The 53,091-nt window shown below is 73.1% G+C and carries 45 protein-coding genes and 1 tRNA gene (1 of these 46 cut by a window edge); 32 read left to right on the forward strand and 14 right to left on the reverse strand.

Annotated features, from left to right (window positions below; genetic code table 11):
- Positions 1–111 carry the beginning of a helix-turn-helix transcriptional regulator gene (locus PUR61_RS41605; RefSeq protein ID WP_329885156.1) on the reverse strand. Its footprint begins 879 nt before the window's first position, so only the first 111 of its 990 coding nucleotides appear in the window; its start codon is at positions 109–111; the stop codon falls past the left edge of the window.
- Between the two features lie 103 nt (positions 112–214).
- Between PUR61_RS41605 and PUR61_RS41610 the strand changes: the two genes are divergently transcribed.
- From PUR61_RS41610 to PUR61_RS41645, 8 genes are all read left to right on the forward strand, one after another.
- Positions 215–1,687, forward strand: a complete 1,473-nt coding sequence (locus tag PUR61_RS41610) for an MFS transporter (protein WP_329885157.1) — start codon at positions 215–217, stop codon at positions 1,685–1,687.
- Between the two features lie 206 nt (positions 1,688–1,893).
- A tRNA-Ala gene (locus PUR61_RS41615) sits at positions 1,894–1,966 on the forward strand.
- A gap of 157 nt (positions 1,967–2,123) precedes the next feature.
- Positions 2,124–3,698: a hypothetical protein gene (locus PUR61_RS41620; protein WP_329885158.1), complete on the forward strand. Its 1,575-nt coding sequence runs from the start codon at positions 2,124–2,126 to the stop codon at positions 3,696–3,698.
- A 465-nt stretch (positions 3,699–4,163) separates the two neighbouring features.
- Positions 4,164–7,073: a leucine--tRNA ligase gene (gene leuS / locus PUR61_RS41625; RefSeq protein ID WP_329885159.1), complete on the forward strand. Its 2,910-nt coding sequence runs from the start codon at positions 4,164–4,166 to the stop codon at positions 7,071–7,073.
- A gap of 389 nt (positions 7,074–7,462) precedes the next feature.
- Positions 7,463–8,251, forward strand: coding sequence for a hypothetical protein (locus tag PUR61_RS41630; RefSeq protein WP_329885160.1), 789 nt, complete (start codon positions 7,463–7,465; stop codon positions 8,249–8,251).
- 54 nt (positions 8,252–8,305) lie between these two features.
- The gene (locus PUR61_RS41635; protein WP_329885161.1) at positions 8,306–9,151 is read left to right on the forward strand and encodes a DegV family protein; all 846 of its coding nucleotides are present in this window, start codon (positions 8,306–8,308) and stop codon (positions 9,149–9,151) included.
- Between the two features lie 273 nt (positions 9,152–9,424).
- The gene (locus PUR61_RS41640; RefSeq protein ID WP_329885162.1) at positions 9,425–10,558 is read left to right on the forward strand and encodes a ComEA family DNA-binding protein; all 1,134 of its coding nucleotides are present in this window, start codon (positions 9,425–9,427) and stop codon (positions 10,556–10,558) included.
- A 302-nt stretch (positions 10,559–10,860) separates the two neighbouring features.
- Positions 10,861–13,230, forward strand: a complete 2,370-nt coding sequence (locus PUR61_RS41645; protein WP_329885163.1) for a ComEC/Rec2 family competence protein — start codon at positions 10,861–10,863, stop codon at positions 13,228–13,230.
- Positions 13,231–13,437: 207 nt separating this feature from the next.
- Here the strand turns inward: PUR61_RS41645 and PUR61_RS41650 are convergent, their stop codons facing one another.
- The gene (locus PUR61_RS41650; protein ID WP_329885164.1) at positions 13,438–13,731 is read right to left on the reverse strand and encodes a hypothetical protein; all 294 of its coding nucleotides are present in this window, start codon (positions 13,729–13,731) and stop codon (positions 13,438–13,440) included.
- Positions 13,732–13,802: 71 nt separating this feature from the next.
- Between PUR61_RS41650 and holA the strand changes: the two genes are divergently transcribed.
- Positions 13,803–14,801, forward strand: coding sequence for a DNA polymerase III subunit delta (gene holA / locus PUR61_RS41655; protein WP_329885165.1), 999 nt, complete (start codon positions 13,803–13,805; stop codon positions 14,799–14,801).
- 149 nt (positions 14,802–14,950) lie between these two features.
- Here holA and PUR61_RS41660 read toward each other — a convergent pair whose 3' ends face one another.
- The 3 genes from PUR61_RS41660 to PUR61_RS41670 form a co-directional block, all read right to left on the reverse strand.
- Positions 14,951–15,637 carry a hypothetical protein gene (locus PUR61_RS41660; RefSeq protein ID WP_329885166.1) on the reverse strand — a complete coding sequence of 229 codons (687 nt, stop codon included), beginning with the start codon at positions 15,635–15,637 and terminating at the stop codon, positions 14,951–14,953.
- A gap of 515 nt (positions 15,638–16,152) precedes the next feature.
- A complete protein-coding gene (gene rpsT, locus PUR61_RS41665) occupies positions 16,153–16,422 on the reverse strand; it encodes a 30S ribosomal protein S20 (RefSeq protein WP_329885167.1) in 270 nt (89 codons plus the stop codon).
- Positions 16,423–16,602: 180 nt separating this feature from the next.
- Complete coding sequence (locus tag PUR61_RS41670) at positions 16,603–16,908, reverse strand: antibiotic biosynthesis monooxygenase family protein (protein ID WP_329885168.1); 306 nt, start codon at positions 16,906–16,908, stop codon at positions 16,603–16,605.
- A gap of 283 nt (positions 16,909–17,191) precedes the next feature.
- Here PUR61_RS41670 and lepA point away from each other — a divergent pair, with 283 nt between their 5' ends.
- The gene (lepA, locus tag PUR61_RS41675) at positions 17,192–19,060 is read left to right on the forward strand and encodes a translation elongation factor 4 (protein ID WP_329885169.1); all 1,869 of its coding nucleotides are present in this window, start codon (positions 17,192–17,194) and stop codon (positions 19,058–19,060) included.
- A gap of 79 nt (positions 19,061–19,139) precedes the next feature.
- On the opposite strand, the gene PUR61_RS41680 is transcribed toward lepA, so the two are convergent.
- From PUR61_RS41680 to PUR61_RS41695, 4 genes are all read right to left on the reverse strand, one after another.
- The gene (locus tag PUR61_RS41680; RefSeq protein ID WP_329885170.1) at positions 19,140–20,207 is read right to left on the reverse strand and encodes an NAD(P)/FAD-dependent oxidoreductase; all 1,068 of its coding nucleotides are present in this window, start codon (positions 20,205–20,207) and stop codon (positions 19,140–19,142) included.
- 137 nt (positions 20,208–20,344) lie between these two features.
- Positions 20,345–21,283 (reverse strand): RNA polymerase sigma factor SigJ, encoded by a 939-nt coding sequence (sigJ, locus tag PUR61_RS41685; protein WP_329885171.1) that lies wholly within the window; start codon positions 21,281–21,283, stop codon positions 20,345–20,347.
- 203 nt (positions 21,284–21,486) lie between these two features.
- Entirely contained in the window at positions 21,487–23,385 is a 1,899-nt protein-coding gene (locus PUR61_RS41690; RefSeq protein WP_329885200.1) for an ABC transporter ATP-binding protein, read from the reverse strand.
- Positions 23,386–23,600: 215 nt separating this feature from the next.
- On the reverse strand, positions 23,601–25,334 hold the full coding sequence (locus PUR61_RS41695) for an ABC transporter ATP-binding protein (RefSeq protein ID WP_329885172.1): 1,734 nt from the start codon (positions 25,332–25,334) through the stop codon (positions 23,601–23,603).
- Between the two features lie 339 nt (positions 25,335–25,673).
- On the opposite strand from PUR61_RS41695, the gene PUR61_RS41700 reads away from it, so the two are divergent.
- The 3 genes from PUR61_RS41700 to PUR61_RS41710 are packed head-to-tail and all read left to right on the forward strand — an operon-like array spanning position 25,674 to position 29,076.
- Positions 25,674–27,596, forward strand: a complete 1,923-nt coding sequence (locus PUR61_RS41700; protein WP_329885173.1) for an AMP-dependent synthetase/ligase — start codon at positions 25,674–25,676, stop codon at positions 27,594–27,596.
- A gap of 57 nt (positions 27,597–27,653) precedes the next feature.
- Positions 27,654–28,883, forward strand: coding sequence for a radical SAM family heme chaperone HemW (gene hemW, locus PUR61_RS41705; RefSeq protein WP_329885174.1), 1,230 nt, complete (start codon positions 27,654–27,656; stop codon positions 28,881–28,883).
- Between the two features lies 1 nt (position 28,884).
- Positions 28,885–29,076, forward strand: coding sequence for a hypothetical protein (locus PUR61_RS41710; RefSeq protein WP_329885175.1), 192 nt, complete (start codon positions 28,885–28,887; stop codon positions 29,074–29,076).
- Between the two features lie 6 nt (positions 29,077–29,082).
- On the opposite strand, the gene PUR61_RS41715 is transcribed toward PUR61_RS41710, so the two are convergent.
- The 3 genes from PUR61_RS41715 to htpX are packed head-to-tail and all read right to left on the reverse strand — an operon-like array spanning position 29,083 to position 31,476.
- Positions 29,083–29,910: a DUF3097 domain-containing protein gene (locus PUR61_RS41715; protein WP_329885176.1), complete on the reverse strand. Its 828-nt coding sequence runs from the start codon at positions 29,908–29,910 to the stop codon at positions 29,083–29,085.
- Positions 29,911–29,940: 30 nt separating this feature from the next.
- Positions 29,941–30,525 (reverse strand): PspA-associated protein PspAB, encoded by a 585-nt coding sequence (gene pspAB / locus PUR61_RS41720; protein ID WP_329885177.1) that lies wholly within the window; start codon positions 30,523–30,525, stop codon positions 29,941–29,943.
- 30 nt (positions 30,526–30,555) lie between these two features.
- Positions 30,556–31,476, reverse strand: coding sequence for a zinc metalloprotease HtpX (htpX, locus tag PUR61_RS41725; RefSeq protein ID WP_329885178.1), 921 nt, complete (start codon positions 31,474–31,476; stop codon positions 30,556–30,558).
- 259 nt (positions 31,477–31,735) lie between these two features.
- Between htpX and hrcA the strand changes: the two genes are divergently transcribed.
- The 15 genes from hrcA (at position 31,736) to PUR61_RS41800 (ending at position 46,339) form a co-directional block, all read left to right on the forward strand.
- The gene (gene hrcA / locus PUR61_RS41730) at positions 31,736–32,770 is read left to right on the forward strand and encodes a heat-inducible transcriptional repressor HrcA (RefSeq protein ID WP_329885179.1); all 1,035 of its coding nucleotides are present in this window, start codon (positions 31,736–31,738) and stop codon (positions 32,768–32,770) included.
- A gap of 75 nt (positions 32,771–32,845) precedes the next feature.
- Entirely contained in the window at positions 32,846–33,982 is a 1,137-nt protein-coding gene (gene dnaJ / locus PUR61_RS41735; RefSeq protein WP_329885180.1) for a molecular chaperone DnaJ, read from the forward strand.
- An 89-nt stretch (positions 33,983–34,071) separates the two neighbouring features.
- Positions 34,072–34,821, forward strand: coding sequence for a 16S rRNA (uracil(1498)-N(3))-methyltransferase (locus PUR61_RS41740; protein WP_329885181.1), 750 nt, complete (start codon positions 34,072–34,074; stop codon positions 34,819–34,821).
- 136 nt (positions 34,822–34,957) lie between these two features.
- Positions 34,958–38,233, forward strand: coding sequence for a S41 family peptidase (locus PUR61_RS41745; RefSeq protein ID WP_329885182.1), 3,276 nt, complete (start codon positions 34,958–34,960; stop codon positions 38,231–38,233).
- A gap of 67 nt (positions 38,234–38,300) precedes the next feature.
- Entirely contained in the window at positions 38,301–38,429 is a 129-nt protein-coding gene (locus tag PUR61_RS41750; RefSeq protein WP_329885183.1) for a hypothetical protein, read from the forward strand.
- A gap of 100 nt (positions 38,430–38,529) precedes the next feature.
- Positions 38,530–38,883 carry a histidine triad nucleotide-binding protein gene (locus PUR61_RS41755; RefSeq protein WP_329885184.1) on the forward strand — a complete coding sequence of 118 codons (354 nt, stop codon included), beginning with the start codon at positions 38,530–38,532 and terminating at the stop codon, positions 38,881–38,883.
- A gap of 4 nt (positions 38,884–38,887) precedes the next feature.
- A complete protein-coding gene (locus PUR61_RS41760; protein ID WP_329885185.1) occupies positions 38,888–39,811 on the forward strand; it encodes a ribonuclease Z in 924 nt (307 codons plus the stop codon).
- Between the two features lie 230 nt (positions 39,812–40,041).
- Positions 40,042–41,160, forward strand: coding sequence for a PhoH family protein (locus tag PUR61_RS41765; RefSeq protein ID WP_380353965.1), 1,119 nt, complete (start codon positions 40,042–40,044; stop codon positions 41,158–41,160).
- Positions 41,161–41,174: 14 nt separating this feature from the next.
- Entirely contained in the window at positions 41,175–41,669 is a 495-nt protein-coding gene (ybeY, locus tag PUR61_RS41770; RefSeq protein ID WP_238741059.1) for an rRNA maturation RNase YbeY, read from the forward strand.
- Between the two features lie 19 nt (positions 41,670–41,688).
- Positions 41,689–43,014 (forward strand): hemolysin family protein, encoded by a 1,326-nt coding sequence (locus PUR61_RS41775; protein ID WP_329885186.1) that lies wholly within the window; start codon positions 41,689–41,691, stop codon positions 43,012–43,014.
- Positions 43,015–43,047: 33 nt separating this feature from the next.
- Positions 43,048–43,284 (forward strand): hypothetical protein, encoded by a 237-nt coding sequence (locus PUR61_RS41780; RefSeq protein WP_329885187.1) that lies wholly within the window; start codon positions 43,048–43,050, stop codon positions 43,282–43,284.
- 12 nt (positions 43,285–43,296) lie between these two features.
- Entirely contained in the window at positions 43,297–43,836 is a 540-nt protein-coding gene (locus PUR61_RS41785; RefSeq protein WP_329885188.1) for a DUF4383 domain-containing protein, read from the forward strand.
- Between the two features lie 35 nt (positions 43,837–43,871).
- On the forward strand, positions 43,872–44,225 hold the full coding sequence (locus PUR61_RS41790) for a cytidine deaminase (protein WP_329885189.1): 354 nt from the start codon (positions 43,872–43,874) through the stop codon (positions 44,223–44,225).
- Positions 44,226–44,649: 424 nt separating this feature from the next.
- Positions 44,650–45,579 carry a GTPase Era gene (gene era, locus PUR61_RS41795; protein ID WP_329885191.1) on the forward strand — a complete coding sequence of 310 codons (930 nt, stop codon included), beginning with the start codon at positions 44,650–44,652 and terminating at the stop codon, positions 45,577–45,579.
- A gap of 46 nt (positions 45,580–45,625) precedes the next feature.
- Positions 45,626–46,339: an alpha/beta fold hydrolase gene (locus tag PUR61_RS41800; protein ID WP_329885192.1), complete on the forward strand. Its 714-nt coding sequence runs from the start codon at positions 45,626–45,628 to the stop codon at positions 46,337–46,339.
- 132 nt (positions 46,340–46,471) lie between these two features.
- On the opposite strand, the gene PUR61_RS41805 is transcribed toward PUR61_RS41800, so the two are convergent.
- Entirely contained in the window at positions 46,472–46,738 is a 267-nt protein-coding gene (locus PUR61_RS41805; protein WP_329885193.1) for a protealysin inhibitor emfourin, read from the reverse strand.
- A 67-nt stretch (positions 46,739–46,805) separates the two neighbouring features.
- A complete protein-coding gene (locus tag PUR61_RS41810; RefSeq protein WP_329885194.1) occupies positions 46,806–47,825 on the reverse strand; it encodes a M4 family metallopeptidase in 1,020 nt (339 codons plus the stop codon).
- A 334-nt stretch (positions 47,826–48,159) separates the two neighbouring features.
- Between PUR61_RS41810 and leuA the strand changes: the two genes are divergently transcribed.
- The 4 genes from leuA (at position 48,160) to PUR61_RS41830 (ending at position 52,871) form a co-directional block, all read left to right on the forward strand.
- A complete protein-coding gene (leuA, locus tag PUR61_RS41815) occupies positions 48,160–49,956 on the forward strand; it encodes a 2-isopropylmalate synthase (protein ID WP_329885195.1) in 1,797 nt (598 codons plus the stop codon).
- Positions 49,957–50,247: 291 nt separating this feature from the next.
- On the forward strand, positions 50,248–50,931 hold the full coding sequence (locus tag PUR61_RS41820) for a TerB family tellurite resistance protein (RefSeq protein ID WP_329885202.1): 684 nt from the start codon (positions 50,248–50,250) through the stop codon (positions 50,929–50,931).
- 319 nt (positions 50,932–51,250) lie between these two features.
- The gene (recO, locus tag PUR61_RS41825; protein WP_329885196.1) at positions 51,251–51,997 is read left to right on the forward strand and encodes a DNA repair protein RecO; all 747 of its coding nucleotides are present in this window, start codon (positions 51,251–51,253) and stop codon (positions 51,995–51,997) included.
- A gap of 4 nt (positions 51,998–52,001) precedes the next feature.
- Positions 52,002–52,871 carry an isoprenyl transferase gene (locus tag PUR61_RS41830; protein ID WP_329885197.1) on the forward strand — a complete coding sequence of 290 codons (870 nt, stop codon included), beginning with the start codon at positions 52,002–52,004 and terminating at the stop codon, positions 52,869–52,871.
- Positions 52,872–53,091 lie beyond the last annotated feature (220 nt).

A 53,091-nucleotide genomic window follows, 5' to 3' on the forward strand; every position in this document is an offset into this window, starting at 1 on the left:
CCGGCGGCGGTCCCGGCGGCCGGGCGCGGCGCCGCCGGTGGTGGAGGTGGGAGGAGTGGTGGGGCGTTCGGTCGTGAGCCCGGCGGCGCCGCGGTCGTCCAGGACGGTCATACCCGCCATCGTGCCGCAGCCCGCCCGGGCCGGACAGGGTGCTGCCAGTACCAGGATCAGCAGGCTCTAACCACCGGTACCGGTGCTCGGTGACGCTCGGTCCATGACGGATCTCCAGACCCGGCGCGGCCCGTCCGGCGCCGCCCCACCCGCCGACCCTCCCGGCGCCCCACCCGCCGCAGCGCCGGGCACCCGGCCCGGGCTGCTCCTCGCGCTCGTGCTCTGCGGCCAGTTCACGGCCGTCCTCGACACCGCCATCGTCAACGTCGCGGTGCCGACCATCCGCGCCGACCTGGGCGCCTCCGGCGCCGCCCTCCAGTTCGTCGTGGCCGGTTACACCGTCGCCTACGCGGTCCTCCTGATCACCGGTGCCCGGCTGGGCGCCCGGTACGGCTACAGCCGGCTCTTCCAGTACGGCCTGGCCCTCTTCACCGCCGCCTCGCTGGCCTGCGGGCTCGCCCCCTCCACCGGCTGGCTGATCGCGTTCCGGCTGCTCCAGGGCGCCGGCGCGGCCCTGATGGTGCCCCAGGTGATGAGCCTGGTGCAGCGGACCTTCACCGGACCGGCCCGGACCAGGGCGCTCGGGCTCTACGCGGCCGTGCTGGCCGGGGGCGTGGCGGCCGGTCAGGTGCTCGGCGGGATCCTCGTCAACGCCGACCTGTTCGGTTCGGGCTGGCGCCCCGTGTTCCTGGTCAACGTGCCGATCGGGCTGCTGCTCCTCGCGGCCGGCGCCCGGCTGCTGCCCGACCTGCCCGGGGACCGCGACCGCGGCTTCGACGTCCCCGGCCTGGTCGTGCTGGCCGCAGCCCTCGGCCTGCTGGTGGTGCCGCTGGTGCTCGGCCACGAACTCGGCTGGCCCGCCTGGGGCTGGGCGATGCTCGGCGCCGGCACCGTCCTGGTCGTCGTGTTCGCGGTGGTCGAACGGCGGATCGCGCGGCGCGGCGGGCAGCCGCTCATCTCCGGCCGGGTCCTCGGAGCGGCCGGTCTGCTTCCGGCGGCCGGCGCCCTGTTCATGATCATGGCGGCCTTCGCGGGCTTCATGTTCGCCTTCGCCCTGCACCAGCAGACCGGACTCCACTACAGCGCGCTGCACGCCGGACTCTGCTCGGCGCCGATCGCGGTCGGCTTCGGCGTCGCGAGCCTGCACTGGCAGCGGCTGCCCCGCCGACTGCACGGCGCCCTGCCGGTCCTCGGCACCGCGCTCCTCGCCCCCGGCTACGTGCTGCTCGGTCTGATGCTGGGCGGCGGTACCGGGGTCGGTGCGGGCGCGCTGCTGCTGACCGCCGTGCTGGGGCTGGTCGCGGGCTGTTCCTACGCGCCGCTGTTCGCCCGGGCGCTCGGCCGGGTCGCCCCGGCGGACGCGGCGGATGCCAGCGGGGTGACGGTCACGACCATCCAGCTCGGCCAGGTCGCCGGGGTGGCGCTGCTCGGCTCGGTGTTCCTCGGCTCGGTCGACATGCCGGCACCCGCCCGGGACTCCGGGTACGCACTGCTCGTCACCACGGTCGTGGCCGGCGTGGGAGCGGCGCTCGCGGCCTTCTTCGCGGTGCGGGTCCGGCGGGCGCCGGCCGAGTAGCGCGCCCGGTCGCGCGCCCACCGCGCGCTCACCGCGCGGGCCGGCCGCGCGGTGGGCCGGCGCGGTTGCCCCGCGCCGTGGACCCGTGCGGCGGGCCTGCGCGCTGAGCCCGGAGAACGGATTCGTGGAGCACCCCTCCGACCGTGTAAAGTAGGCGATGTCGCCGAGGGAAACGGAACGAAACCCCCGGTGACACTGCAAGTCAAGGGGCTGTAGCTCAGTTGGTAGAGCGCTTGCATGGCATGCAAGAGGTCCGGGGTTCAATTCCCCGTAGCTCCACAGAAGTCGAAGGCCGTCTCCCGGATCGGGAGGCGGCCTTCGGCGTTCTCCGGGGCCGGGGCCGGGGCCGCCGGGCGGGGCCGGGCCGGTGCGGGGCGACCGCCGCTTTTCGCAACGCCGGGGCGTGCGGCCCCGGCGGACCGCTACCGTCGGAGCCATGGCGGATCTGGAGCGCAGACGCAACGAGGAACTCGCCCGGATACTGCACCAGCTCGGCTGGAACCCGGAGCGGCTGGCCCGCGAGGTCAACCTCGCGCTGCCGGCGCGGCTGGCGATCAGCTCCACCGCCCCCTACAAGTGGCGCGACCGCGGCATGGTCCCGCGCAGTCCGCACGACCAGGCCGTCTGCGAGGTACTCAGCCGCACCCTCGGTATCGCCGTCACCTATGAGCAGCTCTGGGGCCGGATGGGCGGCCACCGGGGCGCCAAGATCCTCTCCCCGCGGCTGCTCGCCGACCCGTGGACGGCCGACACCGCGCAGACCGCGCTGCGTGAGGCGGCCACCGATGCCGGACCGGTCCGCCTGGCCGACCTCTTCCGCGACTCGGACCTCGCCGAGGCGGCCCGCCGGCTGACCACCCCGCCGCCGCCCGTCGCCGGCGGTGACGGCGTGCTGCGCATCGCTCCCGGCCTGGTCGGTGAACTCGACCTCGGGTACCGCAGCAAGCTCCGGTTGGAACGCTCCTGCGGCGGCGGACTCGTCCTCGGACCGGCGCGTGCCGAACTGGCCATGGTCGCCAAGCTGTTGGAGCTCGGCGCCTACGACGAACCGCTCGGCCGGGCCCTGTACGGCGCGGCCAGCCGACTGGCCGGGCTGGCCGGCTGGGCGGCCTACGACCTCGGCCACGAGGCCGCCGCCCAGCGGGCGTTCGCGGCCGCGCTGCGCGCTGCGCACGTGAGCGGCGAGCACGGGCAGGGGGTGGCGGTGGTGGGCGGCCTGGTGGTGCTGGCCACCCAGGGGGCGGGCGGACGCGGGCCGGACGTGGCCACCGTGCTGGCGGAGGCGGTGGCGGCGGCCGGGGACGCGCTCGGTCCGGCCGACCGGGCGCTCCAGTTCGGACGGATCGCGCGCGCGTACGGACGGCGGGGCGACGGGGACGCCCTGGCCGAGGCCGCGGAGCGGGCCTTCACGGAGCTGGGCGCGGTCGGGGTGGGCACCGCCGCCGGTGCGGGGCGAGCGGTCGCCGGGGGCGCCGAGGCGGACGGGTACGGCGGAGACGACGGGCTCGGCGGAGGTGACGGGGCCGGGACGGCCCACGGGGTCGGCGGAGCTGCCGGCCCGGATGAGGTGCGGGCCGATCTGGCGGGCATGGTGGGGGAGGGGTACCTCTTCCTGGGCGACCACCGGCGTGCCCAGGCCCTGCTGGCCGAGGCGGTGGCGGGCCTCGGACCCGACCGGGCGCGGGCCCGGGCCCTCCTCATGGTCAGGCTGGCCGACTCCCGGCGCCGCACGGGTGACACGGCTTCGGCGATCGCCACGGCAGACGAGGCCCGGGCGCTGGCCGCAGGGATGCAGTCGGAGCGGGTCGCGCGGGCGCTGCGCGACATCGACGCGGCGTTCCGGGCGGCGACGGCGACGGAGGCGGCTGCGGCCTCGGCAGATGTTCCGGGGGTGGCGGAGGTGCCAGGGCCGCGTGACGGTGGTGCGGTCGGCGGTACTGCCGCGGGCGCCCGTCCCGGAACCACCCGTGGGGGTGCGGAGGAGACCGCCGGAACCGCCGTCGCGGTCTGAACCGCAGTCCTGAAGCGCAGTCCCGAACCGCAGTCCTGAAGCGCTGTCCCGATCGGCGTCCGACCGCCCGCCGGGCCGCCGCCCGAAACGTGGGCCCGATCGGCGTCCGGACGGACCGCCCGGAATACCGCCCCGGGCCGTCCGTCCGGAATACCCGTCCGGGCCGCTGCCGCGGGCGCTGCGGATCCACCGGCGGGAACGGCCGGGAGGGGGCTGACCCCCTTGCGGTACCCTGAGCCCATGCGAACCGTGCGCCTGCTCCTTAGCCGGCCGCGCTGACCAGGACCGGCCGCGCCCTCGGGCGGAGCCGGAGTCGGCGTGGCGTCCCCTCCTGCGAGGGGCTTTTTTGTTTTCCGCCCGGGTGTTCGCCCGGTCTCCGCCCGGGTTTCCCGGCCCGGGCGCCGTTCGCCGCAGCCGGCCCGGCGCGCCGGTTCGCCAACTGACATCGATGGAGCTTGAAGGACCATGAGCGAGACGACCCCTGCGTCCGGCGCGGCCGAGACCGCGACCGAGCCGTTCCGGTACAGCGCCGCCCTGGCGGCGGAGATCGAGTCCCGCTGGCAGGACATCTGGGAGAAGGAGGGGACGTTCCACGCCCCCAACCCGGCCGGTGACCTGGCCGACCCGGCAGCCGGTGACGTCGCCGCGAAGCCGCACAGCTTCATCATGGACATGTTCCCCTACCCGTCGGGCGCGGGCCTGCACGTCGGCCACCCGCTGGGCTACATCGCCACCGACGTCTTCGCCCGCTACCAGCGGATGACCGGCCACAACGTGCTGCACACCCTGGGCTACGACGCGTTCGGCCTCCCCGCCGAGCAGTACGCGGTGCAGACCGGCACCCACCCGCGGATCTCCACCGAAGCCAACATCGCCAACATGCGCCAGCAGCTGCGCAGGCTGGGCCTGGGCCACGACCCGCGCCGCTCGATCTCCACGATCGACCCGGAGTACTACCGCTGGACGCAGTGGATCTTCCTGCAGATCTTCAACTCCTGGTACGACGCGCAGGCCGGCAAGGCCCGCCCGATCACCGAGCTGATCGCCCGCTTCGAGGACGGCTCGCGCGAGGTACCGGGCGGCCGGGCCTGGGCGTCGCTGAGCGCCGCCGAGCGCGACGAGGTGCTGGGCGAGTACCGGCTGGCCTACGCCAAGGAGGTGCCGGTCAACTGGTGCCCCGGCCTGGGCACCGTGCTGGCCAACGAGGAGGTCACCGCGGACGGCCGCTCCGAGCGCGGCAACTTCCCGGTGTTCAAGTCCAACCTGCGCCAGTGGATGATGCGGATCACCGCCTACTCGGACCGGCTGATCTCGGACCTGGACCTGCTGGACTGGCCCGAGGCCATCAAGCTGCAGCAGCGCAACTGGATCGGACGCTCCGAGGGCGCCCGGGTCGACTTCGCCGTCGACACGCCGACCGGTGACGCCGAGAAGATCACCGTCTTCACCACCCGTCCCGACACCCTGTTCGGCGCCACCTACATGGTGCTGGCCCCCGAGCACGACCTGGTCGACGCGATCGTGCCGGCGTCCTGGCCGGAGGGCACCCGGGAGGAGTGGACCGGCGCCGCCGCCACCCCCGCCGAGGCCGTCGCCGCCTACCGCGCCGCCGCAGCCGCCAAGTCCGACGTCGAGCGCCAGGTCGAGGCCAAGGTCAAGACCGGCGTCTTCACGGGCTCCTACGCCGTCAACCCGGTCAGCGGCGAGCCCGTACCGGTGTTCATCGCCGACTACGTGCTGATGGGCTACGGCACGGGCGCCATCATGGCCGTCCCCGCCCACGACCACCGCGACTTCGCCTTCGCGCGCGCCTTCGAACTGCCGATGCGCTGCGTCGTCGAGCCGACCGACGGCCGCAGCGAGGACCCGCACGACTGGGACGACGCGTTCGACACCTACGACGCCGTCATCGTCAACTCGGCGCACGCGGACGGGGCCGAGGACGGCATCTCGCTGAACGGCCTGGGCGTCGTCGACGCCAAGGCCGCCGTCACCGCCTGGCTGGCCGGGCGCGGCATCGGCGAGGGCACCGTCAACTACCGCCTGCGCGACTGGCTGTTCAGCCGCCAGCGGTACTGGGGCGAGCCCTTCCCGATCGTCTACGACGAGGACGGCGTCATGCACGCGCTGCCCGAGTCGATGCTGCCCGTCGAGGTCCCCGAGGTCGACGACTACTCGCCGCACACCTACGACCCCTTCGACGCCACCTCCTCGCCGAAGACCCCGCTGTCCCGCAACGAGGACTGGGTCAACGTCGAGCTGGACCTGGGCGACGGCGTCAGGAAGTACCGCCGCGAGACCAACACCATGCCCAACTGGGCCGGTTCCTGCTGGTACGAGCTGCGCTACGTCGACCCGACGAACGGCGCCGACGTCGTCGACCCGGCCAACGAGCGGTACTGGCTGGGCCCGACCGAGCAGAAGCCGGGCGGCGGCGCCGACCTGTACGTCGGCGGTGCCGAGCACGCCGTGCTGCACCTGCTGTACGCCCGCTTCTGGCACAAGGTGCTGCACGACCTGGGCCACGTCTCGTCCGTCGAGCCGTTCCACAAGCTGTTCAACCAGGGCATGATCACCGCCGACGTCTACCGTGACGAGCGCGGCTTCCCGGTGCCCGCCACCGAGGTGGAGGAGCGCGACGGCGCCTACTCCTGGCAGGGCGAGCCGGTCAAGCGCGAGGCCGGCAAGATGGGCAAGTCCCTGAAGAACGCCGTCGCCCCGGACGAGATCGCCGACGAGTACGGCGCGGACACGCTGCGCCTGTACGAGATGTCGATGGGCCCGCTGGACGTCTCCCGTCCCTGGGACACCCGCGCGGTCGTCGGCTCGTACCGCTTCCTGCAGCGGCTGTGGCGCAACGTCGTCTCCGAGACGACCGGTGAGCTGGTCGTCGTGGACGAGCCGGCCGACGAGCCGACCCTGCGCGCGCTGCACAAGGCCATCGACGGCATCCGCGGCGACATGGCCGGGCTGCGCTTCAACACGGCCGTTGCCAAGGCGATCGAGCTGAACAACTTCCTGGTGAAGCGCGGTTCGACGCCGCGCGAGGTGGCCGACCAGCTGGTGCTGATGGTCGCCCCGCTGGCCCCGCACATCGCCGAGGAGCTGTGGCGCCGGCTGGGCCACGTCGAGTCGCTGGCCCACACCGACTACCCGGTCGCGGACCCGGCGTTCGTGGTCGACGAGTCGGTGACCTGCGTCGTGCAGGTCAAGGGCAAGGTCAAGGCCCGGCTGGAGGTCGCGCCCTCGATCTCGGACGCCGAGCTGGAGGCGCTGGCGCTGGCCGACCCGGCGGTCGTCGCGGCGATCGGTGGGGCCCAGGTGCGCAAGGTGATCGCACGGGCGCCGAAGCTGGTCAACATCGTCACCGGCTGACGTCGGTCGGCCACGCCCGGTCGGCGACGTCCGCCGGCCGAGGCCGACCGGGTGACGCCGACCGGCGTGAGGACGTTCGGACGGCGAGCTGTGGGCGGGTGTCCCTTCGGGGGCGCCCGCCCCGCGGCGTTCCGGGGCAGGCCCCGCCGGGCGCGCGCAGGCGGAGCGGGTGCGGGCAGGGCTGGTATGGGCGGAGCGGGTATGGGCAGAACGGGCGCCGGAGCGGCCGGGTGCTCTCGGGGTGATCCCGGATCTGTCCCTGATCTCGGGCCCGCCGGGCCCGATCGGTCTCCTCCCCGGCGAGTACGGGGGCTACGGTGGAACCCTCGGTGGTCCGGCCCGCGTTGGGACCGGTGGGGGCCGGTTCGGCTGGCGGAAGGTGGCTCGTGATGGACGTGCTCGGCGTGATGGTCGGACTGGCCCTGCTGTTCGGGCTCGTGGTGGCTGCGCTCGTCGTGGTCGGCGTGGTGAAGGCGGCCCGTGCGGTCGGCGAGAAGATGGAACGCCAGGAGGCCAAGGCCCGGCGTGCGGTGGAGAACGTCACCCTCAAGGCCAAGACCTACACCCAGACCGGCCCGCAGGGCCAGATCTCCGCCGTCCGGCTGGGCTTGCGGACCTCCCTGAGCGGCACCCGGCAGGTCCTGGAGGGCGGCCTCACCCAGGACGGCCAGCTCACCGAGTCGCTCGCGCTGCTGGCCCGACTGGACACCCACGCGGCCGAGCTGGACGGCGAGCTGCGGACGCTGGAGCGCGAGCCCGACGTCGGCCGGATCGCGGCGAAGCTGCCCGAGCTGCGGGAGCGGGCCGAGCGGATCACCCACTCCGCGGAGACGATGCGCTGGGCCGCCCAGGACCGGATGCACCGGTTCGCGGACGACGAGCTGGGCCGGTTGAGCCAGGAGTGCGAGAACGAGGCGGGGGCGCTGCGCCACTGGGACGCAGCTGCGGGCGCTGCGGGCGCGGGTGCTGCCAGCGGGGCGCGTTCGGGCGCGGTGAGCGTCGGGGCGGCCGGTTCGGGCGCCGCGCGTGAGGCCGCGCGGGACGGGGCGGCCCGGAACGCGCTGCCGGACGGAACGAGCGGTCGGCCGAGCGCGGAGGAGCTGCTGGGTCTCTCCGACCCGCTGGCCAAGCTGGCGCACCGGCTGCGGAAGCCTACGGCCGGTCCCTCGGCGGGCTGAGCACGGCGTCCGGGCGCTGTCGCCCGGGCCATGCGGGGGGGTAACCTCCGCCTCATGCCCGCCGACCTCGCGCTTGTCACCGATTCCACGGCCTACCTGCCCCAGGAAGCGGTCGACAGGCACAGCATCACGGTGGTCCCGCTGAGCGTCGCGGTCGGTGACGACGTGTTCGCGGAGGGGGTCGAGATCTCTCCCAAGGACGTCGCCGAGGCGTTGCGGGGCCGACACCGGGTGACCACCTCACGGCCCAGCCCGGAGTCGTTCGCGGCCGCCTACCGGTCGGCCGCCGAGAACGGCGCGCAGGGGATCGTCTCGGTGCACATCTCCGGCGAACTCTCGGGGACGGCGGAGGCGGCCCGGCTGGCCGCCGCGGAGTCGCCCGTCCCGGTCCGGGTGGTGGACAGCCGACTGGTCGGCATGGCGCTCGGGTACGGGGTGCTCGCGGCTGCCGAGGCGATCGCGGCCGGGCGTGGCCTGGACGAGGCCGCGGAGGCCGCCACCCGGCGGACGGCCGTGAGCAGCGGTTTCTTCTACGTCGACACGCTGGAGTACCTGCGCCGGGGCGGCCGGATCGGCGCCGCTCGGGCGCTGCTCGGTTCGGCGCTGGCGGTCAAGCCGCTGCTGCACCTGGACGGGGGGCGGATCGAACCCCTGGAGAAGGTCCGGACGGCGTCCCGCGCGATCGCCCGGCTGGAGGAGATCGCGGTCGATCGGGCGGGGGAGCAGGAGGTCGACATCGCGGTCCACCACCTGGCCGCGGAGGACCGGGCCGAGCCGCTCGCGGAGCGGCTGCGCGGGCGGGTACCGGGGCTGCGCGACCTGTACGTGGGTGAGGTCGGTGCGGTGATCGGTGCGCACGTCGGACCGGGGCTGCTGGCGGTGGTGGTCTCACCCCGGTGAGTCGTGGTGGGCTCCGGTGAACCTCGGTGGGCCCGGTGGGCCCGGCGCGGGTGGCTCCGGCCGGCTCCCGTGAGTCGCGGCCAGGGGGTTGCTGCGAACGGGCCGGTGGCGGAACGCTTCGTAGGCTCGGGGGCCCGTGGAGCCGGCGTACCGTCAATGCGCACGTGGTCAACTACCCCCTGTGGGTGACATCTTCTCTCCACAGCCCCCCGGTTTTCCACAGGGCTTCGGCAACTTCCGCGCGACTCCGCAGCGACTCCTACCGTGCTCCGCATGACGAGCATGCGCATCGGCGCGACAAGGCGCCGCCGGATTCAGCACATCACCGAGACCGCGGGGTTGCGGATGGCGGCACTGCTGCCGGCCGCCGAGGAGCCGCCCGAAGAGCTGTCGGTGTACGAGAAGCCCGCGGCCCGGGCGCGGGCGGCGGAGCGCGCCGGAGCCTCCCCGGCCGGTGGGCCGCCGAGCGGCGGGCCCCTGCACGCCGGCCTCTTCGCCGAGGACCTTCCTGTCGGTGACTTTCCTGCGGGTGACTTTCCTGCGGGTGGCTCCCTGGCCGGTGGTGAACCGGCCGGGACCGGGCCGCCCCGCGGGCGACCGGACGCGGCACCCGCTCCACCGCACGGTGTGCCGCCCGACGGGCCGGGCGAACCCCTGTCCGACAGCCTGCCGACCGGGCCGCCCGGCGGGAGCCCGGCCGTCGTACCGGCGGGCGCGTACCCGTGGGCGGGCGCGGCCCACGCCCTCGACCGGCGGGCGGTGGCGGGACTGCTCGTCCTGCTGCTGCTCGCCGTGGGCTACGGCGTCCAGCACTTCTGGCTGGCCAGGCCGCAATCCGTCGACGTGCCGGCGGTGGCGGTCGCCTCGGTGGGGCCCGGCACCCCGCTGTCGGGCCTGGCCGGTCCCGAGGCCGGTGGCGGCCCCGGGACGGGCGCTGCGGACAGCGGCACCGCCGCGGGCACGGGCGCGTCCGCCCCGGTGGTGGTCGACATCGGCGGCCGGGTCCACTCGCCGGGGCTGCACACCCTGCCCGGCGGTTCCCGGGTCGCGGACGCCCTGCGCGAGGCCGGCGGCCCGCTGCCGGGGACGGACACCAGGAACCTCAACCTGGCCCGCGTACTGACGGACGGTGAGCAGATCCTCGTCGGCGAACCCGGCCTCCAGCCGGCCGCCGGTGCGGCAACCGGGCCACCGCCGGCCGGTGCGCCGAAGCAGCCCGTCAGTTTGAACCGCGCCACCCTCGAACAGCTCGACACCCTCCCGGGCGTCGGTCCGACCCTGGCCCAGCGGATCATCGCCTTCCGCACTTCGCACGGCGGCGCGTTCCGTTCGATCGACCAGCTCCGGCAGGTGAGTGGCATCGGGGAGCGGACCTATACGGAGATCAAACCGCTGCTCACCCTCTGACGACCGTCCGGACCGCTCCCACCGGCGGCTCCCGTACCCACCCCTGCCCGGAAGGAGGTGCCGTCATCGCCACCACCGCCCTCACCGCCGTCACGAGGAAGAGCCCGACACCGACCACGACGCGGCCGAGCGACTTCCGCCTGCTCCTGCCCGCCGTGTCCGCCTGGGCGGTCTCGGCTGCGGCCCTCGGGACGGGGCCCGGTCACGGGGCGGTTCTTCTCCCGGCCGCAGGGGCGGCCGGACTCCTCGGGCTCGTCCTGCTCGTCCGCCCCCCGGGCACCGGCCGCCGCCGTTCCGCCGCCGTGACACTGGCAGCCCTGCTGCTCACCGGGGCCGCTGCCGCGGGCGCCACCTTCCTCCACACCGCCGACCTGCACCGGGGCCCGCTGCCCGAGCTGGCCCGCGCCGCCCTTCCCGCCCCGGACGTCGACGTCGAACTGACCGTCACCGGCGATCCCCACGTACACACCTCACGGACCGGGGGATCCGGCACCGGACAACGGCTGCTCACCGTGGACGCGGTCGTGGACCGGGTCGCCGTCCCGGACGGCCCCCTCCCCGGCCCGGGCCCGCACACGGTCCGTACCCGGACACCGGTCACGGTGATGGTCCGAGGGGACGGGACGGACACCTGGGAGCGCCTGCTGCCCTCGACCGAACTGGCCGTCGCGGCGACGGTCCGCCCGGCGGGGGAGCGGGACGACGCGTCGGCGGCACTCCTGATCGTGCACGGCGAGCCGCGACAGCTCGCGCCGCCGAACGTCGCGCAACGCATCGCCGGCCGCCTGCGGTCCGGGTTGCGCGCGGCGACCGACCACCTCCCACCGGACGCGCGAGGGCTCCTGCCCGGTCTGGTGGTGGGGGACACGTCGCGCCTGCCCGACGAGCTCCGGGAGGCGTTCCGGAGCACCGACCTGGCCCACCTGGTCGCCGTCAGCGGAGCGAACCTCGCGATCGTGCTCGGCGTACTGCTGGGCGCGCCGGGCCGGGCCGGAACCGCCGAACGGCGCGGCCTGGCCGCCCTGTTCGGGATCCCGCTGCGCACCAGCGCGCTGCTCGGAGCCGTTGTCACGCTGGCCTTCGTCACGATCTGCCGTCCGGAACCCAGCGTGCTCAGGGCGGCGGGGACCGGACTGCTCGGACTGCTGGCGCTGGCCACCGGCCGCCCCCGCCAGGCGGTGCCGGCCCTGGCGGGCACCGCCCTGCTCCTGGTCCTCCTCGACCCGTACCTGGCTCGCTCCTTCGGCTTCCTGCTGTCGGTGCTCGCCACCACCGGACTGCTGGTTCTCGGCCCGCACTGGGCGGACGCCCTGCGGGCCCGTGGCTGGCCGGACCGCCTCGCGGGTGCCGTCGGGGCGACGGCTGCGGCCCAGGCGCTCTGCGGGCCGGTGACGGTGCTGCTCTCCGGGCACGTCAGCCTGGTCGGCGTCCCGTGCAACCTGCTGGCCGAGCTGGCGGTGGCCCCGGCGACCCTGCTCGGGTTCGCGGTCCTCGCGGTCGATCCGCTCTCCCCGGCGCTGGCCAGGCTGCTGGCCGAACCGGCCGCGGTGCCGGCCGGCTGGCTGGCCGCGGTGGCCAGGCACGGAGCCGAGCTTCCGGGGGCCCGGTTGTCCTGGTCGGGCGGCCTCGTCGGCACGGCCACGCTCGCCGTGGGGACGGTCGCGTTCTGCTGGACGGTTCCGCTGCTGCTGCCCCGCCGCGCCGGCCCGGGGGGACGGCGAGCGCCGCGCGGCAGGCTCCGGCCGGTGGTGACGGGCGTGCTCCTGCTGGCCCTGCTCGCCGTGCTGTTCCGGCCACCGCTGCTCGCCAGGGTCGCGACCGGCTGGCCGCCCCCGGGCTGGCGGCTGGTCATGTGCGACGTCGGGCAGGGGGACATGCTGGTGCTGCCCGTCGTCGGGGAGGGCCACGACCCGCCGGACAGTGCCGTGGTGGTGGACGCCGGGCCGGATCCCCGGACGGCCGACCGGTGCCTGCGCGACCTCGGGATCACCCGGGTGCCGCTGATCCTGGCGACCCACTTCCATGCCGATCACGTCGAGGGGTTGCCCGGCGTGCTGCGGGGCCGACGGGTCGGGGCGTTGGAGGGGACGGTGCTGGACGACCCGCCGGGCGAGGCAGCCAGGGTGGCGGCGTGGGCGGCGGCGGCCGGGGTGCCGCTGATGCGGGCGGGGCGCGGGGAGCGACGCTCGGCGGGGTCGGAGGTGTCGTGGGAGGTGCTGTGGCCGGACGGAGCGGAACCGCTGGTGGCCTCAGGCGCGAACAACGCGAGCGTCGCGGTGCTGGTGACGTTGGCGGGCGGGTTGCGGCTGGCCCTGCTGGGCGATCTGGAGCCGCCGGCGCAGGAGGCGCTGCTGAGCCGGCTCAGTGCGGCCGGTGGCCGTGCGCGCGTGGACGTGCTGAAGGTGGCCCACCACGGCTCGGCCCATCAGGACTGGTCCCTGACTGCGGCGTTTAGCCCTCGGCTGGCGTTGATCTCCTGTGGTGCGGGCAATCCGTACGGCCACCCGTCGCCTCGGACGGTGGACCGGTTGCGCGCGTTGGGGGCCACGGTGCTGCGGACGGACCGCGTCGGTGACATCGCGGTGACGGGGGACTCCCCGGCCCGCCTCGGAGCCGTCGTCCACGCGCAGGGTCCGCACGCGGCCCCCGGGCGGCGTGCCCCGCCGGGGTGACCCCCCCGGAGATCCGCCCTCCTCCCACCCCCGAGCGGGGCTGCGGGCCAGGGGAGCGGGCCAGGGGCCAGGGAGGAGGCGGGGAGGGGGTGGGGGGGGAGCCCGGGGAACACGTTGTTGTTCGCGATCGCCTCGCACAGGAAGTCGGACCCGCCGACTTCCTGTGCGAGGCCACCGGTGGAGGCCGTCCGCGAGAGGCAGCGGCGGTCAGCCCTGCTCCCGCCAGCCCTCGTGAGTGGCGGCGAGGGCGTCGAGGGCGCGGAGGCGGTCCGGGGTCCAGCCGGAGTCCGGAGGCTCCAGGACCACCAGCCACTGGGCGTCCTCGGCGTCGTCCTCGCCGGCGAGAGCGTCGCGGACGATTTCTAGTTCGCCGAGGTCGGGGTGGTCGAAGCCGAGCTCCTCCGCGGCCTCCTCGGCGGCATCGCGGTCGGGCAGGACGAGCAGTTGCCGGGCGCCGGGGTCGAAGCCGCCGGGCTGGTCGGTGGTGGGATCTTCGGTCACCGGGCCATTGTCCCGTGAGCGGCGGACGGGTGGGCAAGCGGTGTCCGTACCCCGTGGGATGCTGGTAGGCGATGGCCAGGAAGAGTGCACCCGACGACCTGCTCGCCCCGCTGACCCTCGCGGTCGGCCAGGAGGAGTTGCTGCTGGATCGCGCGGTCGCCCAGGTGGTGGCCGCGGCGAAGGCGGCGGACCCGGACACCGACGTGCGGGATCTCGCGCCAGGGAGCCTCCAGCCCGGCAGCCTGGCCGAGCTCACCACGCCCTCGTTGTTCGCCGAGCGCAAGGTGATCGTGGTCAGGGCCGCGCAGGACCTCTCCGCCGACTCCGTGAAGGAGGTCAAGGCGTACATCGAGGCCCCCGCCGAAGAAGTGATCATCATCTTGGTCCACGCGGGCGGCGCCAAGGGCAAGGGCCTGTTGGACGCGGGGCGGAAGGCAGGAGGCCGGGAGGTCGCCTGTGCCAAGCTGGCCAAGGCGAACGAGCGGCTGGCGTTCGTCAAAGGCGAGTTCCGGACGCTCGGACGCGCGGCGACGCCGGAGGCCTGCCAGGCCCTGCTGGACGCGCTCGGCAGTGATCTGCGTGAACTGGCGGCCGCGTGCAGCCAGCTGACCTCGGACGTCGAGGGCACGATCGACGAGACCGTGGTGGCCCGCTACTACAGCGGCCGGGCCGAGGCGACCGGCTTCGAGGTGGCGGACCTCGCGGTCACCGGTCGGGCCGCCGAGGCGCTGGAGCGGCTGCGCTGGGCGCTCGCCGTGGGGCAGCCGCCGACCGGTATCACCTACGCGCTGGCGTCCGGTGTGCGGAGTATCGGGCGGCTGGCGACGACCGGACGGAACATGCGTCCGGCGGACCTCGCACGCGAGCTGGGCATGCCGCCCTGGAAGGTCGACCGGGTGCGGCAGCAGATGCGCGGCTGGACCGGCGACGCCGTGGCCGTGGCGCTGACCGCGATCGCGCAGGCGGACGCCGCCGTCAAGGGCGGCTCCGACGACCCGGCCTTCGCGCTGGAGCGGGCGGTGGTCGCCGTGGCCAGGGCCGCCCGGGCCGGCTCCCGCCCGTCGTACTGACCACGTCCACCGGGGGATGCTTGTAGGGCTTGTAGGGCTTGTAGGGCCCGGGGGCCAGGACGGCCGGAGAGGGACGGCCGGGCCGCTCGGCCAACGCGGGCACCCCGGCCTCCGGGACACACCGGCCGCCGCCCCGGCGCCCCTCCCGGTTACTTGCCGCCGATGGCCTTGAGCATGTCGCGGGTGTCGTCGAGGATGGTCCGCCGGACGGTCTCGCGGTCCAGCGTGTGGTTCTTGCCGACCTGGTAGTTGTCGGTCCAGTAGAACGAGTACGTCATACCGCCGTCGCGGACCTGTAGGTAGTAGTTGATGTCGTGCAGACTCTTGTCGGAGCTGGTCGGCTCGTCCCCGTAGGCGAAGTAGGCCTCTTCGCCGAGGTTCGGCACGTCGGTGATCTCGTACTTCTGCTGCTCGAAGTAGTGCCGGGTGGCGGCGAACTCGGGTGAGGAGTCGACGGCCTTGTGCAGCTCGACACGGATGTCGAGGGTGGCGTAGTCCGGGGTGTCGCTGTCGCTGACCGTCCGCTTCACCAGGGCGTAGCACCGCATGATGTCCATGGACTCGCTGCGCCCGGTGTGCTCCAGCGGATAGTTGTCCACCATCTTGTACTTCTGCCGGAACCCGGTGAGCTTGCCCGCCTCGCAGATCTTGTCGACGGGGTGGTAGCCGCGGAGGCTCTGCGCCGAGGAGCCGCCGTCCACGAGGCTGGGCACGACGGCGACGGCGCCGGCCCAGGCGGCCGAGGCGATGATCGCACCGACGAACGCCCAGACCGCGTTCCGGCGCAGGTTCCCGCCCTTCCGGTCGCCCGCGGCACCGGCTGCGCCGCCGGGCACGGTGGGGGTCCCGGGCGGGGTGGGTGCGCCGGGCGAGCTCGGCAGCCCGGGCGGCGGACCGAAGCCGGGAGGGCCGCCCGGTGCGGGGACCGTCGGCGGTGACGAGGGCAGTGGCTGCTGCGGGAAGCCGGCGAAGCCCGACCCGCTCTGCGGCGGCGGCGGCGGCGGTGGTGGCGGCGGCGGTGGTGTCCCCAATGTGAGCCCCCCTTGGGCCTGCGACGAAGGTGCCGGAACCAGACCTTATCGGTCGGGCCGCAGGACGCGACAGGAGTCGCAGCGGCCCCGCCCGACCGCTGTCACCGGGCTCCGGAAACGACTACTGCCCGCCCGGTGTGTACCGGGCGGGCAGTAGTGGAAGGGCCTAGGAACCGGCACTTCTGGTGGCGCTCTGTGCACCGCACCCGCGTGGCGAACGCAGGCCGCGTGCGGTGCGAGTCGTTCTGTGCTCCTCGGGCGTCCGGGTAGAGGGCCGGTGCGTCCCGAGGGGAGGGGCCGTCGGTGCGGCCCCGAGGGCGTCAGGCCTGGACGGCGGTGTTGACGCGCTTGGTGATGGCCGACTTCTTGTTGGCGGCCTGGTTGGCGTGGATGACGCCCTTGCTCACGGCCTTGTCGAGCGCCTTGGAGGCGGCGCGGGCCAGCTCGGCGGCCTTCTCGGTCTCGCCGGCGGCAGCGGCCTCACGGGCCTTGCGCAGAGCGGTCTTCAGCGAGGACTTGACGGCCTTGTTGCGCAGGCGCGCCTTCTCGTTGGTCTTGTTGCGCTTGATCTGGGACTTGATGTTCGCCACGAAGGAGCCTCAGTCTTGTCTGGAATGAAACGGTTGGAACGGGCTGCACCGCGCGGCCGCCGGACCAGCTGAGAGGGCATGCCGGGGCCAGGTGCAGCGGCCAACGCTACCAGGGGCGCACCGGCCGCCCCAAACCGGGCGGCGGTCCGGACGGCGGTCCGGTCCGGTTCCGGGCGTGGTCTAGGCACGCAGGACCGGTTCGCCGTAGTGCTCCACCTCGGGGAACGGCCGGTAGTGGTGGTGCAGCGACTCGCGCCACCGCTGGTACTCGGCGGAGCGGCGGAACCCCTCGATGTGGTCCTCCAGTCTCTCCCACTCCACCTGCAGCAGGAACCGTGAGTCCCGCCCCTCGTCCAGGCAGCGGCGCAGTTCCAGTGAGCGGAAGCCGGGTTGGACGGAGATCAGCGGTCGGGCCTCGGCGAAGGCGGAGAGGAAGGCCTCCTCCTGGCCGGGCAGGACGTCGAGCAGTGCGCTTTCCAGGATCATGCGACGTCATCCTGCCCGGGCCCGGTCGCCCGGGGGAGAGTCGACGGCCGAGGTCCGCAGGAGAGGCCCGTGGAACGCGCCCGGCGGAGGCGTGGACCGTCCCCGGAGGCGCCCCGGAGGCGCCCCGGCAGGGGTGAACCGGACGGCGGCGCGCGTCCTGCTCGCGGGAAGTGGGAGGATGGGAGGAACTATCTCGATCGGACGACCGTCCGGTCGCCCGGGAAGCCGGTCAGCGATGACCCGGACACCCCCGGCCCCCGGACCAACGGAGAATCGGACCAAGGTGCCCGCGACCCCCAGCAATGTGCCAGAGCCCAGCCGTACCGACCCGGCGCTGATCCGCAACTTCTGCATCATCGCCCACATCGACCACGGCAAGTCGACGCTCGCAGACCGGATGCTGCAGATCACCGGTGTGGTCGACCCGCGGCAGATGCGCGCCCAGTACCTCGACCGCATGGACATCGAGCGCGAGCGCGGCATCACGATCAAGTCGCAGGCCGTCCGTCTCCCGTGGGCGCCGAAGACCGGCGTCAACACCGGCAGCACGCACATCCTCAACATGATCGACACTCCGGGCCACGTGGACTTCACGTACGAGGTGTCCCGCTCCCTGGCGGCCTGTGAGGGCACCGTCCTGGTGGTGGACGCGGCCCAGGGCATCGAGGCGCAGACCCTCGCCAACCTGTACCTGGCGCTGGAGAACGACCTCACGATCATCCCGGTGCTCAACAAGATCGACCTGCCGGCCGCGCAGCCCGAGAAGTACGCGGCGGAGATCGCGCACATCATCGGGTGCGACCCGGGCGACGTGCTCAAGGTCAGCGCCAAGACCGGCCTCGGCGTCGAGGAGCTGCTGGACCACATCGTCGACAACATCCCGGCCCCGGTCGGCGTGAAGAACGCCCCCGCCCGCGCGATGATCTTCGACTCGGTCTACGACTCCTACCGCGGCGTGGTCACCTACGTCCGTGTCGTCGACGGCCAGCTCACCAAGCGTGAGCGGATCGCGATGATGTCGACCGGCGCGACGCACGAGCTGCTGGAGATCGGCGTCATCTCGCCGGAGCCGAAGGTCGCGGACGGCCTCGGTGTCGGTGAGGTGGGCTACATCATCACCGGCGTGAAGGACGTCCGGCAGTCCAAGGTCGGTGACACGATCACCTCGATGCACAAGGGTGCGACCGAGGCGCTGGGCGGCTACAAGGACCCGCGCCCGATGGTGTTCTCCGGCCTCTACCCGCTGGACGGCTCGGACTACCCGCTGCTCCGCGACGCCCTGGACAAGCTGCGGCTGAACGACGCCGCGCTGGTCTACGAGCCGGAGACCTCGGTCGCGCTCGGCTTCGGCTACCGCTGCGGCTTCCTGGGCCTGCTGCACCTGGAGATCATCCGGGAGCGCCTGGAGCGCGAGTTCAACCTCGACCTGATCTCCACCGCCCCGAACGTGATCTACCGCGTGGTGATGGAGGACGGCACGGAGCACACCGTCACCAACCCGAGCGAGTTCCCGACCGGCAAGATCGCCGAGGTGTACGAGCCGGTCGTGCGCGGGACCATCCTGGCACCGAACGAGTTCGTCGGCGCGATCATGGAGCTGTGCCAGTCCCGCCGCGGCAACCTGCAGGGCATGGACTACCTCTCCGAGGACCGTGTCGAGCTGCGCTACACGCTGCCGCTCGCGGAGATCGTCTTCGACTTCTTCGACTACCTGAAGTCCAAGACCCGCGGCTACGGCTCCTTCGACTACGAGCCGATCGGCGAGCAGTCGGCCGACCTGGTGAAGGTCGACATCCTGCTGCACGGTGACGCGGTGGACGCGTTCTCCGCGATCGTGCACAAGGACAAGGCCTACAACTACGGCGTGATGATGGCCGGCAAGCTGCAGAAGCTGATCCCGCGCCAGCAGTTCGAGGTGCCGATCCAGGCCGCCATCGGCTCGCGCGTGATCGCCCGCGAGACGGTCCGGGCGATCCGCAAGGACGTCCTCGCGAAGTGCTACGGCGGTGACATCTCGCGTAAGCGCAAGCTGCTGGAGAAGCAGAAGGAAGGCAAGAAGCGGATGAAGATGGTCGGCCGGGTGGAGGTCCCGCAGGAGGCCTTCATCGCCGCGCTGTCGACGGACGCAGAGGCGCCGAAGGAGAAGAAGTAACGACGGTGCCGTCGAGGGGCCCGGGACGTGACGTCCCGGGCCCCTCGGGCGTTCCGGGGTGCTTCAGGTGCGGTTCGGTTCAGCGCAGCGACATGACCACGCCGTTGACGATGGCCGTCTTGATCAGCCGTCCGGTGAGGCCGGTGAGGACGGAGGTCCGCATCGAGTCGTCGCCGTGGATCAGCTGGACCATGCCCTCGCGCCGTCCGAGGCTCAGGCACTGCACGGCGTACCGGAACGCGAACGGCTTGTCGGTGCGTCCGGCGAGGACGTTGCCGAGGTAGCGGCCCATCGGCTGGGCGGTGGCGCAGCCCATCCGCAGGGTGCCGGTGCCGGGGACGGTGACCTCGGCGGCGTCGCCGATCACGTACACGTCGGGGTGCGAGACCGACCGCAGGTGGCCGTCGACGACGGCCCGGCCGGTCGGGCCGACGGTGAGGCCGGCCTCGGCGGCGAGCGGGTGCGGTTCCATGGCGGCGGCCCAGACGACGAGGTCGGCGGGGATCCGGCCGGCCGTGGTGGTGAGGCCCTCGGGGCCGACGGCGGTGACGGTGCGGTGCTCGTTGATCTCGGCGCCGAGTCCGCGGAGCACGGTGTGGACGTGGCGGCGGCCCTTGGCCGAGAACCAGCCGCCGACCTGGCCGGCGGCGACGATCCGGACCTTCCACCCGGGGTGGGCCTCGGCGAGTTCGGCGGCCAGTTCGATGCCGGTGGCGCCACCGCCGACCACGGCGAGGGTGCCGGGCCGTTCGGCGGTGCGCAGCCGTTCGGCCACCTCGCCGGCCCGCTCGACGCCGTAGGCGTGGTCGGCGGCGCCGGGGACGCCGTGCCAGGCGGTCCGGCTGCCGAGCGCGTAGACGAGGGTGTCGTAGGCGACGGCGTCGCCGTTGTCGAGGAAGACCTTGCGGACGGTGAGGTCGAGCCGGGAGGCGCGGGCCGGGAGGTGCCGCACGCGGCGGCCGCGCAGGACCTCGGCGACGGCGGGCCGGTGTTCGGGGTGGCCGGCGGCGGTCTCGTGCTGGCGCACGCGGTGCAGGAAGCGGCTCTCGGGGGCGATCAGGGTCACGCGGCCGCGCTTGCCGGCCCGGGTCGCGGCGGTGAGACCCGCGTAGCCGGCGCCCAGTACGACGATCTGCTTCTCGGTCATGTCGTCCCGCTCCTTCGCGGCGCCCGGGGGCGCCCTCTCGCGGCGTCCCCGGGGTTGCCGGGAGCACTTCTGCGCGTGTTCGAGAAGGGGACGAAGCAGCCGGACGGACTGTGACCGTGATCTGCGTCACGGGAAGGTCAGGAGGCTGCCACGTTCAGGTGGGCGAGCTTCTCCGGGTTGACGACGGTGTACGCCTCGGTGATCCGGCCGTCGGTGACGGTGAACGCGATCACGCCGCCGACCAGCCCGGGCTGCGGGTACCAGATCACCCCGGGCTCGCCGTTGACCAGCGCGAAGCCGAAGCTCCAGCCGGGTGTGAGGAACTTGGCGGCCAGGCCGCGGACGAGCCGGGAGACCTTGTCGGCGCCGAACACCGGGCGGGCGCCGGCGGTGACGATGCCGCCGCCGTCGGAGTGCCAGACCACGTCGGGGTCGAGGACGGCCAGCAGGCTCTCGATGTCGCCGCGGGCGGTGGCGGCGGCGAACGCCTCGACGGCCTGCCGGTGCTCGGCCGGGTCGGCGGTGGACCGGCGGCTGCCGGCCTTGACCCGGCGGCGGGCCCGGGAGGCCAGCTGGCGGGCGGCGTCGGGGGTGCGGTCCAGCGAGGCGGCGATCTCGTCGAAGCCGACGGCGAAGACGTCGTGCAGCACGAACGCGGCGCGCTCGGCCGGGGTGAGCTGTTCCATGACGGCGAGCAGCGCCATCGAGACGGACTCGCCGAGTTCGGCGACCTCGGCGGGGGAGGCGGGGGCGTCCTGGTACGAGACGGCCGGTTCGGGCAGCCACTCGCCGAAGTAGGCCTCCCGGCGGGCGCGGGCGGAGCCGAGCTGGTCGTAGCAGAGGCGGGTGACGACCGTGGTGAGGAAGGCGCGGGGGTCGGCGACGGCGGAGCGGTCGACCGAGCGCCAGCGGAGCCAGGCTTCCTGGAGGACGTCCTCGGCGTCGGTGAACGAGCCCAGCAGCCGGTAGGCGACCGACCCGAGGTAGCGCCGGTTCACCTCGAAGGGGTCGGACAGCGGTTGGTCGGGCCCGGTGGCCGGGGCGTGCACGGTCGCGGTCGACGGGTCGTCACTCACGGGCCCTACCGTAGCGCCGGTCGTCGCGATCATGAAGACCCGACCGGGGCGGGAAACGTCGGCCCGGCCGTCCGGACGCGCGGCCACCGGGTCAGCCCGGACACCCGGACGCGCAGACACCCGGACGCGCAGACGCGCGGGAGCCCGGGGCGGTACGGCCGTCGGGCCGTCCTCCCCGGGCTCCCGCCCGGCGTCCGCCGGGGTCATTCGCGCTCGGCGACCGCTTCGGCGAACTGCGCCTTGTAGAGGCGTCCGTACGCCGCGTCGGCGGCGATCAGCTCGTCGTGCGTGCCCTGCTCGACGATCGAGCCGTTCTCCATCACCAGGATCACGTCGGCGTCCCGGATGGTGGAGAGCCGGTGGGCGATCACGAAGCTGGTGCGGCCGCTGCGCAGCCGGGCCATGGCGCGCTGGATGAGCACTTCGGTCCGGGTGTCGACCGAGCTGGTCGCCTCGTCGAGGACGAGGATCGACGGCTGGGCGAGGAAGGCCCGGGCGATGGTGATCAGCTGCTTCTCGCCGGTGCTGACGCCGGCGCCGTCGTCGTCGATGACGGTCTCGTAGCCGTCCGGCAGGGTGCGGACGAAGCGGTCCACGTGTGCGGCCCGGGCGGCCTCGACGACCTGTTCGCGGGTGGCGCCGTCGGCGCCGTAGGCGATGTTGTCGGCGATGGTGCCACCGAACAGCCAGGTGTCCTGGAGGACCATGCCGATGCCGGAGCGCAGGTCCTCGCGGGACATGGCGGCGATGTCCACCCCGTCGAGGGTGATCCGGCCGGAGCTCACCTCGTAGAACCGCATCAGCAGGTTGACCAGGGTGGTCTTGCCGGCGCCGGTCGGGCCGACGATGGCGACGGTCTGACCGGGTTCGACCTTGAGCGAGAGGTCCTCGATGAGCGGCTTGCCCGGGTCGTAGCGGAACGCGACGTCCTGGAAGACGACCCGGCCACGCAGGGCGTCGGGGCGTTCCGGCATGGCCGGCTCGGGGGTCTGCTCGGGCGAGTCGAGGAGTTCGAAGATGCGCTCGGCGGAGGCGACGCCGGACTGCACCAGGTTGGCCATGCTGGCGACCTGGGTGAGCGGCTGGCTGAACTGCCGGGAGTACTGGATGAACGCCTGGACGTCGCCGATGGACAGCGCGCCGGTGGCCACCCGCAGACCGCCGACCACGGCGATCAGCACGTACTGCAGGTTGCCGATGAGCATCATCGCGGGCTGGATGATGCCGGAGATGAACTGGGCCTTGAAGCTGGCGGCGTACAGGGCCTCGTTGTGCTCGCGGAAGGTGGCCGCGGACTCCTTCTGCCGGCCGAAGACCCTGACCAGGGTGTGGCCGGTGTACATCTCCTCGATGTGGGCGTTGAGCTGCCCGGTGGACCTCCACTGCTGGACGAACTGCGGCTGGGCGCGCTTGCCGACCCGGGTGGCGACGACGACGGAGAGCGGTACGGCGATCAGTGCGATCAGCGCGAGCAGCCAGGAGATCCAGAACATCATGGCGAGCACGCCGACGACGGTGAGCAGCGAGTTGATCACCTGGCCGGTGGTCTGCTGCATGGTCTGGCTGATGTTGTCGATGTCGTTGGTGACCCGGCTGAGCACCTCGCCGCGCGGCTGCTTGTCGAAGTAGCTGAGCGGCAGCCGGGCGAGCTTGGCCTCGGCGCTCTGGCGCAGCCGGTAGCCGGCCCGCTGGATGGCACGCGCGGCGAGCCGGCCCTGGACGACGCCGAAGACGGAGGACGCGACGTAGATCGCCAGGACCCAGAGCAGGATGCTGCCGATGGCGTCGAAGTCCATGCCCTGGCCGGGGGTGAAGTCGACCGAGGAGAGCAGGTCGGCGATGTCGGTGTCGCCGCGTCCGCGCATGGCGTCGACGACCTCCTGCTTGGAGGCCCCGGCGGGGAAGCGGCCGCTGACGACGCCGGCGAAGATCAGGTCGGTGGCGTGGCCGAGGATCTTGGGGCCGATGACGGCGCAGCCGATGCTGAGCACGCCGAGGGCGAGGACGCCGGCGATCAGGGCGCGCTCCGGGCGGAGCAGTTTGAGCAGGCGTTTACCGGAGCCCTTGAAGTCCATGGACTTCTCGGCGCCCTGGCCGCCCATGAAGCGTCCGGGGCCGGCCGGGCCGCGGCGGGCGGCGGCGGCCTGGGAGTCGCCGGCGGCCTTCGGGGGCCCGCCGGGGCCGCCCCTGCCGGGGCCACCAGCGCCACCAGGACCGCCGGGACCGCCGAAGCCCCCGGGACCACCAGGGCCTCCGGGGCCTCCCGGGCCGCCGGCGGGCGACTTCTTCGGGTCCGGCGCGGGCTTGTCGGGCGTGGTCACGCCGCCTCCTGCTCGGTGAGCTGGGAGAGCACGATCTCCCGGTACGTCGGGTTGCCGGCCATGAGTTCGCCGTGGGTGCCGCTGCCGACCACGGCGCCTTCGTCGAGGACGATGATCCGGTCGGCGTCGCGGATGGTGGAGACGCGCTGGGCGACGATCACCACGGTGGCGTCGGCGGTCTCGCGTGCGAGGGCCTTGCGCAGCCGGGCGTCGGTGGCGTAGTCGAGCGCGGAGAAGGAGTCGTCGAAGAGGTAGATGTCGGGCCGCCGGACCAGGGTGCGGGCGATGGCCAGGCGCTGGCGCTGGCCGCCGGAGACGTTGCCGCCGCCCTGGGCGATCGGCGCGTCCAGACCCTCGGCGAGCTGTTCGACGAACTCCTTGGCCTGGGCGATTTCCAGGGCCTTCCAGAGTTCCTCGTCGGTGGCGTCCGGCCGGCCGTAGCGGAGGTTGCTGGCCACGGTGCCGGAGAACAGGTAGGGCTTCTGCGGGACCAGTCCGACACTGTCGGCGATGGTCTCGGGGGCGAGTTCGCGGACGTCGACGCCGTTGAGCAGGACCTGGCCCGTGGTGGCGTCGAACAGCCGGGGGACGAGGCCGAGCAGGGTGGACTTCCCGCTGCCGGTGGAACCGATGACGGCCGTGGTCTCGCCCGGGCGGGCGGCGATGTCGATGCCCCGCAGGACGGAGGCCTCGGCACCGGGGTAGCGGAACTCGACGTCGCGCAGTTCGAGGTGGCCGCGGCGGAGCACCTCGGTGACGGGCTCGGACGGCGGGACGACGCTGGAGCTGGTGGTGAGCACCTCCTGGATCCGTTCGGCGCACACCTCGGCGCGCGGCACCATCATGAACATGAAGGTGGCCATCATGACGCTCATCAGGATCTGCAGCAGGTAGGAGAGGAAGGCCGTGAGAGCGCCGATCTCCATGTCGCCGCTGTCGATCCGGTGGGCGCCGAACCAGAGCACGGCGACGCTGGAGACGTTCACGACCAGCATCACGCTGGGGAACAGGTAGGCCATCAGCTTGCCGACCTGGAGCGAGACCCCGGTGAGGTCCTCGTTGGCGCCGGCGAACCGGGCCTGCTCGTGGTCGTCCTTGACGAAGGCCCGGATGACCCGGATACCGGTGATCTGCTCGCGCAGCACCCGGTTCACGGTGTCGATCTTCTCCTGCATGCTGCGGAAGCGCGGGCGGAGTGCCCGCACCAGCACGATGACGACCGCGCCGAGGGTGGGCACGACGGCGAGCAGCAGGCCGGAGAGCGGTACGTCCTGGTTGAGAGCCATGATGATGCCGCCGATGCACATGATCGGCGCGGCCACCATCATGGTGAAGGACATCAGGACCAGCATCTGGACCTGCTGGACGTCGTTGGTGGTCCGGGTGATCAGCGAGGGGGCGCCGAACTGGCCCATCTCGCGGGAGGAGAAGCTCTGCACGCGGTCGAAGATGTCGGCCCGGACGTCCCGGCCGACCGCCATCGCGGTGCGTGCGCCGTAGTAGACGGCGCTGATGGCGCAGAGGGTCTGGAGCACGGTGATGCCGATCATCACCGCGCCCACGCGCAGGATGTATCCGGTGTCACCCTTCACCACGCCGTCGTCGATGATGTCGGCGTTGAGCGTCGGCAGGTAGAGCAGGCCGAGGGTGGAAATCAGCTGGAGCAGCACCAGCAGGGTGATCGGTCGGGTGTACGGGCGAAGGTACGCCCTGAGCAGTCTGATCAGCACTGGCTCACTCTTGTCGTCGGCGGCGGCTTTGGCATCCCAATTCTCGTTCTTCGGCGGGCTCGTTCAGGCCATTCCCGCCAAGCGAGCCGGATCTTTGTCCAGCCCTTTGCCGAACGTTCCGGTGGGCGGGGTGGTGCCGTGCACCGGGGGATCGGGAGGGTGCCAGCTGGCCGCTCCCTCTTACGGAATGACCGGTTTCCCCCTAGGCTGCTGATTGCCCCCTTGTTACTCACCGGTACCGGCCTGGTTGCCGAAGGGGGTCGGTGACCGCCCCCACGGACGCCGCGACAATCCCTCAGAGCCTTCCCTCAGACGGCCACCCGCTCCCGGAGGTCCTCGTTGAGTTCCGCGCACTCCCTGATCGACTCCGGCCGCGCCGACATCGTCGCCGGGCGTCCTGCCTCCGTCGCCCACCTGTTCCTGGAGCGGGTCGCCGCCACCCCGGGCGCCGAGGCCTACCGTTACCCGGCCCCGGTGGACGAGCAGGCGGCGGACAGTGCCCCGGGCGCCGAGCAGTGGCGTTCGGTGACCTGGGCGCAGGCTGCGGCCCGGGTGTACGCGGTGGCGGCCGGCCTGCTGTCGCTGGGCATCCGTGCGGAGGACCGGGTCGCCCTGTCCTCCTCCACCCGGCTGGAATGGATCCTCGCCGACCTCGGCAACATGTGCGCGGGTGCGGCGACCACCGCCGTCTACCCGAGCACCAACGCCGACGAGACCGCGTTCATCCTCTCCGACTCGGGCTCCCGGGCGATGTTCGCGGAGAACGCCGCGCAGCTGGCCAAGGTGGTCGCCGAGCGTGAGCGGCTGCCCGAGCTGCAGACCGTGATCCTGTTCGACGCGCCGGCCGAGACCCCCGACGCCGCCGGGCTCAAGATCGTCACCCTCGCCGAGCTGGAGCAGCTCGGGGCCGACTACCTGGCCGAGCACCCGGGCGTCGTCGAGCGGACCGTCGCCGCGCTCGACAAGGAGCAGCTGGCCACCCTCATCTACACCTCCGGCACCACCGGCCGTCCGAAGGGCGTGCGCCTGGTGCACGACTGCTGGGCGTACGAGGGGAGAGCGCAGGAGGCGAGCGGGCTGCTGGCCGCCGACGACGTGCAGTTCATGTGGCTGCCGCTGTCGCACGTCTTCGGCAAGACGCTGATCTCGGGGCAGATCGCCACCGGCCACGTGATGGCCGTGGACGGCCGGGTCGAGCGGATCATCCACAACCTGCCGGTCATCCGGCCGACCATCATGGCCTCGGCGCCGCGCATCTTCGAGAAGGTCTACAACGGCATCGCCGGCAAGGCCCGGGCCGAGGGCGGCGCCAAGTACAGGATCTTCCTGTGGGCCGCCCGGACCGCCCGCGAGTACGCCCGGACCGCCCAGGCCAACCGGATCGCCACCGGCAGCGACCGCGTCCCGTTCGCCCTCGGCCTGAAGCACTCGCTGGCCGACCGGCTGGTGTACGCGAAGATCCGGGCGGCGTTCGGCGGGCGGCTGCGCGGTGCGGTCTCCGGCAGCGCCGCGCTCGCACCCGAGATCGGGTACTTCTTCGTCGGCGCCGGGGTGCCGATCCTGGAGGGCTACGGCCTGAGCGAGACCAGCGCCGGTTCGAGCGTCAACCGGGCGGAGGACATCCGGGTCGGCACGGTCGGCCGCCCGCTGCCCGGCACCGAGGTCAGGATCGCCGAGGACGGCGAGATCCTGCTGCGCGGCCCCGGCATCATGCGCGGCTACCACAACCTGCCGGAGAAGACCGCCGAGGTGCTGGAGGCCGACGGCTGGTTCCACACCGAGGACATCGGAGAGCTGTCGGCGGACGGCTTCCTGCGGATCACCGACCGCAAGAAGGACATGTTCAAGACCTCCGGCGGCAAGTACGTCGCGCCCAGCGAGGTGGAGGGCAAGTTCAAGGCGGTCTGTCCGTTCGTCAGCAACATCCTGGTGATCGGCAACGGCCGCAACTACTGCACCGCGCTGATCGGCCTGGACGAGTCGGCGATCATGCCGTGGGCCGCCGAGCGCGGCCTGGCCGGCAGGTCCTACACCGAGGTGGTCGCCGACCCGCAGGTCCACAAGCTGATCGACGGGTTCGTGCAGCGGCTCAACGCCGACCTCCAGCGCTGGCAGACGGTGAAGAAGTTCCACCTTCTGCCGCGCGACCTGGACGTCGAGCACGGGGAGCTCACCCCGAGCCTGAAGATCAAGCGGCCCGTGGTCGAGCGCGAGTACGCGGACGCCGTCACCGCGATGTACGCGGGCAGCAACGAGGTCTGACCGCCGCCGTCCCGTACGGACCGGAGGACCACCCGGGCCGTACGGGACAATGGGGTCATGCCCTCCGCACTCCCCGACGGCGAACCGGTGCCGTCCGACGGTTCCCTGCCCGCATCCGCGCTCGACGGACTCGGCTCCCGGCCGTTCGGCTTCTACCTGCACGTGCCCTACTGCGCGAGCCGCTGCGGCTACTGCGACTTCAACACCTACACCGCCACCGAGCTGCGCGCCTCGGGCACCGTCGCCTCCCAGGAGACGTACGCCGACAACGTGGTGGCCGAGATCCGCCACGCCCGGAAGGTGCTGGGCGGTGCCGACCTGCCGGTGCGCACCGTCTTCCTCGGCGGCGGCACCCCCACGCTCCTGCCCGCCGGCGACCTGGTGCGGATGCTCGCCGCGATCCGGGAGGAGTTCGGGCTCGCCGACGGCGCCGAGGTGACCACCGAGGCCAACCCGGAGTCGGTCGATCCGGCCTACCTCGCCGAACTGCGCGCGGGCGGCTACAACCGGGTCTCCTTCGGCATGCAGAGCGCGCGGCCGCACGTCCTCCAGCTGCTCGACCGCCACCACACCCCCGGCCGCCCCGAGGCGTGCGTCGCCGAGGCCCGCGCCGCCGGCTTCGAGCACGTGAACCTCGACCTGATCTACGGCACCCCCGGCGAGTCCGACGACGACTGGCGGGCCTCCCTGGACGCCGCGATCGGCGCCGGGCCGGACCACGTCTCCGCGTACTCGCTGATCGTCGAGGACGGCACGAAGCTCGCCGCCCGGGTCAAGCGCGGCGAGCTGCCGATGATCGACGACGACGTGCACGCCGACCGCTACCTGATCGCCGAGGAGGCGCTCACCGCCGCCGGCTACTCCTGGTACGAGGTCTCCAACTGGTCCACCACCCCGGAGGGCCGCTGCCGTCACAACGAGCTCTACTGGACCGGCGGCGACTGGTGGGGCGCCGGCCCCGGCGCCCACAGCCACGTCGGCGGCGTCCGCTGGTGGAACGCCAAGCACCCCGCCGCCTACGCGCAGGCCCTCACCGGGCACCGCAGCCCCGCCCAGGGCCGCGAGCGGCTCACCGCCGAGGACCGCCGGGTCGAGCGGATCCTCCTGGAGCTGCGCCTCGCCGAGGGCATCCCGCTGGACCTGTTGACGGACACCGGCCTGAAGGCCGCCCGGCAGCACCTCGCCGACGGCCTCCTCGACGCCGGATCCCACTCCGCGGGCCGCGCCACCCTGACCCTCCGGGGCCGCCTGCTGGCCGACGCGGTCGTGCGTGACCTGGTGGACTGATATGCGGGACCCCGCCCACCTGGTCGTCGATCCGATCAAGGCCGTCCGCGCGCTGTCGACCGAGCCGAGCCGGGCGACCGCCCCGGGACTGCCGGACCACATGTCCGGGCGGACCAGCAGGGTCGGTGACCCCGTTCCCGTCGACGTGCTCGGCGTCGCGTCGGACACCGCCGGTTTCCGGACGTACGCCTGACGCGCCTCAGTCCGGCAGGGTGACGAAGTCGATCAGCTCCTCGACCCGGCCGAGCAGCTCCGGCTCCAGGTCCCTGTAGGAGTCCACCGAGGCGAGGATCCGCTTCCAGGCGGCGGGGGTGTCCACCGGCCAGCCGAGACGGCGGCAGACGCCCTCCTTCCACTCCTCGCCGCGCGGGACGGCGGGCCAGCCGGGGATGCCGACACTGGACGGCTTCACGGCTTGCCAGACGTCCACGTAGGGGTGTCCCACCACGAGCACGGCCTCGCCGGTGACCCGGGCGGCGATCCGGTGCTCCTTGGTGCCGGGCAGCAGGTGGTCCACCAGGACGCCGAGACGCCGGCCGGGGCCGGGGGCGAAGTCGGCGACGATCGCGGGCAGGTCGTCGATGCCCTCCAGGTACTCGACCACCACGCCCTCGACCCGCAGGTCGTCGCCCCAGACCCGTTCGACCAGCTCGGCGTCGTGCCGGCCCTCGACGTAGATCCGGGACCCGCGGGCCACCCGGGCGCGGGCGCCGGGCACCGCGACCGAGCCGGAGGCGGTCCGGCCGGGCGTGCGCGCGGGGGCCGGCCCGGTGGGCCGGACCAGGGTGACCACACGCCCCTCCAGCAGGAAGCCGCGCGGGACCAGCGGGAAGACCCGGTGCTTGCCGAACCGGTCCTCCAGGGTGACGGTGAACCCCTCGGCGGTCTTCTCGCAGCGCACCACCGCCCCGCAGAAGCCGGTTTCCGCCTCCTCGACCACGAGGTCCCGCTCGGCGGGCACCTCGGGGGCGGGCTGCTGCCGCTTCCACGGCGGGGTCAGGTCGGGTCCGTACCGGCGGCTGTGCATGCAGCGACTATAGGGAAGACGGACGGAGGGTCAGAGCCCTGGCGCGCCCCAGACCGGGAACCAGCGGGTGAGGTCCTTCTCCAGCCGCAGGTCGTTCCCGAGCAGGGCGTTGACCTGCAGTTCCAGCGGGCTGTCGCGCTTCTCCCCGCCGCCCGCCGCCGGCGCGAAGGGGTAGAAGGTGCCGCGCTTGTACAGGTAGACCAGCGCCAGCGGCCGGCCCCCCTCGTCGCGGAAGGCGACGAGCGAGCAGAGCAGCTGCGGCCCGAAGCCGTTCGCCTCCAGCTCGCTGTTGACCGCGTGCAGGTCGTTGACCAGCTCCGGCAGTTCCCCGGGAGCGTGCCGGGCCAGCAGCCAGGAGTAGCCGTACGCGTCCTTGGACGCCTCGACGGGGACGCCGCCGCGCTCGGTGTCGGCGTCCAGGAGGGCCCGGACCTGCCGTTCGACCTCGCCGAAGGCCCCGCCCTCCACGGAGGCGAAGCAGACCGACCCGACCCCGGTGGGCCGGAAACCGGCCGCGGCCTCCAGGGTGATCGCGGCGGACGGCACGCCGAACAGCTGGTCGAGGTCGGGCCGGACGGGCTTGGTGCGGCCGAACAGGGCGTCCAGGATTCCCACGGTGGTCCCTTTCCCGGAGGAGGAGGCGGTTCAGTGGCCGAGCCGGGTGGAGATCTCGGCCAGCTGCTCCAGCCGCTGCTCCAGCGTCGGGTGGGTGGAGAGCAGCCGGCCGGCGGTCTCCCGGGCGCTCAGCGCGGGGGCGAAGTAGAAGGCGTTGTAGGCCTGCGCCTGGCGCAGGTCCCTGGTCGGGATGGCGGCGATCTGGCCGGTCACCTTGGTGAGCGCCGAGGCCAGCGCGCTGGGACGGCCGGTGAGCTGGGCGGCGGCCCGGTCGGCCGCCAGCTCCCGGTAGCGGGAGAGCAGCCGGGTCAGCAGGAAGCTGATCGCGTACACCACCACCGACACCAGCGGGACGATCAGGGCGGCGATCGCGGCGTTGGAGTCGTTGCTGTTGCGGCCGCCGCCCATGAACCCGCCGTACATGGCGATCCGGGTCATGGCTCCGGCGAGGACACCGAGGAACCCGGCGACGGTCATCACCGCGACGTCCCGGTGGGCGACGTGGGACAGCTCGTGGGCGAGCACGCCCTCCAGTTCCTCCGGCTCCAGCCGGCGCAGCAGCCCGGTGGTGACGCAGACCACCGCGTTCTTCGGGTTGCGGCCGGTGGCGAAGGCGTTCGGCATGTCGTTGTCGGCGACCGCCACCCGGGGTTTGGGCATGTCGGCCAGCGCGCAGAGCCGGTCGACGGTGCCGTGCAGCTGCGGGTACTGCTCGGGGGTGACCCGGTGCGCCCCCATGGCCCGTTCGGTGATCTTGTCGCTGAACCAGAACTGGGCGACGAACAGGCCGCCCGAGATCAGGACGACGATCGGCCAGGCGCCGCGCAGCAGCACGATCAACAGCCCGGTGAATCCGACGTACAACAGCCCGATCACGAACATCGTGCCGACCATCCGGCCGGTCAGGCCGCGGTCCGGCGCGAAACGGGAGTGCTGGCCCGAGGTCGACATCGCTGGTCCTCCGTTCGCCGTCCGCTTCCGATGCTGCCACCAGGCCGGGCCCGCGGCATCACCCGCGCGCCGCGAACTGCGGGCAGGATCACTCCGGCTGGGCCGTTCCTGCCGTCGGACCCGGGCCTTACACTGGCAGGTAGGGTCCTGGCACTCGTATGTTCCGAGTGCCAAGCCCGGTTCCTCCCGGAACGGGCGAAGCGGCTCGAAACGGACACATGTCATATCGGACAACGCGTGAAGACGGAGGTGCGTGCCCATGGCCGGTGAGGTCCGCCAGCTGGACGACCGCAAACTCGCGGTGCTTCGCGCCATCGTCCAGGACTACGTGGGGACGGAGGAGCCGGTCGGCTCGAAGGCCCTCGTGGAACGGCACAACCTCGGGGTCTCCCCGGCGACCGTCCGCAACGACATGGCCGCGCTGGAGGAGGACGGTTACATCCACCAGCCGCACACCAGCGCCGGGCGCATCCCCACCGACAAGGGGTACCGCCTGTTCGTGGACCGGCTGGCCGAGGTCAAGCCGATGAGCGCGCCCGAGCGGCGGGCGATCCGGCACTTCCTGGACGGGGCGGTCGACCTCGACGACGTGGTCGCCCGTACGGTGCGGCTGCTCGCCCAGCTGACCCGCCAGGTCGCGGTGGTGCAGTACCCCTCGCTCTCCCGGTCCACCGTGCGGCACATCGAGCTGGTCGCGCTGGCCCCGGCCAAGGTGATGCTGGTGCTGATCACCAACACCGGCCGGGTCGAGCAGCGGATGGTGGACTGCCCCGGGGCGGTGGGCGAGACCGTCCTGGCCGACCTCCGGGCCCGGATCAACGTGCGGGCCGCCGGACAGCGGCTCCCCGAGGTTCCGGGACTGCTGGAGGACCTTCCCGCGCAGTTCGAGGCGGGGGACCGGCCGACCGTCGCGACGGTCCTGGCGACGCTCTTCGAGGCGCTCGCCGAGCAGAACGAGGAACGGATCATGCTGGCCGGCACGGCCAACCTGACCCGTTTCGGCCACGACTTCCCGTTGACCATCCAGCCGGTGCTGGAGGCACTGGAGGAACAGGTCATCCTGCTCCGCCTCCTGGGTGAGACCGCGGACGCCGGGATGACGGTCCGGATCGGGCGTGAGAACGCCTACGAGGGCCTCAATTCCACCTCCGTCGTCTCGGTCGGTTACGGTTCGGGCGACGAGAGCGTGGCCAAACTGGGTGTGATCGGTCCGACCCGGATGGACTATCCGGGCACAATGGGGGCGGTGCGAGCGGTGGCACGGTACGTGGGCCAGATCCTGGCCGAGTCGTAGGAACGGCCACCGTCAGGACCCTGACGGTGGTTCCAGTCGCAAGCACTTCTACAGGCGGAACAAGCGGAGCATTTGGTGGCCACGGACTACTACGCGGTACTCGGCGTCCGACGGGATGCGGGGCAGGACGAGATCAAGAAGGCGTTCCGGCGCCTGGCACGCGAACTGCACCCGGACGTCAACCCGGACCCGAAGACGCAGGAGCGGTTCAAGGAGATCAACGCCGCCTACGAGGTGCTCTCCGACCCGCAGAAGCGCCAGGTCTACGACCTCGGCGGTGACCCGCTGTCGCCGAACGGCGGCGCGGGCGGCTTCGGCGCGGGCGCGGCGGGCTTCGGCTTCTCCGACATCATGGACGCCTTCTTCGGCGCCGCCTCGGGCCAGCGCGGCCCGCGGTCGCGGACCCGCCGGGGCCAGGACGCCATGATCCGGCTGGAGATCACCCTGGAGGAGGCCGCCTTCGGCACCACCAAGGAACTCCAGGTCGACACGGCCGTCACCTGCACCACCTGCAGCGGCGAGGGCGCGGCCCCCGGCACCTCCGCGCAGACCTGCGACATGTGCCGCGGCAAGGGCGAGGTCTCCCAGGTCACCAGGTCCTTCCTGGGCCAGGTCATGACCTCCCGCCCCTGCCCGCAGTGCCAGGGCTTCGGCACCGTCGTGCCCACCCCGTGCCCGGAGTGCGCCGGCGACGGCCGGGTCCGCGCCCGCCGCACCCTCACCGTCAAGATCCCCGCCGGTGTCGACAACGGCACCAGGATCCAGCTGGCCGGCGAGGGCGAGGTCGGCCCCGGCGGCGGCCCGGCCGGCGACCTCTACGTCGAGATCGCCGAGACCGCCCACACGGTGTTCCAGCGGCGCGGCGACGACCTGCACTGCACCGTCACCATCCCGATGACGGCCGCCTCGCTCGGCACCCAGGTGCCGTTGCAGACCCTGGACGGGCTGGAGGAGGTCGACATCCGGCCCGGCACCCAGTCCGGACAGTCGATCCCGCTGCACGGTCGCGGCATCACCCATCTGCGCGGCGGCGGCCGGGGCGACCTGATAGTGCACGTCGAGGTGCAGACGCCCTCCAAGCTCGACCCCGAGCAGGAGGACCTGCTGCGCCGCCTCGCGGTGCTGCGCGGTGAGGAGCGGCCGTCCGGCCAGTTCGCGCCCGGGCAGCAGGGCCTGTTCTCCCGCCTGAAGGACGCCTTCAACGGCCGCTGACGGCTCCGGCGCCCGGCACTCCGCGACCTCCGTCGTCGGGTGCCGGGCGCCGTCGTTCCACCGCCCGACCCATTCCGGAGGAAGACCCCATGACCGCGCCCGTGTTCGTCGTCGAGACCGAGCGGATCGCCACCGCCGCCCCCGGCGTGCTGGTCCGGCTGGACGGGCCCGAGGGGCGGCACGCGGCGGCGGTGAAGCGGCTGGAGGCGGGCGAGGCCGTGACCCTGGCCGACGGGCTCGGCCTCGGGGTGGACGGCACCGTCGCGGCGGTGCACGGCAAGGACGCGATCGAGGTGACGGTGACGGCCGTCCGCCGCGAGGCCGCCCCGGCGCCCCGGATCGTCGTGGTCCAGGCGCTGCCCAAGGGCGACCGCGGCGAGCTGGCGGTGGAGACCATGACCGAGGTCGGGGTGGACGTGGTGATCCCCTGGTCGGCCTCCCGCTGCATCACCCAGTGGAAGGGCGACCGCGGCGCGAAGGCGCTCGCCAAGTGGCGCGCCACCGCGCGGGAGGCCGGCAAGCAGTCCCGCCGGCTGCGGTTCCCCGAGGTCCGCGAGCCGCTGACCACCCGGCAACTGGTCCCGGTGCTGGCCGGCGCGGCGTTCGCCGCCGTGCTGCACGAGGAGGGCGCCGAGCCGCTGGCCGGGGCCGTGCTCCCGGACTCCGGGGACCTCGTGCTGGTGGTCGGCCCCGAGGGCGGCGTCTCCCCCGAGGAGCTGGCGGCCTTCGCCGAGGCCGGGGCGAAGCCGTTCCGGCTCGGCCCGTCGGTGCTGCGCACCTCCACGGCAGGGGTGGCGGCCGGGGCCCTGCTGCTGGGCCGCACCGGCCGCTGGAGCTGAGCCGACCGCACCGGGCCGTTCGAGCGGGGCGGCGGGCCGGGTGGGCCGGGCGGCCCCGGATCCCCGGTCCCCCGACAGGGGGTCCTGGTCGGCGAAAACCGGGCGTGGGCCGGGCACGGGTGCCTAGGGTGGCGGTGTGAGCGAACCCGAAAGCACCCCCGCCGGCGCCTACCTGCGCCACCCGCACCTCCACGGCGACCTCGTCACCTTCGTCGCCGAGAACGACGTGTGGCTCGCCCCGCTGGACGGCGGCCGGGCCTGGAGACTGACGGCCGATCACCTCCCGGTGCGCCGCCCGAGATTCTCCCCGGACGGGCGGCACGTCGCCTTCACCTCCGCCCGCGACGGCGCACCCGAGGTGCACGTCGTCCCGGTGGACGGCGGCCCGTCCCGACGGCTGACCCACTGGGGCGACGCCCAGACCCAGCTGCGCGGCTGGACCCCGGACGGCCGGCCGATCGCCACCACCGCCGCCGGACAGGGCTCGCTGCGCCGCACCTGGGCCCACGCGGTGCCGCTGGACGGCGGTGAGCCGGAACGGCTGCCGTACGGGCCGGTCGGCGGGCTGTCCTTCGAGGCGGGCGGCTCGGGGGCGCCCCCGGCCGAAGGCGGGGGGAGGGTGCTGCTGGTCTCCGCGTTCGGCGTGGAGCCGGCCTGGTGGAAGCGGTACCGGGGCGGGCGGACCGGCAAGCTGTGGATCGGTACGGAGCGGTTCGACCGGATCCACGAGGAGCTGACCGGGAACATCGACTCGCCGCTCTGGGTGGGGGAGGCGGACCGGGCGAGAATCGCCTTCCTCTCCGACCACGAGGGCGTCGGCGACCTCTGGTCCAGCCTCCCGGACGGCACCGACCTGCGCCGCCACTCCTCCTCCCCGGACGGCTTCTACGCCCGCAACGCCGCCACCGACGGCACCCGCGTCGTCTGGCACACCGCGGGCGACCTCTGGCTGCTGGACGACCTGGCCGACGCGGAGCCGCGGCGCCTCGACGTCCGGCTGGCGGGTCCGCGGACCGGCCGCCGCCCGCGTCCGGTCCCGGCCGCGCACTGGCTGGAGACCGCCGCGCCCGACCGCACCGGCCGGGCCGGCGCCGTCGTGGTGCGCGGGACCGTGCACTGGCTGACCCACCGGGAGGGCCCGGCCCGCGTCCTGGACGAGTCGCCGGGCGTGCGCGGCCGACTCGCCCGCGTGGTGCCCGGTTCGGGCGAGGACGGCGGGCAGGGCGTGGTCTGGGTGACCGACGCCGAGGGCGAGGACGCGATCGAGTACGCCCCCGCGGTGCTCGGCACCGAGCGCCGCCGGCTGGCCGCCGGGCAGCTCGGCCGGGTCCGGTCGCTGCTCGTCTCGCCGGACGGCAAGCAGGTGGCGGTCGGCGCGCACGACGGCCGGGTCCTGCTGGTCGCCCTGACCGACGGCGTCGTGCACGAGCTGGCGCACAGCACCGACGGCGAGGTCAGCGGCCTGGCGTTCAGCCCGGACTCGGCCTGGCTGGCCTGGTCCCAGCCCGCTCTCGGGCCGTGGTCGCTGCGCCAGATCGTGCTGGCCAACCTGACCACCCGGACGGTGTCCGAGGCCACCCCGCAGCGGTTCATCGACACCTCGCCGGCCTTCACCACGGACGGCCGGCACCTGGCGTTCCTCTCGGTGCGCAACTTCGACCCGGTCTACGACTCGCACGTCTTCGACCTGTCCTTCCCGAACGGCTGCCGCCCGTACCTGATCACGCTGGCCGCCGACACGCCGTCCCCGTTCGGGCCGCGGCGGGCCGGTCGGCCGGTCGGCGGCGAGGACGACGAGCCCAAGGGCAAGAAGACGGAGGGCGAGGAGGGCACGGCCGACGCGCCGCCGGTCACCCGGGTCGACCTCGACGGCATCGCCGACCGGATCGTGCCGTTCCCGGTCGAGGGCGGCCGGTTCGGCTCGCTGCGGGCTGCCAAGGACGGCGTGCTCTGGACGCGCGTCCCGCTGGTCGGCGAGCTCGGCGACGAGGCGGCCTCGCTGGAGGACGAGCGGCCGCGCCCCACGCTGGAGCGGTTCGACCTCCGCAAGCGCCGGGCCGAGCAACTGGTGGACGGGCTGGACTCGTTCGCGGTGAGCGGCGACGGCACCCGGCTCGCGGTGCTGGACGAGGGCGAGCTGCGGATCGTGCCCGCCGACCACAAGGCGGTCGGCGAGGACGACGAGATCGAGGTCGACCTCGCCCGGCTCCGGGTGACCGTCGACCCGGCCGCCGAGTGGCGGCAGATGTTCGACGAGAACGGCCGCCTGATGCGCGACAACTTCTGGCGCCCGGACCTCGACGGCGTGGACTGGGCGGGCGTGCTGGCCCGGTACCGGCCGCTGGTGGACCGGATCGGCTCCCACGACGACCTGGTCGACCTGCTCTGGGAGGTGCACGGCGAGCTGGGCACCTCGCACGCCTACGTGCTGCCGCACGGCCTGCACACCGAGCCGGCCCGCCGACAGGGCCTGCTCGGCGCCGACCTCGTCAAGGACGGCGACGCCTGGCGGATCTCCCGGATCCTGCCCGGCGAGTCCTCCGACCCCCGGGCCCGCTCGCCGCTGGCGGCGCCCGGTGCCGCGATCCGCCCCGGGGACGCCGTCCTGGCGGTCAACGGGCGCCCGGTCGATCCGGTGACCGGCCCGGCGCCGCTGCTGGCGGGCACCGCCGGGCAGCCGGTCGAGCTGACCGTGGCCGGCAAGGACGGCACCGACCGGCGCCACCCCGTCGTCGTCCCGCTCGCCGACGAGGAACCGCTGCGCTACCACGACTGGGTCACCGGCCGGCGGGCCGCCGTCCGTGAGCTGTCCGACGGGCGGCTCGGCTACCTGCACATCCCCGACATGCAGACCACCGGCTGGGCGCAGATCCACCGGGACCTGCGGTCGGAGATGGCCAGGGAGGGCGTGATCGTCGACATCCGGGGCAACCGGGGCGGGCACACCTCCCAGCTGGTGATCGAGAAGCTGGCCCGGCGGATCGTCGGATGGGGCATCGCCCGGGACATCGCCAGCCCGGCGCCGTACCCGGAGGACGCGCCGCGCGGGCCGGTCGTCGCGCTGGCCGACGAGTACTCGGGTTCCGACGGCGACATCGTCAACGCCGCCATCCAGGCACTCGGTATCGGCCCCGTGGTCGGCACCCGCACCTGGGGCGGGGTGATCGGCATCGACAGCCGGTACTCGCTGGTGGACGGCACCCTGGTGACCCAGCCCAAGTACGCGTTCTGGTCCGAGCGGTACGGCTGGGGCGTGGAGAACCACGGGGTCGACCCGGACGTCGAGGTGCTGTTCCCCCCGCACGCGTGGGCGGCGGGGGAGGACCCGCAGCTCGCCGAGGGCGTCCGGATCGCCCTGGCGGCGCTGGACCGGGCTCCGGCCAAGGCGGCGCCGGCGCTGCCCTGGGTGTAGGCACCGACCGGCGGGGCGGGAGGCCGGCGGCGGGTCCGGCCTCCCGCCCCCGGCCTCCCGCCCCTGGGTGCCCGTCCCGCCGAAGGTCGGCCTGCTCACCGAGGAGCCCGGAGTCGGAGGGCACCGCCGCCGGGTCCGCGTGGTCCGCCGGAGGCACCTGCGCGAGTACCAGCAGGCCGGGGCACGGCTCGGCTAGCATGCCGCCGTACGCCCCGACCGGCAGCGGGCCCGACGCCGGGCCCGGTTCCGGACCCGGGTCCGAGTCCCACCCCGACCGACAGCGCGAGGAGACCCCGATGGCCGGCGAGCCGCAGCCCGACTGCCTGTTCTGCAAGATCGTGGCCGGCGAGATCCCGGCCACCGTGGTACGCAAGACCGACCGTGTCCTGGCCTTCCGCGACATCGCCCCGAAGGCGCCGGTGCACGTCCTGGTCATCCCGCACGTCCACTACCCGAACGCCGCCGCGCTGGCCGACGCCGAGCCGGAGATCGCCGGTGAGCTGCTCGCCGAGGCCGGCCGGGTCGCGGCGGACGAGGGCATCGCGGACTACCGCCTGATCTTCAACACCGGGGCCGGCGCCGGGCAGACCGTCTTCCACGCCCACGTCCACGTGCTCGGCGGTACGTCGATGACCGAGCGCATGGTCTAGCCGCGTGTCGCAGCGCGAACTCGTCGTCCTCGGCACCGCCAGCCAGGTCCCGACCCGGCACCGGAACCACAACGGCTACCTGCTGCGCTGGGACGGCGAGGGGCTGCTCTTCGACCCGGGCGAGGGCACCCAGCGGCAGATGCTGCACGCCGGGGTCTCCGCCACCCAGCTCACCCGGATCGCCGTCACGCACTTCCACGGCGACCACAGTCTGGGCCTGGCCGGGGTGATCCAGCGGATCAACCTGGACCGCGTCCCGCATCCGGTCGACGTCTATTTCCCGGCCTCCGGCGAGGTCTACTTCGAGCGGCTGCGGCACGCCACCGCCTTCCACGAGACGGCCGTGCTGCGCCCCCGCCCGATCGAGGAGTCCGGGCCCGTGCCCGCGCCCGGAGCCCGGTTCGTGCTGGACGCCGTCCGGCTCTCCCACCCCGTCGAGTCCTTCGGCTACCGGCTGAGCGAGCCGGACGGCCGCCGGCTGGTGCCGGAGCGTCTCGCCGACCTGGGCGTCTACGGTCCGGCCGTCGGCCGGCTCCAGCACCAGGGCGAGACCGAGGTGGACGGCCGGCGGGTCACCCTGGACGAGGTCAGCGAGCCCAGGCCGGGCCAGCGGTTCGCCTTCGTGATGGACACCCGGCTCTGCGAGGGCGTCCACGAGCTGGCCGAGGGCGCCGACCTGCTGGTCATCGAGGCGACCTTCACCGACGCCGACGCGCGGCTCGCCGACGACCACGGCCACCTCACCGCCGGCCAGGCCGCCAAGGTCGCCGCCGAGGCCGGTGCGCGGACCCTGGTACTGACCCACTTCTCCCAGCGCTACCCGGACCTCGGCCAGCACCTCGCCGACGCCCGCAAGCACTTCGAGGGCCCGATCGTGCTTGCCGAGGACCTCGTGCGGGTACCAGTACCGCCCCGGCACCGCGGGTGAAGGGCCGCGCGGACCGCCAGGGCCGCGACGGCGGTCGCGGTGATGTCGGGAGCGGCCCGTGAACAGCACGGAAAACCGCTCGCGCCGCCTCCCGATCTGCCGGAGCATCGTCGCGTGCGGCCCCGCCGCCCGCCGCGGCGATCACGTCCGCGGCGTACCCTGGTGCCCCGGAGAGACCGAGCGGCACCCACGAGACACGGATGGGATGAGGCAGGCCCCAGCGCCGACCTATGAGTGACACATCGCATACCCGTACCAACGGACAGTCGCGCCCCGAACCGGCGGACGACGGCGGCTCCGTCAGCGCCCGGATCGTCATCCCCGAGAAGCATCCGATGGTCACCCTGCTCGGCACCGCGGACTCGCTGCTGCGCGTGATCGAGCGGGGCTTCCCCGCCGCCGACATCCACGTCCGCGGCAACGAGGTGACCGCCACCGGGGAGCGGGCCGAGGTCGCGCTCGTCCGGCAGCTCTTCACCGAGATGATGCTGGTGCTCCGCACCGGCCAACCCCTGACGGAGGACGCCGTGGAGCGTTCCATCGCCATGCTCCGGAGCGGCGTCGACGACCCGGACAGCCCGGCGCCGTCGCAGGTGTTCACCGCGAACATCCTGTCCAACCGCGGCCGGACCATCCGTCCCAAGACCCTCAACCAGCAGCGCTACGTCGACGCGATCGACAAGCACACCATCGTCTTCGGCCTCGGCCCGGCCGGTACCGGCAAGACCTACCTCGCGATGGCCAAGGCCGTCCAGGCCCTCCAGGCCAAGGAGGTCAACCGGATCATCCTGACCCGTCCGGCCGTCGAGGCGGGGGAGCGGCTGGGCTTCCTGCCCGGCACCCTCTACGAGAAGATCGACCCGTACCTGCGCCCGCTGTACGACGCGCTGCACGACATGATGGACCCGGACTCCATCCCGCGCCTGATGGCCGCCGGGACCATCGAGGTCGCCCCGCTCGCCTACATGCGCGGTCGCACCCTCAACGACGCCTTCATCATCCTGGACGAGGCCCAGAACACCTCGCCCGAGCAGATGAAGATGTTCCTCACCCGCCTCGGGTTCAACTCCCGGGTGGTCGTCACCGGCGACACCAGCCAGATCGACCTCCCGGGGGGCACCCGCAGCGGTCTCAAGGTCGTCCAGGAGATCCTGGTCGACGTGCCCGACATCCACTTCTCCGTCCTCACCAGCACCGACGTGGTCCGCCACAAGCTGGTCGGCCGGATCGTGGACGCGTACGAGCGCTGGGACGCCCGGCAGGAGGCCGAGGAACACCCGGTCCCGGCCAAGCCGGCCCAGCGGCGCGGCTCGCGCGCACCCCGACAGTCCCATCGCACCGAAAGCTGAGTAACCAGCCCGTCATGTCGATCGACATCGCCAACGAGTCCGGTTGGGACGCAGACGAGGAAGCCATCCTCGACGTCGCCCGCTACGCCCTGGACAAGATGCGGATCCACCCGCAGTCCGAACTGTCCGTGATCCTGGTGGACGGAGCGGCGATGGAGGAGCTGCACATCCAGTGGATGGACCTCCCCGGCCCGACCGACGTGATGTCGTTCCCGATGGACGAGCTGCGCCCCGGCAAGGAGGGGGAGGAGCTGCCGCAGGGCCTGCTCGGCGACATCGTGCTCTGCCCCGAGGTCGCCGAGCAGCAGGGCAAGGCGGCCCCGTCCAAGCACTCGATGGACGAGGAGCTCCAGCTGCTCACCGTCCACGGCGTGCTGCACGTCCTCGGGTACGACCACGAGGAGCCGGACGAGGAGGAGGAGATGTTCGGCCTCCAGAAGGCGATCCTCGACGGCTGGCGGGCCGGGCGCGGCCTCGGCGGCATCTCGCCCGCCCCCACCACCCACTGAGCGCGGAGCCCGAACCCCTGTGAGTGGTGAGAGTACGAGTTTCATCCTCGGTGCCGTCCTGCTGGTGGTGCTCGGCTGGCTGGCCGCGTGCGCCGAGGCGGGCATCTCCCGGGTCTCCCGGTTCCGCGCGGAGGAGGCCGTCCGGTCCGGCCGGAAGGGGTCGGCCCGGCTGCTGGCCCTGGCGTCGGACCCGATCCGCTACCTCAACCTGGCGACCCTGATCCGGGTCGCCAGCGAGATGGCGGCGGCCGTCCTGGTCACCGTGGTCTGCGTGCGCAGCCTGGACTCGACCTGGCAGGCCGTGCTGCTGGCCTTCGGGGTGATGGTGCTGGTGTCGTTCGTCGCGGTCGGCGTCTCGCCGCGCACGATCGGGCGCCAGCACCCGCTCAGCACCGCGACGGCCGCGTCCTTCGTGCTGCTGCCGCTGGCCCGGATCCTCGGTCCGATCCCACGGCTGCTGATCCTGCTCGGCAACGCGCTCACCCCCGGCAAGGGGTACAAGGAGGGGCCGTTCGCCTCCGAGGCCGAGCTGCGGGCGCTGGTCGACCTCGCCGAGAAGAACGACGTCATCGAGGACGACGAGCGCCGGATGGTGCACTCGGTCTTCGAGCTGGGCGACACCATCGTCCGCGAGGTGATGGTGCCGCGGACCGACCTGGTGATGATCGAGCGGCACAAGACCGTCCGGCAGGCGCTCACCCTGGCGTTGCGCTCGGGCTTCTCGCGGATCCCGGTGGTCGGCGACAACGAGGACGACGTGGTCGGCATCGTCTACCTCAAGGACCTGGTGCGGCGCACCCACATCAACCGGGACTCCGAGTCCGACGAGGTGGGTGCGGTGCTGCGGCCGGCCGTCTTCGTGCCGGACTCCAAGCCGGCCGCCGACCTGCTCCGCGAGATGCAGCAGATGCGCTCGCACGTGGCGATCGTGATCGACGAGTACGGCGGTACCGCCGGGCTGGTCACCATCGAGGACGTCCTGGAAGAGATCGTCGGTGAGATCACCGACGAGTACGACCGGGAGATCGCGCCGGTCGAGGACCTCGGGGACGGCTCGTACCGGATCACGGCGCGGCTGCTGGTCGAGGACCTGGGCGATCTGTTCGGGATCGAGCTGGAGGACGAGGACGTCGAGACCGTCGGCGGCCTGCTCGCCAAGCACCTGGGACGGGTGCCGATCCCGGGTTCGTCCTGCGAGATCCCGGTGCCGGAGGAGATCCCGGGCGGGCTGACCGCGATCCGGCTGACCGCGGAGAGCTCGGCGGGCCGCCGCAACCGGATCGGCTCCGTGGTGGTCGCGCCGGTCAGGGCGCAGGCCGACGCGGCGCAGGCGGCCGGCGAGTAGCGCTCCCGTCCTCCGAGGGCGACGATTGGGGGTATGACTCACCAACTTCGCGCGGAGTACGGCCCGCAGGGGACGGCGGGCGGGGTCAAGGTCTGGCACGTGGTGCGGGACGGGGACCCGGCCACCGCCCTGTGCGGGCGCACCATGCCCGCCGACGCCGAGACACGGCCGGAACAGGAGTGGGGGACCGGGCTCCGGTGCTGCCAGCAGTGCGGCTCGCTGTACATGCACGAGGTGCCGCACATGCACGGAAGCCACCCCTACGCCTAGGCGGAGGTATCCATGAAGCTGCAAGACGAACTGCCGGTGGACCACAAGCTCGCGACGGTCTGGCGGATCGGGGCGGGGCTCGGCGGGATCTTCCTGATCGTGTTCGGCTGCCTCGGGCTGGCCGACCATCCGGGCTTCCTGTCCACCAGCGGTGACGGCATCGCGGGGATGTCGACCAACGGGGCGTTGAGCATCCTGTCCATCGTGGTGGGCGCGATCCTGGTCGGCGGCGCGGTCGTCGGCGGGAACTTCGCGTCCAACCTGAACATGGTGGTCGGCGTGCTGTTCGTGCTCTCCGGCTTCTACGGGCTGACGGTGCTCGGCCGGCCGGACGCCAACATCCTGAACTTCCGGATGTCGAACGTGCTCTTCGCGTTCGTCTTCGGGCTGGTGATCACCACGTTCGGCATGTACGGGCGGGTCAGCAGCCACCTGCCGCACGACAACCCGTACTGGCGCCGGCGGGCCGAGGACGAGGAGCCGCTGCCGTCCGGTCCCAAGACCTTCGTGAAGGTGCTGCGGCCGGGGCCGCCGAACCCGATCGGGCACTGATCCGGGGCCGTGGACGGGCGCCTATGCTCCTGGGCATGAGTGACATCGTCGAACTCGACCCCGAAGACAAGAAGATCATCACCCTGGCCCGCTCCGCCCGCGCCCGCAACGGCGTCGCGGAGGGGGCCGCGGTGCGTGACGAGACCGGCCGGACGTACGTGGCCGGGACGGTCGCCCTGGAGTCGCTGCGGCTCAGCGCGGTGCAGACGGCGGTGGCGATGGCGGTGGCCAGCGGCGCGAGGTCGTTGGAGGCCGCGGCCGTGGTGAGCGAGGCGGAGCAGCCCTCGGAGGCCGATCTGGCCGCGGTCCGGGACCTCGGCGGCGCCGGGACGCCGCTGCTGCTGGCGGGGCCGGACGGGACGCTGCGGGCCTCGGTCGAGGCGCGCTGAACGGTGCGCCGGACGCGGTCGCGGGGGCGGACGATCGACGCCGCTCCGGCGCCGTCCGGCCGACGGTCCGCGGTCCGGTCCGTAGTCCGGTCCGTAGTCCGGTCGTAGTCCGGTCCGGGCGCCCGGGGAGGCGGCCCCCGGGCGCTCTGCCGTATCGGTTCAGCGGATAATCTCACCGGGGAGTTGCTGCGGTGAGGGGGCTTACCGATGGGGCCGTTCGCGTTCTTCGCGGGACTGCTGCTGGGCGTGATGGGGATGGGTAAATGGCAGGAGACCGGCTCGCCGTTCTGGCTCTGGGGTTCGGTCTCGTTCCTGCTGATCGTGCTGGTCTGGGGCCTCGCCTCGGTCCTCGGAGGGGGGAAGAAGTGACCGCCCGGGGCGGCCCGGTCCGTCCCGCTCCCCGTGATCAGGGAGAATGGGGCGCATGAGTGCCCCTTCCTCCTCGTACCGCTCCGGCTTCGCGTGCTTCGTCGGCAGGCCCAACGCGGGCAAGTCGACCCTGACCAACGCCCTGGTGGGGACGAAGGTCGCGATCACCTCCGACCGTCCGCAGACCACCCGGCACACCGTGCGCGGCATCGTGCACCGTCCCGAGGCCCAGCTCGTCCTGGTCGACACCCCCGGCCTGCACAAGCCGCGCACCCTGCTCGGCGAGCGTCTGAACGACCTGGTCCGCTCCACCTGGGCCGAGGTCGACGTGATCGGCTTCTGCCTTCCCGCCGACCAGAAGCTCGGCCCCGGTGACAAGTTCATCGTCAAGGAGCTCGCCGAGCTCAAGAAGACCCCCAAGGTCGCCATCGTCACCAAGACCGACCTGGTCGACTCCAAGCGGCTGGCCGAACAGCTGATCGCCGTCCACCAGCTCGGTGCCGAGCTGGGCTTCGAGTGGGCCGAGATCATCCCGGTGTCCGCCGTGGGCGACAAGCAGGTCGACCTGGTCGCCGAGCTGATCACCAAGCTGCTCCCGGAGGGCATGCCGCTCTACCCGGACGGCGACCTCACCGACGAGCCCGAGCAGATCATGGTCGCCGAGCTGATCCGCGAGGCGGCCCTGGAGGGCGTCCGGGACGAGCTGCCGCACTCGCTCGCGGTCGTCGTCGAGGAGATGCTGCCGCGCGAGGGCCGGCCGGCGGACCGTCCGCTGCTGGACATCCACGCCAACGTCTACATCGAGCGGCAGAGCCAGAAGGCGATCGTGATCGGGGCCAAGGGCGCGCGGCTCAAGCACGTCGGCACGACGGCCCGCAAGCACATCGAGGCGCTGCTCGGCACGCCGGTCTTCCTGGACCTGCACGTCAAGGTGGCCAAGGACTGGCAGCGCGACCCGAAGCAGCTGCGTAAGCTGGGCTTCTGAGCAGTCCGGACGAGCGGGGGCCGGACCGGACGGCAGGGGGCGGGAATTGAAGCTGCACACCTGTGAGTGGGGCTCGGGGGACCGGCTCGCCCTGCTGGTCCACGGGATCATGTCCGACCATCGCAGCTGGCGGTCGGTCGGTCCGGCGCTCGCCGCGCGCGGCTACCGGGTGATCGCCGTGGACCTCCGCGGCCACGGTGCCAGCCCGCGCGGCGAGGGCGCCACCCCGACCGACCGGTACGCGCCCGAGCGGCTGGCCGAGGACCTGGTGGACACCCTGCCGACCGGCGCGGAGCTCGCCGTCGGTCACTCGCTCGGCGGCCTGGCCCTGCTGCAGGCGGTCGAGCGGCTCCGACCCGCCCGGGCGGTCTACTCCGACCCGGCCTGGTGCTTCGCCCAGCCCGACCTGTTCGACCCGGGCGTCTTCACCCACTTCAAGCGGGCGACCCGGGAGCAGATCGCCGCGCTCGCCCCGCGCTGGGACGCGGCCGACGTGGACGTCGAAGTGGCGACGCTGGCCGCCTGGGACCCGGACAGCGCGCTGGGGCTCGCGGGCTTCTACGCGCAGGCGGTCCTGCCCGGCGCCCCCGCGGTGCCGTCGCTGCTCCAGCTCCCCGACCGGAGCTTCCTGACCGGGCCCGAGGACGCCGAGCGGCTGCGCGGCGTCGGGTACGAGGTCCGGAGGGTGCCCGGCGCCGGGCACACCATCCACCGTGACGACCTCACGGGCTTCCTGGCCTCGCTCGACGGCTGGCTCTGACCGGCGCGCGTCCCCGTTCGGGGGCGCGGGCGGACGGGCGTGCTGCCGCCGCTGCGGGCCGTCCGGATGCCGCGCCGGTGCCCGGGGCCGGGCCCCGGCGCCCGGGGAGTGGCCCCGGGCACGCGGGCCGAGCTACGCGCCCTCGCGCAGCACCAGGGAGACCAGCTCGCGCTGCGACTCGGTGAGTTTCGGGTCGGCGCAGTGCACCGTCCGCCCGTCGACGGTGATCTCGTAGTGGAAGCCGTCGGGTACGCCGTACGAGGGGGACCGCAGCCCGCCCGCGACGGCCTCGCGGGCGAGTGCGTGCACATGCGGGGCGTCCGTCCGCTCGGTGGTGTCTAGCTCCGCGTGGCGGACGAGTCCCGCGAAGCCGCCGGTCCGGGTCACCTGGATGCGCATGGTGTCCATGGTGCTACCCGGGGAAGCCGTTTGCCGGGGTTTTCCCGGACCTTGACTTAAGTGCGGCTCAACCCGGACTGATGCCCACCTTCGCCCAGGCCGCGGTCACCGTGTCCGCCACCTCCGGTTCCGGGTAGCGGGCCGCGGCCGCGGCCACGGTGGACCGGGCGAAGGCGGTGAAGTCGGCGTCGGGGGGCAGCCGGCGGCCGGTGAGCGCGTCGTACCAGATCCGCCCCGCGCGTTCCCAGGCCGGACCGCCGAGTGCGGTGGCCAGCAGGTAGAAGGCGTGGTTGGGGATGCCCGAGTTGATGTGCACGCCGCCGTTGTCCCGGGTGGTGTGCACGTAGTCGCGCAGATGGGCGGGCTGCGGGTCCTTGCCGAGCCGGGGGTCGTCGTAGGCGGTCCCGGGCGCCTTCATCGAGCGCAGCGCGACCCCCTGCACGCCGGGGGCGAGCAGTCCGGCGCCGATCAGCCAGTCCGCGTCGGCGGCGTCCTGCCGCAGCGCGTACTGCTTGACCAACGACCCGAAGACGTCCGAGACCGACTCGTTGAGCGCACCGGACTGCCCCCGGTACTCCAGGCCGGCGGTGAACTGCGTGACACCGTGGGCGAGTTCGTGGCCGATGACGTCGATGCAGGCGGTGAAGTCGCCGAACACCTCGCCGTCGCCGTCGCCGAAGACCATCCGGTGGCCGTCCCAGAAGGCGTTGTCGTAGTCCCGGCCGTAGTGCACGGTGGCGTCGAGGCGCAGGCCCTGGTCGTCGACGGAGTGCCGCCCGTACACGTCGGAGAACAGCGCGTAGGTGGCGCCGAGGCCGTCGTAGGCGTGGTTGACGGACTGGTCGGGGAGGGCCGGCTCGCCCTCCCGCCGGACGACCCGGCCGGGCAGGCGCTCGCGGTGTCCGGCGTCCGAGATCACCCGCTCCAGACGGTCGGCGGCGGGCTGGCGGGGGACGGCGGTGAGCCGCGTGGTGCGGTGGACGGCGTCCAGGGCGAGGGAGCGGGTGGCGGGGGCGTGACCGTCCTCGGCGAGGCGGTCCAGGACGTACGGCGGAACGATCGCACAGAGCGGCGGTTCGGCTGTCATGTGGCCAAGCGTGACGCATTGATGACGTGTTGTCACCGGCGCGGACGGAACCGTGCGCCGTCTCAAGGGGTGGAATGTCCGCCCGGCTCACTTCGGGGGCGTGCGGCCCTGGGTTACGCTGGGGACCATCATGCGCAATGGGCTGCTTCTTCTTAGCTGCCGCGTCGAGGGCCTGTAGTCCACCAAGGGCCGGCTCCCTCGCCGCGGGGACTGTGCTGCGCGCTGAATCGGGCGACCGTACGACGGGTCGCGAGCGGCAGCAGGCCGGCCGAGTCGGGTGACCGTCCCACCCCGACCAGCCCCGCATCACCACAGGAAGCCGAGACTCACCTCCATGACCGAGCAGAGCTCCGCCGTGCCCGTCACCGCCGGTCGCGCGTTCGTCGACCGCCCCACCCCCATCACCGCCGGGTCCGTACGCCAGCAGCCGTCCGGCATGCGGTACGGCCGGTACCTGCCGTTCGGCACCGTCGACCTGCCGGACCGCACCTGGCCGTCGAAGGTGATCACCAAGGCGCCGCGCTGGCTCTCCACCGACCTGCGGGACGGCAACCAGGCGCTGATCGACCCGATGTCCCCGGCCCGCAAGCGGCAGATGTTCGACCTGCTGGTCCGGATGGGCTACAAGGAGATCGAGGTCGGGTTCCCCTCCTCCGGGGCCACCGACCACGCGTTCGTCCGCTCGCTGATCGAGGAGGGGGCGATCCCCGAGGACGTCACCATCTCGGTGCTGACGCAGGCCCGCGAGGAGCTGATCGAGAAGACCGTCGAGTCGCTGGTCGGGGCCCCGCGCGCGACCGTCCACCTGTACAACGCGACCGCGCCGCTGTTCCGCCGGGTGGTGTTCCGCAACGACCGGGCCGCCACCAAGGCGATCGCCGTCGACGGCACCCGGCTGGTGATGGAGTACGCCGACAAGCTGCTGGGCGACGAGACGGTCTTCGGCTACCAGTACTCGCCGGAGATCTTCGTCGACACCGAGCTGGACTTCGCGCTGGAGGTATGCGAGGCGGTCATGGACGTCTGGCAGCCCGGCGAGAGCCGCGAGATCATCCTGAACCTGCCGGCCACCATCGAGCGGGCCACCCCGAACGTCCAGGCCGACCAGTTCGAGTGGATGTCGCGCCACCTGTCGCGGCGCGAGTCCGTCTGCCTGTCGGTGCACCCGCACAACGACCGCGGTACCGCCGTCGCCTCCGCCGAGCTGGCCTACATGGCCGGCGCCGACCGGATCGAGGGCTGCCTGTTCGGGCAGGGCGAGCGGACCGGCAACGTCGACCTGGTCACCCTGGGCATGAACCTGTTCTCGCAGGGCGTCGACCCCGAGATCGACTTCTCCGACATCGACGAGGTCCGCCGCACCGCCGAGTACTGCAACCAGATGGAGGTGCACCCGCGCCACCCGTACGCCGGCGACCTGGTGTACACCTCCTTCTCGGGCTCGCACCAGGACGCCATCAAGAAGGGCTTCGACGCCCTGGAGGCGGACGCCGCGGCGGCCGGCGTGCCGGTCGGCGAGCACACCTGGGGCGTGCCGTACCTGCCGATCGACCCGAAGGACGTCGGCCGCACCTACGAGGCGGTCATCCGGGTCAACAGCCAGTCCGGCAAGGGCGGCGTGGCGTACGTCCTGAAGAACGACCACAAGCTGGACCTGCCGCGCCGGATGCAGATCGAGTTCTCCCGGATCATCCAGGCCAAGACCGACGCCGAGGGCGGCGAGGTCACCCCGGCCGCGATCTGGGCGGTCTTCGAGGACGAGTACCTGCCGACCACCGGCAACCCCTGGGGCCGCATCGCGCTGAGCGGCTCGCGCACCCTGACCACCGAGGACGGCCGGGACGCGCTGACCGCCGAGGCCGTGGTGGACGGCGTGCCGGTCCCCCTGTCCGGCACCGGCAACGGCCCGGTCTCCGCCTTCGCCGACGCGCTGGGGCAGATCGGCGTGGACGTCCGGGTGCTGGACTACGCCGAGCACGCGCTGAGCGAGGGCGGCGACGCCCAGGCCGCCGCGTACGTGGAGTGCGCGGTGGACGGCCGGGTGCTGTGGGGTGTGGGCATCGACGGCAACACCGTGCTGGCCTCGCTGAAGGCGATGATCAGCGCCGTCAACCGGGCGCAGCGCGGGTAGTTCGTACGGGTGGTAGCTGCCGGGTCGTCCTGCGGGGCGGCCCGGCGGCGTTCGCGGTGGTGTTCGCGGAGGCCGGGGCGGGGCTGCGGGCGGCCCGGTCTGGCAGGTTGTGGCCTGCGCCACATTTTTTCGGTGATCGAGCCGTTCGAGGTACTGACACGTGTCGGCAACCGTGGCAACATCGACCCACCGGTAAGCCGGGTCGGTGGGACGGCCCGGTGGCCGGTCGCGTGACCTGCCCATTGTTGTGCAGGCCGCCTGCCATGTCTGGGGAGTGGCGCCGTGACAGGGATGTGGGGTGTTCGCCCGAGGTGGCGGACTGACGTTCTCGGTGACTTCTACTGTCCGGGCTGCGGCGGCGACCGCAACTACCGCCGGCAGCACGGCCGGCGGTGGCTGCGGTTGTTGGGGACCCCGGTGCTTCCGCTCGGTCCGGTGGTCGGCAGCGTGCAGTGCACCAGCTGCCACGGCCGGTTCGGCGTGGAGAGCCTGGAACAGCCCACCTGCGTGCGTCTGGGCGGGATGCTGCGCGACGCGCAGTACACCGTGGCGCTCGTCATGCTGGCGGCCGGCGGAACCGCGCACCGCGCGGCCCGCGAGGCGGCCTGCGCGGCCGTCCGGGACGCCGGCTTCGAGGACTGCGGGGAGGCCCAGGTGCTGGCCGCCCTGGCCGCGCTCTCCGGCCTCGGCGGGGAGCTGTACGAGGCCCACGAGGTGGGGGGAGCCCCCGGCGACAGGTTGGACGATTCCGGCGGCCTGGCCGTGGAACTGCACGCCGTGCTCGAACCGCTCGCCCCGCACCTGGCCCACCAGGGCCGTGAACGGCTGCTGCTCCAGGGCGCGGCGATCGCGCTGGCCGACGGCCGCTACCGGCCGCAGGAGCGGGACGCGCTGGCCGCCGTCGGGCGCTGTCTGGACCTGCCGCAGGCGCGGGTCGGGGTGCTGCTGGAAGCGGCGACCCGCACCTCGCACTAGACCCGCACCTCGCACTAGACCCGGACCCGACTGCCTTCCCGTCCGTCCTCGCCCGCCTCCGGCCCGCCCTCGGGTCCGTGTCCTCCCGCCCGCGCCTTCCCGTCCCCGCCCTTCCGTCCGCACCACCTGGCCGTGAGGAACGACTCCGGCCGACCCCGGACCCCCACAAACCGGGCCCTACCCCCCCTCCAGGGCCCGCCGTGACCCGCACCGATCGGGCGTCCCCCCACGGCCCCGGTGCGGGCACACGGCTGTCCCCGCCGGTGGGGGAGAATGGTGGGATGTCCACACTGTTCGACGGCCGCGGCGAGGCGGTGGCATGAGCCTGTTCCGGGACGACGGCGTGGTGCTCCGGGCACAGAAGCTCGGCGAGGCCGACCGGATCATCACCCTGCTCACCCGCCACCACGGCAAGGTCCGCGCGGTGGCGCGCGGGGTGCGCAAGACCAAGTCCAAGTTCGGTGCGCGCCTGGAGCCGTTCTCGCACGTGGACGTGCAGTTCTTCAGCCGGGGGAGCGACCTGATCGGCCGCGGGCTGCCGCTCTGCACCCAGGTGGAGACGATCGCCCCGTACGGCGGCTCGATCGTCACCGACTACGGCCGCTACACCGCCGGCACCGCCATGCTGGAGACGGCGGAGCGGTTCGCCGAGAACGAGGGCCAGCCGGCCGTCCAGCAGTACCTCCTCCTGGTCGGCGGGCTGCGCACGCTGGCCGCCGGGCTGCACGAGTCACACCTGGTGCTGGACGCCTTCCTGCTGCGCTCGCTGGCGGTCAACGGGTACGGCGCGACCTTCGACGACTGTGCCAAGTGCGGCCTGGAGGGCCCCAACCGGTTCTTCTCGCTCCAGGCGGGCGGGGTGCTCTGTCCGGACTGCCGGGTGCCCGGATGTGCCGTACCCTCCCCTGAGACACTGGTACTGCTCGGGGCACTGCTGTCAGGGGACTGGCAGACGGCCGACGCCTGCGAGCCGAGGTACTGGCGGGAGGGCAGCGGCCTGGTCGCGGCCTACCTGCAGTGGCACCTGGAGCGGGGCATCCGCTCGATGAGATACGTGGAGAAGTGAGCACATGGCAGCGCGACGGCTCTTCGGTGGAGGCGAAAGCAGCTGGGGGTCCCCCCGGCCGAAGGCCGGGGGCGAGTACCTCCCCCCGACCCCGCACCCCAGCGGCGCCCGGCCCCCGCAGATCCCCGCCGAGCTGGTCCCCCACCACGTCGCGATCGTCATGGACGGCAACGGCCGCTGGGCCAAGGAGCGCGGGCTGCCGCGCACCGAGGGCCACAAGGTCGGCGAGGCCGTGGTGCTGGACGTCCTCAAGGGCGCGATCGAGCTCGGCGTGAAGAACATCTCGCTGTACGCGTTCTCCACCGAGAACTGGAAGCGCTCGCCCGACGAGGTGAAGTTCCTGATGAACTTCAACCGGGACGTCATCCACCGCCGACGGGACGAGATGGACGCGATGGGCGTGCGGGTCCGCTGGGCCGGCCGGATGCCGAAGCTGTGGAAGAGCGTCGTCCAGGAGCTCCAGGTCGCCGAGGAGCAGACCAGGGACAACGACGCCGTCACGCTGTACATGTGCGTCAACTACGGTGGCCGGGCCGAGATCGCGGACGCCGCGGCGGCTCTCGCGGCCGATGTCGCGGCCGGGAAGCTGGACCCGAAGAAGGTCAACGAGAAGACCCTCGGCAAGTACCTGTACCACCCGGACATGCCGGACGTGGACCTCTTCCTGCGCCCCAGCGGCGAGCAGCGGACGTCGAACTTCCTGCTCTGGCAGTCGGCGTACGCCGAGTTCGTGTTCCAGGACGTGCTCTGGCCGGACTTCGACCGCCGGGACCTCTGGCGGGCCTGCGAGCAGTACGCGAGGCGTGACCGCCGGTTCGGCGGGGCGGTGCCGAACGAGGTCGAGGCCGGGCCCGAGCTGCCGGCGCAGCGCTGAGCCCGCAGCGCTGCGCCACGGCAGTGGTGGCCCGGTCCTCCCGGGCGTGGGGGGGGGCCCGGGGGGCCGGGGCCACCCGCCCCGACGCGGGGCCGCAGGTCTGCGACGTCCAACTGCCCGGCCCGGACCGGTCCGACGCGACCGCTCCGACGTCGGGTGCGGGGCTGGCACAATGAGGTGCGAGACGCCCACCACCCCAGGAGGACCCACGGTGACCACC

Source organism: Streptomyces sp. BE20, assembly GCF_036322525.1.
Taxonomy (GTDB): domain Bacteria; phylum Actinomycetota; class Actinomycetes; order Streptomycetales; family Streptomycetaceae; genus Kitasatospora.

Bases quoted from the DNA above. Each gene is read 5' to 3' on its own strand.
- PUR61_RS41610 (WP_329885157.1), top strand. From the start codon at position 215: ATGACGGATCTCCAGACCCGGCGCGGCCCGTCCGGCGCCGCCCCACCC.
- PUR61_RS41620 (WP_329885158.1), top strand. From the start codon at position 2,124: ATGGCGGATCTGGAGCGCAGACGCAACGAGGAACTCGCCCGGATACTG.
- leuS (WP_329885159.1), top strand. From the start codon at position 4,164: ATGAGCGAGACGACCCCTGCGTCCGGCGCGGCCGAGACCGCGACCGAG.
- PUR61_RS41630 (WP_329885160.1), top strand. From the start codon at position 7,463: ATGGACGTGCTCGGCGTGATGGTCGGACTGGCCCTGCTGTTCGGGCTC.
- PUR61_RS41635 (WP_329885161.1), top strand. From the start codon at position 8,306: ATGCCCGCCGACCTCGCGCTTGTCACCGATTCCACGGCCTACCTGCCC.
- PUR61_RS41640 (WP_329885162.1), top strand. From the start codon at position 9,425: ATGACGAGCATGCGCATCGGCGCGACAAGGCGCCGCCGGATTCAGCAC.
- holA (WP_329885165.1), top strand. From the start codon at position 13,803: ATGGCCAGGAAGAGTGCACCCGACGACCTGCTCGCCCCGCTGACCCTC.
- PUR61_RS41670 (WP_329885168.1), bottom strand. From the start codon at position 16,908: ATGATCCTGGAAAGCGCACTGCTCGACGTCCTGCCCGGCCAGGAGGAG.
- PUR61_RS41680 (WP_329885170.1), bottom strand. From the start codon at position 20,207: ATGACCGAGAAGCAGATCGTCGTACTGGGCGCCGGCTACGCGGGTCTC.
- PUR61_RS41690 (WP_329885200.1), bottom strand. From the start codon at position 23,385: ATGGGCGGCCAGGGCGCCGAGAAGTCCATGGACTTCAAGGGCTCCGGT.
- hemW (WP_329885174.1), top strand. From the start codon at position 27,654: ATGCCCTCCGCACTCCCCGACGGCGAACCGGTGCCGTCCGACGGTTCC.
- PUR61_RS41710 (WP_329885175.1), top strand. From the start codon at position 28,885: ATGCGGGACCCCGCCCACCTGGTCGTCGATCCGATCAAGGCCGTCCGC.
- PUR61_RS41715 (WP_329885176.1), bottom strand. From the start codon at position 29,910: ATGCACAGCCGCCGGTACGGACCCGACCTGACCCCGCCGTGGAAGCGG.
- htpX (WP_329885178.1), bottom strand. From the start codon at position 31,476: ATGTCGACCTCGGGCCAGCACTCCCGTTTCGCGCCGGACCGCGGCCTG.
- hrcA (WP_329885179.1), top strand. From the start codon at position 31,736: ATGGCCGGTGAGGTCCGCCAGCTGGACGACCGCAAACTCGCGGTGCTT.
- PUR61_RS41740 (WP_329885181.1), top strand. From the start codon at position 34,072: ATGACCGCGCCCGTGTTCGTCGTCGAGACCGAGCGGATCGCCACCGCC.
- PUR61_RS41755 (WP_329885184.1), top strand. From the start codon at position 38,530: ATGGCCGGCGAGCCGCAGCCCGACTGCCTGTTCTGCAAGATCGTGGCC.
- PUR61_RS41765 (WP_380353965.1), top strand. From the start codon at position 40,042: ATGAGTGACACATCGCATACCCGTACCAACGGACAGTCGCGCCCCGAA.
- ybeY (WP_238741059.1), top strand. From the start codon at position 41,175: ATGTCGATCGACATCGCCAACGAGTCCGGTTGGGACGCAGACGAGGAA.
- PUR61_RS41780 (WP_329885187.1), top strand. From the start codon at position 43,048: ATGACTCACCAACTTCGCGCGGAGTACGGCCCGCAGGGGACGGCGGGC.
- PUR61_RS41785 (WP_329885188.1), top strand. From the start codon at position 43,297: ATGAAGCTGCAAGACGAACTGCCGGTGGACCACAAGCTCGCGACGGTC.
- PUR61_RS41790 (WP_329885189.1), top strand. From the start codon at position 43,872: ATGAGTGACATCGTCGAACTCGACCCCGAAGACAAGAAGATCATCACC.
- era (WP_329885191.1), top strand. From the start codon at position 44,650: ATGAGTGCCCCTTCCTCCTCGTACCGCTCCGGCTTCGCGTGCTTCGTC.
- PUR61_RS41805 (WP_329885193.1), bottom strand. From the start codon at position 46,738: ATGCGCATCCAGGTGACCCGGACCGGCGGCTTCGCGGGACTCGTCCGC.
- PUR61_RS41810 (WP_329885194.1), bottom strand. From the start codon at position 47,825: ATGACAGCCGAACCGCCGCTCTGTGCGATCGTTCCGCCGTACGTCCTG.
- leuA (WP_329885195.1), top strand. From the start codon at position 48,160: ATGACCGAGCAGAGCTCCGCCGTGCCCGTCACCGCCGGTCGCGCGTTC.
- PUR61_RS41820 (WP_329885202.1), top strand. From the start codon at position 50,248: ATGTGGGGTGTTCGCCCGAGGTGGCGGACTGACGTTCTCGGTGACTTC.
- recO (WP_329885196.1), top strand. From the start codon at position 51,251: ATGAGCCTGTTCCGGGACGACGGCGTGGTGCTCCGGGCACAGAAGCTC.
- PUR61_RS41830 (WP_329885197.1), top strand. From the start codon at position 52,002: ATGGCAGCGCGACGGCTCTTCGGTGGAGGCGAAAGCAGCTGGGGGTCC.